Annotated in this window: 40 protein-coding genes, 1 pseudogene and 1 CRISPR repeat array; of the genes and pseudogenes, 16 read left to right on the top strand and 25 right to left on the bottom strand. The window is 60.4% G+C overall.

Features of this window, described 5'->3' with window-relative positions; translation table 11 throughout:
- Positions 1-891: a CRISPR direct-repeat array (repeat unit 27 nt; unit sequence CTCCCGCGCGGAGGCGTGGGTTGAAAC).
- A 327-nt stretch (positions 892-1,218) separates the two neighbouring features.
- Positions 1,219-1,359, bottom strand: a complete 141-nt coding sequence (locus NUW12_11900; GenBank protein MCR4403451.1) for a hypothetical protein — start codon at positions 1,357-1,359, stop codon at positions 1,219-1,221.
- Positions 1,360-1,743: 384 nt separating this feature from the next.
- Here NUW12_11900 and pgmB point away from each other — a divergent pair.
- The 4 genes and pseudogenes from pgmB (at position 1,744) to NUW12_11920 (ending at position 7,438) form a co-directional block, all read left to right on the top strand.
- Positions 1,744-2,352: pseudogene (gene pgmB, locus NUW12_11905) on the top strand (beta-phosphoglucomutase).
- A gap of 803 nt (positions 2,353-3,155) precedes the next feature.
- Positions 3,156-5,333, top strand: a complete 2,178-nt coding sequence (locus NUW12_11910) for a diguanylate cyclase (GenBank protein MCR4403452.1) — start codon at positions 3,156-3,158, stop codon at positions 5,331-5,333.
- Positions 5,334-5,489: 156 nt separating this feature from the next.
- Positions 5,490-6,383: a polysaccharide deacetylase family protein gene (locus NUW12_11915; GenBank protein ID MCR4403453.1), complete on the top strand. Its 894-nt coding sequence runs from the start codon at positions 5,490-5,492 to the stop codon at positions 6,381-6,383.
- 302 nt (positions 6,384-6,685) lie between these two features.
- The gene (locus NUW12_11920; protein ID MCR4403454.1) at positions 6,686-7,438 is read left to right on the top strand and encodes a cell wall-active antibiotics response protein; all 753 of its coding nucleotides are present in this window, start codon (positions 6,686-6,688) and stop codon (positions 7,436-7,438) included.
- A gap of 6 nt (positions 7,439-7,444) precedes the next feature.
- Here the strand turns inward: NUW12_11920 and NUW12_11925 are convergent, their stop codons facing one another.
- The 4 genes from NUW12_11925 to NUW12_11940 all read right to left on the bottom strand — a co-directional run bounded on the left by NUW12_11925 (position 7,445) and on the right by NUW12_11940 (position 11,768).
- Entirely contained in the window at positions 7,445-8,098 is a 654-nt protein-coding gene (locus NUW12_11925; protein ID MCR4403455.1) for a class I SAM-dependent methyltransferase, read from the bottom strand.
- Positions 8,095-10,050, bottom strand: coding sequence for a glycosyltransferase (locus NUW12_11930; protein MCR4403456.1), 1,956 nt, complete (start codon positions 10,048-10,050; stop codon positions 8,095-8,097). The genes NUW12_11925 and NUW12_11930 overlap by 4 nt, the downstream gene beginning before the upstream one ends.
- A gap of 67 nt (positions 10,051-10,117) precedes the next feature.
- Positions 10,118-10,933: a radical SAM protein gene (locus NUW12_11935; GenBank protein MCR4403457.1), complete on the bottom strand. Its 816-nt coding sequence runs from the start codon at positions 10,931-10,933 to the stop codon at positions 10,118-10,120.
- 13 nt (positions 10,934-10,946) lie between these two features.
- Entirely contained in the window at positions 10,947-11,768 is an 822-nt protein-coding gene (locus NUW12_11940) for a hypothetical protein (protein ID MCR4403458.1), read from the bottom strand.
- A 291-nt stretch (positions 11,769-12,059) separates the two neighbouring features.
- Here NUW12_11940 and pgsB point away from each other — a divergent pair, with 291 nt between their 5' ends.
- Genes pgsB through pgsW form a run of 3 tightly spaced genes read left to right on the top strand, consistent with a single transcriptional unit; the run spans position 12,060 to position 14,903 of the window.
- On the top strand, positions 12,060-13,349 hold the full coding sequence (pgsB, locus tag NUW12_11945; protein MCR4403459.1) for a poly-gamma-glutamate synthase PgsB: 1,290 nt from the start codon (positions 12,060-12,062) through the stop codon (positions 13,347-13,349).
- Positions 13,346-13,786, top strand: coding sequence for a poly-gamma-glutamate biosynthesis protein PgsC (gene pgsC, locus NUW12_11950; protein ID MCR4403460.1), 441 nt, complete (start codon positions 13,346-13,348; stop codon positions 13,784-13,786). Before pgsB ends, pgsC begins: the two co-directional genes overlap by 4 nt.
- Positions 13,787-13,796: 10 nt before the next feature.
- Complete coding sequence (gene pgsW / locus NUW12_11955) at positions 13,797-14,903, top strand: poly-gamma-glutamate system protein (GenBank protein ID MCR4403461.1); 1,107 nt, start codon at positions 13,797-13,799, stop codon at positions 14,901-14,903.
- A 176-nt stretch (positions 14,904-15,079) separates the two neighbouring features.
- On the opposite strand, the gene NUW12_11960 is transcribed toward pgsW, so the two are convergent.
- The 7 genes from NUW12_11960 to NUW12_11990 form a co-directional block, all read right to left on the bottom strand.
- Positions 15,080-16,675, bottom strand: a complete 1,596-nt coding sequence (locus NUW12_11960; GenBank protein ID MCR4403462.1) for a C69 family dipeptidase — start codon at positions 16,673-16,675, stop codon at positions 15,080-15,082.
- A gap of 31 nt (positions 16,676-16,706) precedes the next feature.
- Complete coding sequence (locus tag NUW12_11965; protein ID MCR4403463.1) at positions 16,707-18,404, bottom strand: C69 family dipeptidase; 1,698 nt, start codon at positions 18,402-18,404, stop codon at positions 16,707-16,709.
- Between the two features lie 192 nt (positions 18,405-18,596).
- Positions 18,597-19,766 carry a succinylglutamate desuccinylase/aspartoacylase family protein gene (locus NUW12_11970; protein ID MCR4403464.1) on the bottom strand — a complete coding sequence of 390 codons (1,170 nt, stop codon included), beginning with the start codon at positions 19,764-19,766 and terminating at the stop codon, positions 18,597-18,599.
- 29 nt (positions 19,767-19,795) lie between these two features.
- Entirely contained in the window at positions 19,796-19,951 is a 156-nt protein-coding gene (locus NUW12_11975) for a hypothetical protein (GenBank protein ID MCR4403465.1), read from the bottom strand.
- 20 nt (positions 19,952-19,971) lie between these two features.
- Positions 19,972-21,261 (bottom strand): C4-dicarboxylate ABC transporter, encoded by a 1,290-nt coding sequence (locus tag NUW12_11980; protein ID MCR4403466.1) that lies wholly within the window; start codon positions 21,259-21,261, stop codon positions 19,972-19,974.
- A 37-nt stretch (positions 21,262-21,298) separates the two neighbouring features.
- Positions 21,299-21,952 (bottom strand): DUF6305 family protein, encoded by a 654-nt coding sequence (locus tag NUW12_11985; protein MCR4403467.1) that lies wholly within the window; start codon positions 21,950-21,952, stop codon positions 21,299-21,301.
- 251 nt (positions 21,953-22,203) lie between these two features.
- Positions 22,204-23,763: a C69 family dipeptidase gene (locus NUW12_11990; protein ID MCR4403468.1), complete on the bottom strand. Its 1,560-nt coding sequence runs from the start codon at positions 23,761-23,763 to the stop codon at positions 22,204-22,206.
- A 475-nt stretch (positions 23,764-24,238) separates the two neighbouring features.
- Between NUW12_11990 and NUW12_11995 the strand changes: the two genes are divergently transcribed.
- Together NUW12_11995 and NUW12_12000 are read left to right on the top strand one after the other, a co-directional pair.
- Positions 24,239-24,703 (top strand): pyridoxamine 5'-phosphate oxidase family protein, encoded by a 465-nt coding sequence (locus tag NUW12_11995; protein MCR4403469.1) that lies wholly within the window; start codon positions 24,239-24,241, stop codon positions 24,701-24,703.
- Between the two features lie 914 nt (positions 24,704-25,617).
- On the top strand, positions 25,618-26,253 hold the full coding sequence (locus tag NUW12_12000) for a hypothetical protein (protein MCR4403470.1): 636 nt from the start codon (positions 25,618-25,620) through the stop codon (positions 26,251-26,253).
- A gap of 81 nt (positions 26,254-26,334) precedes the next feature.
- Here NUW12_12000 and NUW12_12005 read toward each other — a convergent pair whose 3' ends face one another.
- The 7 genes from NUW12_12005 to NUW12_12035 all read right to left on the bottom strand — a co-directional run bounded on the left by NUW12_12005 (position 26,335) and on the right by NUW12_12035 (position 33,905).
- Entirely contained in the window at positions 26,335-27,924 is a 1,590-nt protein-coding gene (locus NUW12_12005; GenBank protein ID MCR4403471.1) for a C69 family dipeptidase, read from the bottom strand.
- Between the two features lie 116 nt (positions 27,925-28,040).
- Entirely contained in the window at positions 28,041-29,213 is a 1,173-nt protein-coding gene (locus tag NUW12_12010) for a succinylglutamate desuccinylase/aspartoacylase family protein (protein MCR4403472.1), read from the bottom strand.
- A gap of 13 nt (positions 29,214-29,226) precedes the next feature.
- Complete coding sequence (locus tag NUW12_12015) at positions 29,227-29,400, bottom strand: hypothetical protein (GenBank protein MCR4403473.1); 174 nt, start codon at positions 29,398-29,400, stop codon at positions 29,227-29,229.
- A gap of 184 nt (positions 29,401-29,584) precedes the next feature.
- Positions 29,585-30,883 carry a citrate transporter gene (locus NUW12_12020; protein MCR4403474.1) on the bottom strand — a complete coding sequence of 433 codons (1,299 nt, stop codon included), beginning with the start codon at positions 30,881-30,883 and terminating at the stop codon, positions 29,585-29,587.
- Positions 30,884-30,943: 60 nt separating this feature from the next.
- Complete coding sequence (locus NUW12_12025) at positions 30,944-31,543, bottom strand: DUF6305 family protein (GenBank protein ID MCR4403475.1); 600 nt, start codon at positions 31,541-31,543, stop codon at positions 30,944-30,946.
- 485 nt (positions 31,544-32,028) lie between these two features.
- Positions 32,029-32,676 carry a response regulator transcription factor gene (locus NUW12_12030; protein MCR4403476.1) on the bottom strand — a complete coding sequence of 216 codons (648 nt, stop codon included), beginning with the start codon at positions 32,674-32,676 and terminating at the stop codon, positions 32,029-32,031.
- Positions 32,673-33,905: a histidine kinase gene (locus NUW12_12035; protein ID MCR4403477.1), complete on the bottom strand. Its 1,233-nt coding sequence runs from the start codon at positions 33,903-33,905 to the stop codon at positions 32,673-32,675. The genes NUW12_12030 and NUW12_12035 overlap by 4 nt, the downstream gene beginning before the upstream one ends.
- 142 nt (positions 33,906-34,047) lie before the next feature.
- Between NUW12_12035 and NUW12_12040 the strand changes: the two genes are divergently transcribed.
- Genes NUW12_12040 through NUW12_12050 form a run of 3 tightly spaced genes read left to right on the top strand, consistent with a single transcriptional unit; the run spans position 34,048 to position 37,566 of the window.
- Positions 34,048-34,980 (top strand): ABC transporter ATP-binding protein, encoded by a 933-nt coding sequence (locus NUW12_12040; GenBank protein MCR4403478.1) that lies wholly within the window; start codon positions 34,048-34,050, stop codon positions 34,978-34,980.
- Between the two features lie 17 nt (positions 34,981-34,997).
- Complete coding sequence (locus tag NUW12_12045) at positions 34,998-36,170, top strand: ABC transporter permease (GenBank protein ID MCR4403479.1); 1,173 nt, start codon at positions 34,998-35,000, stop codon at positions 36,168-36,170.
- Entirely contained in the window at positions 36,157-37,566 is a 1,410-nt protein-coding gene (locus NUW12_12050) for an ABC transporter permease (protein MCR4403480.1), read from the top strand. The genes NUW12_12045 and NUW12_12050 overlap by 14 nt, the downstream gene beginning before the upstream one ends.
- Positions 37,567-38,035: 469 nt before the next feature.
- Here NUW12_12050 and NUW12_12055 read toward each other — a convergent pair whose 3' ends face one another.
- The 4 genes from NUW12_12055 to NUW12_12070 are packed head-to-tail and all read right to left on the bottom strand — an operon-like array spanning position 38,036 to position 45,673.
- Positions 38,036-38,971: a hypothetical protein gene (locus NUW12_12055; GenBank protein MCR4403481.1), complete on the bottom strand. Its 936-nt coding sequence runs from the start codon at positions 38,969-38,971 to the stop codon at positions 38,036-38,038.
- Positions 38,972-39,018: 47 nt separating this feature from the next.
- Complete coding sequence (locus NUW12_12060) at positions 39,019-44,103, bottom strand: hypothetical protein (GenBank protein ID MCR4403482.1); 5,085 nt, start codon at positions 44,101-44,103, stop codon at positions 39,019-39,021.
- A 26-nt stretch (positions 44,104-44,129) separates the two neighbouring features.
- Positions 44,130-44,489 carry a type II and III secretion system protein gene (locus tag NUW12_12065; GenBank protein MCR4403483.1) on the bottom strand — a complete coding sequence of 120 codons (360 nt, stop codon included), beginning with the start codon at positions 44,487-44,489 and terminating at the stop codon, positions 44,130-44,132.
- A complete protein-coding gene (locus NUW12_12070; GenBank protein ID MCR4403484.1) occupies positions 44,486-45,673 on the bottom strand; it encodes a hypothetical protein in 1,188 nt (395 codons plus the stop codon). The genes NUW12_12065 and NUW12_12070 overlap by 4 nt, the downstream gene beginning before the upstream one ends.
- Positions 45,674-46,689: 1,016 nt before the next feature.
- Here NUW12_12070 and NUW12_12075 point away from each other — a divergent pair.
- The 3 genes from NUW12_12075 to NUW12_12085 all read left to right on the top strand — a co-directional run bounded on the left by NUW12_12075 (position 46,690) and on the right by NUW12_12085 (position 47,610).
- Positions 46,690-47,013 (top strand): DUF3467 domain-containing protein, encoded by a 324-nt coding sequence (locus tag NUW12_12075; GenBank protein ID MCR4403485.1) that lies wholly within the window; start codon positions 46,690-46,692, stop codon positions 47,011-47,013.
- Positions 47,014-47,135: 122 nt separating this feature from the next.
- Positions 47,136-47,348: a hypothetical protein gene (locus tag NUW12_12080; GenBank protein MCR4403486.1), complete on the top strand. Its 213-nt coding sequence runs from the start codon at positions 47,136-47,138 to the stop codon at positions 47,346-47,348.
- Positions 47,326-47,610: a hypothetical protein gene (locus NUW12_12085; GenBank protein ID MCR4403487.1), complete on the top strand. Its 285-nt coding sequence runs from the start codon at positions 47,326-47,328 to the stop codon at positions 47,608-47,610. The genes NUW12_12080 and NUW12_12085 overlap by 23 nt, the downstream gene beginning before the upstream one ends.
- Positions 47,611-47,865: 255 nt before the next feature.
- On the opposite strand, the gene NUW12_12090 is transcribed toward NUW12_12085, so the two are convergent.
- Both NUW12_12090 and NUW12_12095 read right to left on the bottom strand, forming a co-directional pair.
- Positions 47,866-49,275: an SDR family oxidoreductase gene (locus NUW12_12090; GenBank protein ID MCR4403488.1), complete on the bottom strand. Its 1,410-nt coding sequence runs from the start codon at positions 49,273-49,275 to the stop codon at positions 47,866-47,868.
- A 106-nt stretch (positions 49,276-49,381) separates the two neighbouring features.
- Positions 49,382-49,825: a hypothetical protein gene (locus NUW12_12095; GenBank protein ID MCR4403489.1), complete on the bottom strand. Its 444-nt coding sequence runs from the start codon at positions 49,823-49,825 to the stop codon at positions 49,382-49,384.
- 1,126 nt (positions 49,826-50,951) lie between these two features.
- On the opposite strand from NUW12_12095, the gene NUW12_12100 reads away from it, so the two are divergent.
- On the top strand, positions 50,952-52,193 hold the full coding sequence (locus NUW12_12100; protein ID MCR4403490.1) for a winged helix DNA-binding domain-containing protein: 1,242 nt from the start codon (positions 50,952-50,954) through the stop codon (positions 52,191-52,193).
- The last annotated feature ends 500 nt before the right edge of the window (positions 52,194-52,693 follow it).

Raw genomic sequence — 52,693 nt, forward strand, 5'->3', positions numbered from 1 at the left:
CTCCCGCGCGGAGGCGTGGGTTGAAACATCCTCCTCATGGAGGAGAACGCGAAGGAACAGCGTCGCCTCCCGCGCGGAGGCGTGGGTTGAAACTCGTGGACTCCGATTACTGCGGGCTCGACGCTCGTCGCCTCCCGCGCGGAGGCGTGGGTTGAAACCCTAGACCCTCGAAAAGCGCCCGCAGGTGCGCCAAGTCGCCTCCCGCGCGGAGGCGTGGGTTGAAACGCCACGTACGCCCCGCACTCCACCACGACCGCCTGCGTCGCCTCCCGCGCGGAGGCGTGGGTTGAAACAAGTTGGCGACGTCCTTTGCCAGGTTCCGCCCAAGTCGCCTCCCGCGCGGAGGCGTGGGTTGAAACCATAGCCGCTGCAACCGCCTCCCCACAGCTGCGTAGTCGCCTCCCGCGCGGAGGCGTGGGTTGAAACAGCCCCGCATCAGCTCCTGGAGCTCGCGGGGCGCGTCGCCTCCCGCGCGGAGGCGTGGGTTGAAACTCTTGGTCGTACCTTGCGAACGTTGATGCTCTCACGTCGCCTCCCGCGCGGAGGCGTGGGTTGAAACTGTTGTGATGACACGGACAGAGGACTCCGACGTCGTCGCCTCCCGCGCGGAGGCGTGGGTTGAAACATCGCGACGGAGACCATCAAGACCGCCACGAGCGTCGCCTCCCGCGCGGAGGCGTGGGTTGAAACGCTCTATGCTGGTCCAGTATGCCCGGACCAGCGCCTCGTCGCCTCCCGCGCGGAGGCGTGGGTTGAAACGTCGAAACGAAGAGAAGGACAAGATCAGCGTCCGGTCGCCTCCCGCGCGGGGGCGTGGATTGAAACAGATTTGGGCGCAATCGCGGCGATGCCGCAGTCTGTCGCCCCTCGCGCGGGGGCGTGGATTGAATCCAACCATGGGTGCTACTTGGGGAGATCGCACTAGAGTCACCTTCCGCAGTGGGGCCGTGCACCGAAGAGTAGGATCGGCATTGTTGAGGCGAACAGCCAGAGCCTGCCTACTTCATGATTGGACCCGAACGCTGACTCAAAGAGGTAGTTCTTGACCGGCACGTGGTTAGCCACGGAGTGCCCTGAGCCGAGAGCATACCGGCGGGGCATGCAACCTTCGTTGATTCCCCTGACGTACGCTCATAGCTCGTCCTCGCCGAGCCGGCACAGTTTGTCCACGTGGACTCGGCCGAGAGCGGCTACTCGATCCTCGTGCGCGCACATGAACTAGGTCACGGGGATGATCTCTTCTTGGAACGAGTGCAGGTCGTCGATCTTGACGTCGCCAATGAGCACGCCCATGATCCCCTTGAGATTGCCGCAGGAATGCAGCCAACACTTGCCCGTGTTCGTACGCCAGCTCCACAAAGCGCTTGTGCCCGGGAAGCACGCACTTCCCTAAGTGGCGCGGCGATAGGACCGCGGAGGTCAATGTCCTTGAGACGCCGGGCCCCGGCTCGACCGCCGTGTGAATTGCGTTCGTAGGCGTGGCGTCGGCATTCGTCATCGACGTGCAGGAACACTTGTCGCGCGACGCGAATATACAGCCGCGAGCGCTCCAGGCATGGCCGTCGACGGCCCCGTTGCTGTCGGCGTGTCAAGTTCGTACACGTCTTCGCAAGGCAACGGCTAGACCCGTATCCGGCCACTACACATCAAGGAGGGTATCAAAGGAGGGTATCAGTTGTGGCAATGGCGCCATCGTCATGGCCTTCGCTGTCAGGGCCTTCGCCGCCGTCAGTCATTTCACCAATTGAGCCAATTGAGGCCGCGATATTCGATCTCGACGGCGTAATAGTCGACACAGCTAAGTACCATTACATGGCATGGAAGCGTCTCGCGAACGAGCTGGGGTTCGATTTGACGCCCGCAGACAACGAGAGGCTGAAGGGCGTCAGCCGGATGAGGTCATTGGAGATAATCCTCGAACTCGCAGGACTCCGGATCGACGACGAGAGAAAGGCAGAGCTGGCCGATAAGAAGAACCGATGGTACGTCCAGTATATCAGCCAGCTTTCGCCATCAGAGATCCTGCCGGGAGTGCCTGGATTCATTGACGGCCTGAGAGCGATGGGAGTGAAGACCGGTCTTGCGTCGGCGAGCAAGAACGCTCCCCTGATCCTTGAGAGGCTGCAAATCACCGCGCTCTTCGACGCGGTGGTCGATGGCAACACTGCCTCGAAAGCCAAGCCAGACCCGGAGGCGTTCCAGATCGCCATGGAGCGGCTCGGCGTGGACGCTCGCCGATGCGTAGTGTTCGAGGACGCAGCGGCGGGTATAGAGGCGGCCCATAGAGTCGGAATGTACGCGGTGGGAGTGGGCGACCCCGAGATCCTTCGCTACGCAGACTATGTCATCCCGGGGTTCGCGGGCCTGGACCCAGCCGCCGTCCTGCACGCTGTGATGCTAGCCAGGCGCATCGGCGGCTGCAGCGCAAAGCCGACAGCCCGGCGCGATGCCAGCGCCCCGAGCGACGCCGCTGCAGCACGCAATGCTGGCACTGCAAGCGATGCTGACACAGCAATCGACGCCGGCGCAGCAGGCGACACCAACGCGTCGAGCGGTTCTGGCACAGCGAGCGACGCGGCGGCCACAAGGTACACAGGCACCCGACCTACGCGCTCATGAGGGCACGTGTGCGCGCGGGAATGCGGGAACGTGCGTACGGAGGCATATCATGTACACAGACACCAGCACGCTCACGCGCTCACGCGCGCAAGCACGCGAGTCCCAGCTGACGCTCTGACGCTCTGACGGTCGCCTCACTCGTCGAGCGCGGCCGCGGCGCGCGGCGCGCGCCCTCGGCCGGGCCCAGTCCCGCGTTCAAGGTTCTTCGACAGGAGGTGCTTTCGACAGGAGGCGCTATGGGGCATCATAATAGGACACACCTGAGCGCACCATGACAAGATCAGACACAATGCGGCGAGATGGCTCGACGCCGATGCAGATCATCCATTGTGATGCTATACTGGATAGTGTAGGTACAGATGGAAGGCTAGCTAACGCAGTACGCTCCCGTTCTTCCTGTCCGCCCGCGAGATGCGATGCAGCAGCCGATTTGCGGCCGACGGGGGTCGAAAAGCCCACCTGCGCTCGGGCGGTCTTTTCGCCGGGCATGCTCGCGGACCCGAACAGTCGGTGGAGCCCTTGGAGGCAGCAACGCCATGAGGCTGCGCAACAAGGTCTTGAGCATACTTGGTCCCACTATCCTGTGTCTGATAGTGGTGTTGTACGTCACTTCCCGAATCATTCTCCTTGGCGGATTCGCGAGGCTAGAGGAGCGCGAGGTGCGCAGGAACGTCGGACATGCCCTCAGTACCTTGAGCGACCGCCTCTCGTCCCTCGGTAACCTCGTCGAAGATTGGGCCCTTTGGGACGACACTTGCAGATTCATCGAGGACAAGAACCTAGCGTACATCGAGTCCAACCTGGGAGACCTCACCTTTTCCAACCTTGGGCTGAGCGTCATGCTCTACATGGACGCGTCTGGTGAGACTGTCTTTGGGAAGGGATTCGACCTCAGTAGGAACGAGGCGATTCCGGTCCCAGAAGGCTTGCGGGAGCAAGTCGACAGACTCGCGACGCATGGGCGCGCCGGTAAGGGCGTCGCGACGTCACCTTCAGAAAGCGTATCGGGCATACTGCTCCTGCCGGAGGGCCCCATGCTCGTCGCGGCCAGTCCCATCCTGACGAGTGAAGGAAAGGGTCCGGTCCGAGGAACGCTCATCATGGGACGCTACCTCGATTCTGCCGTGGTCCGGCAACTCACGGAGTCGGTCCATTTGCCGGTCTCCATCGAGAGGTTAGGCAGCCCGGAAGCCGGGCCGGACCTGAAGCGGGAGCTTGCATCTGGACTTGATCCAGACTCTGTCCACGTACGGGTATTGGGGACAGACCTTGTCGAAGGCTCCCAGGTGCTCGAGGATCTCACGGGGAACCCGTGTCTCCTCCTCAAAGTCCAAGTGCCCAGGGACATCTACAACCGCGGCCGCGCGAGCGTCCTGTATTTCCTTGCGTGGCTCATGGCTGCCGGCGGAGTGTTCGGCATTGTGACCATCGCATCCCTGGAGAAGATGGTGCTATCAAGGCTTAGTGTTCTGAGCAAGGGCGTGAATGCCATAGGCGCCACCGGAGACCTCTCCGCGAGGGTGCCAGCGACGGGGCATGACGAGATATCCGACCTGTCCCAGGAGATAAACCGGATGCTCGGGGCGCTCCAAACGTATCAGGACCAACTGCGAGCGAGCGAGGAACGCTATCGCCATCTTAGCGTCACAGACTCCCTTACGGGCCTCCGGAACCGCACTCACTTCGAAGAGGAGATGCGCCGTCTGGAGGGACAAAGCCACGCCCCCATCGGGATCATCCTCTGTGACGTGGACGGCCTCAAACTGGTCAACGATACCTTTGGACACGACGCGGGCGACCAACTCCTCCTTGCGGCCTCCCGCGTGTTCAGAGAGGCGCTGCCCGGGGAAGGGACCGTAGCCAGGATCGGCGGCGACGAGTTCGCCATGTTGCTCCCGGACACCGACAGAACCGCAACCGAGAGCGTTTGCCGCAGGTTGCGCGACGCGATCGAGCTTTACAACGCAGCACATGCGGAGCTGCCTCTCAGCGCCTCCATGGGCTTCGCCGCTCGCAATGACGATGACGCCTCCAAGAGCATGGCCAGCCTGTTCAAAGAGGCGGACGACATGATGTACCGCGAGAAGCTGCACCGAAGCCGAACCACTCGCAGCGTCATCGTTCAAACCCTCATGAAGGCGATAGAGGCCAGGGATTTCGTCACGGAAGGTCGCTTGGACAGGCTGGAGAATCTGGTGGCGCGGGTTGCCAAAGCCATCGGCCTGTCGGAAGACAACGTAGCCGATCTGCGCATGCTCGCGAAGTTTCACAACATAGGCAAGGTAGGCGTTCCCGACCGCATCCTGGCGAAGCCGGGTTCGCTTACGCCCGAGGAGACTGAAGAGATGAGACTTCACTGCAAGATCGGCCTTCGCATCGCCCAGTCAGTTTCCGACCTCGTCCCGATATCAGACTGGATTCTCAAGCACCATGAATGGTGGAATGGCCAAGGGTACCCTCTCGGGTTGAGAGGCGAGGAGATCCCCCTCGAGTGCCGGATCCTGTCTATCGTGGACGCCTACGATGCCATGACGAGCGACCGCCCGTACCGACGGGCGCTGACCCATGAGCAGGCCGTGCGTGAACTGGAACGCTGCGCGGGCACCCAGTTCGATCCAAGCCTGGTGGATAGGATTGTACAGATACTGGAGGCGGACGGCTCGAACCCCCCCGGAGCAAGCTCCGATCCCGGCCCCACCCCGCATGATTCCTGAGCTGACCCAGGAATCAGCTGAACTTGCGAACGGTCGTCAATTCAGTCATCTCTCCCTCCTCGCCCGTTCAGGCTTCTGATCACTCATTCGGGCTTCTGATCGGCGATTCAAAATGCTACAATTGAAAAGGTGCTGGGTACCTGGGGGAGGAGCAGCTTGCCGGACCTTACTCAATACATTCGTCTTCTCTCGTTGTTACTGAGCGGCGGCCTTGGCTACGTCTTCTTTCGCCGCCTGAGTCGAAAGGGTTTCCTTTGTTTCTTGCGGCGGGAACCTCGTTCTCGTGCCTCCCGCGCCTTTCTCGCCATCGTCAGTGTACTATGTACCGTGTTCGCATTGGCGGCTATACTGCATTTCTATGTATACTACGGGTTCGACTACCAGCCCGACATATTCCGAGCAGGAAACCGGAACACGAACAAGGTTGCCATCACCTTCGACGATGGCCCAAGCCGCGAATTCACCCCGCTGATCTTGGATATCCTCAAGGAATACGAAGTGCCTGCCGCTTTCTTCCTCGTTGGAGTTCATGTTGAGAAGTATCCGGACGTCGCGGAGAGGATAGTCAGCGAGGGACACGAGATCGGCAACCATACCTACCGGCACATAAACATCCCCACTGCGTCCAACCGACTGCTCTATGAGGAAGTCATTCGGGCAACGAGGGTGATCGCGACGATCGCGGGCCGGTACCCGGACTACATTCGGCCACCACGCGGCATATACGATGCACGGTTTCGGAGGCTCGCCCACGCGCTCGGTCAGAGAATCGTCCTTTGGACCGTGTCCAGCCGTGACTGGCGATACGCCACCACGCACCAGGTGATTGTGAGGAGGGTGGTCGGCGCGGCCAGAGGAGGAGACATAATCCTCTTTCACGACAGTGGCGCTCTCGTTCGGAATGAAGGCGGCGACCGCTCTGCCACTGTAAAGGCGCTGCCTTTGATTATAGAGGGTCTTAGGCAGAAAGGACTGGACATAGTCCCGCTCAGCGTCTTGTTGGCAGAAGAACAAGGCGAGGACTTCCCCCGCGTTGACATGCCTGAATGAGGACGTTGGCCCGATCAGGTCCTCGCGGCGGGGATCATAATCCGCGTCACAATCACGGCAGGGAGCTCCCTCATGCGATCCATGGATCCATGAAAGACCGCAGCTATAGTGACCGCGCCCCCGAGTGTCTCGCGTGCGAAAAAGCTACAACTATCGGAACAATGTGGTATGATGATGGTGCGGCAGAAGCGAGGTGGCGACGGCGACTGGTGGCGGGAGCCTCCTCCGGGCTCAGGCGCGTTCACCCGCGTTCACCCGCATTCACCGAACGAAATGCCGACTAGAGTAAGGGGTTGATGACAGTGAGGCACGTTCGAGTCCACTCCATCCTCCTGGGTCTTCTCGTAATCGCGCTGGGCGCTGTGTGGCTCCTCAGAAACTTGGGTCTTGTCGAAGCGGACATCGGTCAGATCATAGGGACGTACTGGCCCGCCTTGCTCATAGTCTGGGGCTTGGACGCGATCTCCTCGGCATTCTCTCCTTCGCCCGGTCGCGAGGGCCGATCGCAGGGTCTATTGAGCACCTCGGGTGTCTTCGGTCTCCTCCTGCTCCTTCTTGGGATCGTCCTCATCGGTCGCAACCTTGGCCTGTACGATGTGGACCTCTCGATCATCTGGAGAGTCCTGTGGCCGATCATCCTCATCTTGGTCGGATGGAGCCTGATACGCGGAACTTCGGGCGCGGGCGGCACTCATTGGGCGTTCATGAGCGGAATCGACCGCAAAGCACCCGGGTGGGACCTCAAGGACGGCAACTACGTAGCCATCATGGGCGGGATCGAGCTCGACCTCACCAAGGCCCGCATCCCAGAAGGCTCGACCAGACTGAATCTCACTGCGATCATGGGGGGCATAGTTATCAAGGTCCCCACAGACCTTGCTGTGGAGTGTCGGGGAACCGCGCTACTGGGCGGGGTGCATTTCATCGACGAGGAGGGCGGCGGCATAATAGCATCCCGCGCGTACAGTCGGTCCAGCCCTGAAGGCATCTCGAGGAAGATCGTCATCGACGCATGGACGCTCATGGGAGGCGTCGACGTCAAGGATGTCAAGTAGCCTGCGTCACTCGTCCATTGGTTTTTCTCCGACGGCATAAGCGTCCTCACAGTAGAAGAAGTGTCCAAGAATGCGGCCGACCTCGTGCCAGGCGGGAGTCTTCGCTTCTTCAGGGATCCCGCTCACCGTGTCTGTATCCCACCCCGCCTGGACGACGACAAAGCCGCAGTTCGTGAGGAGCAGCTTCAGCGCGTCAACGGGGTACGGGCGGACGTGTGATAGGTCCTTCCAGAAGTTCTCGGTTATCACGAAGAGATTCACCGGGTTTGGAGTGACTATCACTATCCGCCCCCCGGGAACGAGGGCTGCGTGACACAGCGACACGAGCGCCTCGGCATCGTCTGGAGCATAGTGCTCAATGACGTGAGACATGAACACCCCATCATAGCACGCCCTGTGCTTTGGAAGGTGGACAAAGCCGTCATCGTTCACTACCTGAGTAAGCCCCTTCGCGGCGCAGTGTTCGACGGCGCGTGGGTCGATGTCGAGACCGAAACCCTGTTTGCCGTGTTCCTGAAGGATCTCCAGGAACTCCCCTCTTCCGCACCCAAGGTCGAGGATGCGCACGTGGGACGGGGCAAAGAAGTCGACGTACTTCCTCTGTATCGCCTTCACTCGTTGCTCGTCACCTCGAATCGTGCTGAGGTCCACGCGAGTCACCCCTTCGAGTCCTTCCTTGTGTGGTCCAAGTCACCCAGACAGCAGCGCTTCTCGTTGCATGAAATGACGTCTTCGAGAGGTTCGAACCCTGGGTCGAACAAGTTTCCGATGGGTGGATCGCCGTTTCGCATTCTGGTCAGGCAGGCGTAAACCAGCCCCTCTCCGGTGACCACGAGATGCCGGCTGCCTGCGGTGCACGTGCAGGAGGTCGGTCCGTCCTCGAACGCGGATTGCCTATCCTGGGACACGACGCGTCTCATGAGTTCAACTTCGTCAGCTCTCGCGTCTTTGGGAGGGCCCTTGGCGTCGAAATCCCAGGGATCGATGTGTGCTCTCACGCCATGATCGCTGACAACGCGCGTTATGTCGTCGAGCACCCAAAGCACCGTGAGGTCCGCGACCAGGTTGACGACCACCGGAAAGCCACGCTTCTGAAGCAACAGGGCTTTTCCGAGAAGCCTATGCAGATTGACTGGAGTAGCCGGATCATAGCGCAGGGTGACGCATTCACAACGGTGGGTCGCAATTGACTGGACGAACTCTATGACTTCGGATGACGCATCCGTGGTGAGAGCGATCTTCTTCCGAGGATCGAGAAGCTGAAGCGCGCGCACGAGTCCGGGCTCCGCGAGCGGGCTATGGCCGAGCACATCTACGATCCAGTCACCGCGAAGGCGCGACCACGCGTCGGCCCATTCCTCCGCGGAGAAGGGCGCCTTTCCGGCGCGCTCCTCAGGCAACCACAAGGCATGACACCAGCCACCTTCGCAGCTCCCGCACCTGCCATGGGTCCTGCACCCATCCTCGTCGAACAGCCGCGTTTCGATCTCCTCCATGAACCTGGTCGCAAAACGTTCGATCGTGTATTCCTTTTCGATTCTGCGCCTTCCGGCCTCCCCGAAGTCCCTCGCGTCAGCCTCGTTTCCGAGGAGTCTGCCAAGCTGTTCCGCAATCTCCTCCGGTACGCAAGGATCGACGAGATAGCCCGTCATACCGTGTATCACGGTCTCAGCTACTCCGCCGTGATTTGATCCCACCACCGGCACCCCATGGGCCATCGCCTCGAGTGGAACCAGGCCGAGTGGTTCATCTATCGGGACGTACAAGACGATTCTCGCACCGTCGTAGAAGGAGCCAAGCTCGTCGTCAGTGAGGTAGCCCAGGAACTCAACGTTGTCCAATCGCAATTCCGAGACCAGTTGGCGCAATGCTCCCTCCATGTGCCCGGTGCCGACTACCTGAAGTGGGGTATCAGAGGGAGCCAAATTCCGATCCGCAAGCACTCTCATCGCCCGAATGGCGGCCCCGAGGTTCTTCTCTGGCGTTAGGCGGGACACCACTCTTATCGCGCTTCTTGCGCTTTCGGCGTTCATGGGCGGCCGTTTCTTCCTGGGGAGCGGCACCCCGGGCGGACACGCGACAGCCTCTCGGCCGTAGACCAGCGACACGTTCCTGGCCGTGAACGCGCTGTTGGCGAGGATGAGATCCATGCCGGCGACGGCCTTCCTTTCCATCTCCTCAACCCGAGGATCCGGAGCGACCGTCGGGTACCTCCCGATGCCGTGCACGTCAGTTACCGCCCAGTGGATGTGCCTTGGGGGTTCCTCGCAGTACCACACCACCGGCGGGCACTTCTCTCCCAACCGGGACTTGGCCGCAGCTGCCCAGATGTATGACGGGTAGTTGTGCGGGTTCACGAGGTCATAGTCTTCCAACTCGGGGGCAAGGAGGTCCCCCACGCTTTGCCATACATCGACGTCGTAGATACCGTCGATCTCCATGTCCACGATATCAAACTCCTCGGGAGGGCTTCCCCAGAGGTCCCGCGAGTATCCTGCAGTGTATACGGACACTTGATGACCTCTTCTCGCGAGCTCCCGCGCGAGCCAGATCACTACGTTCTCGGCTCCGCCCTTCTGGTTCAGAGTCGGGTGCAAGATGCATATTCTCATCGTCGCAGACCTCCCCACGTAGAGGCCTTCTCAGGGTCCTACATGACTACTTCAAGTCGTGACTACTTCAAGCCGGGTGGCGGACCGTGTGATCCAAGTCGCAGTTCAGGCAGACCTTGGTCTCGCAGAAGATAGGCCGGTCAAGCAGGGCGAACTTCTCGTCGAAGATGTTGCCCAAGAAGTTTTCCAGCTCCCGCCCCTTGGAGAGACACGTGTACGCTTCGCCGTTTGGTATGACCACGAAGTACCCGCTGCCTGCGGTGCACATGTACCGGCCGGAAGCCTTCTCGTAGACACTCGTTCGGTCAGGGGCGACGTGTGCTGAGAGAAACACGTTTTCCGCCTCCGCGTACGTATAGAAGGGCTGGGGCCCTTGCCAGAACGGATCCACGTGGAACGGGATGCCTCGCTCCTGAAACGCCGCAGCGAGAGTGGGTATGAGCCACATCTGGCCGGGATGGGCCACGTAGTTCACTGACACCTTGAACCCTCTGTGCCTCAAGAGCAGAGCGTTGTTGAGAAACCGCTCGAAATTCCTTCCGGCAGAGGGATGATAGGACATCGTCACGAGGACGCACTTGGATGGCTGGACGCGGTCAGAGAGCATCCGCGCGTCGAGGGTACCGTTCGTCGTGATGGCGCAACGTTTGTCTGACTCGAGCCTCTCAATCACCTCGATCAGGGAAGAGAACAGCCCGGGCTCCCCGCCGGTGATATCGATCACTAGATCGCCCGGAATCCTGTTCCATGCGCGCGCCCACTGCTCGGCGCTCGCCTCGGCCGCGGAGGGCCGGTCCAGCATCATCCTAGGGGGCGCCACCCCAAAGCAATAGGGGCACGCAAAGTTACATTTCCACGTGACGTACCACACAGCGTGTCTCATGAGAATTCACCGCCTACGCCTCGGCCACCCTCGAGGTGTGATCGTAGTCACAGGTAGCGCAGGCCACGACCTCGCAGGCGACCCGTGACGTCGCGAGTCCGAAGTTGGGATCGAAGATGTTGCCGAAGCTGGGCATGCCATACAACCTTCTTGTAAGGCACTCGTACGCCTCACCGTCAGGCATCACTACGAAGTGCCTGTCGCCCGCGTCGCACAAGAAGCGGCCGGCGCGCCGCTCCAAGATGTACCGGCGATCGTCAGGGACGTACCGCCGCAGGAATTCCAGCTCCGCTTCGTTGTACGTGAAAGCGGGATTGCGGGGGTTCTGTCCGTATGGGTCTGCGTGAACGGGAACGCCGAAGTAACCAAAGATCTTCTCCAGCTTCGGGAAAAGCCACATCTGCTCAGGATACATGACGAAGTTCACGACGACTGGGTAACCCCTGTTCTTGAGACATAGGGCCTTGCCGACGAAATCATGCATGTTGTTCTGGTTTGATGGGTGATAGGATAGGGTGATGCTCACGCAGCGTTCCGGCGGCACAACTTGGATGAACTTGGCGATATCGCCGGATGCGTTCGTGCTTATGGCTATCTTCTTGTCGGAGTCAAGGAGGGCGAAGAACTCGAACAGGCCTCTGTAGAGAAAGGGTTCTCCCCCGCTTATGTCTATGAGTAGTTCCCCGGGGATCCTATTCCATGCAGCCGCACACTCTTGCGGCGACGGGAACTCCACGCCCTTGTAGAGGTCTTTGTACAAACGCTCCCAGCAGTATGGGCAGTCGAAATTGCACCTCACGGTCAGAAACCAGCTCGCGTGACGCATTTTCCCCATTGGACATCGAACCACCCATTGCGATCATTCCTCCGGCGCACCTGCCTCGTGAGATCCGATTCGTCCCAGCCAGCGTCCGCCCTGGCAGGGTCGCGCCGCCTAGACCAAGACTATGCATGACCCGGCGGACTGGTGCACGTGGGTTTTCCGAAAGCCAATCGACGCGCGTCTCCCGCGACATCTCGTCGGAATCGGACGCGCACATCCGCCCCAAGTCCGCCCGCAGCCCCCCGGAAGGAGATCGAGAGCGCCATCGCGAAAGTCCCTGTCAAGGAGGGACACGGAGCTGCAATGGCGTTTTTCGGGTTGTTGTGCGCGGGCATCGCGCTCGCGGGCATCTTCGAGAACCTCGTCCACGCAAGGAGGTTGCGCGCCATACCCGTGAGGATTCACGTCAACGGGACCCGCGGAAAGTCCACCACAACGCGCCTGATAGCGGCGGGACTTCGCGCGGGGGGCCGGAGGGTGATAGCCAAGACGACGGGCACGGCAGCCAGCATCATCTGGGAGGACGGGTCCGAGGAGCCGCTGCGGAGAGAGAGGCGATTGGGCGGGCACGCGCAAGGGCAAGGGCCAGCGTCAACAGCGTGCGCTCAGGGATCAGGGCGAGAAGGGCGCGGACGTGGCCGAGGGCGGGCAAGCATTGCCGAGCAGATGAGGGTCGCCGCCCTCGCGGCGAGACGAGGTGTCGATGCGCTGGTGCTCGAGTGCATGGCGCTCGACCCCGAGAACCAGTGGGTGTCGGAACACAAGATGATCCGCTCGACGATAGGGGTCATCACGAACGTCCGCGACGACCACCTTGACGTGATGGGACCGCGACTGAGAGACGCAGCTCGCGCTCTCTCGCTTACCATACCCCGCAGGGGGGTCCTCGTGACGGCGGAGCGAGCCTTTGCCGGCGTCCTCGAGGAGCGGGCGCGGGCGGTGGGGGCTTCGGTGCACGTTGTAGACGGGTCGGCCGTCCCGGACGAGGTGAACGAGGCCTTTCCGTACGTGAGTTTCAAGGAAAACGTCGCGTGCGCCCTGAAAGCATGCGAACTCGCCGGGGTCCCGCGCGACGTGGCCATCTCCGGTATGCTTGCGGCCCGCGGCGACCCAGGGGTGATGCGCATACTCTCAATCAAGCGAGCCCGTGCCTCATACATCCTGGTCAACGCGTTTGCCGCCAACGACTCTACGTCAACTTCTCTCATATGGAGCCTCGTTCGCGAGTCTCTCGTGGAGAAGGGAGCGTTGCGAGACTCGCCTAGCGGAGTTCCCATCGCGGTCGTCATGAACAACCGAGCCGACCGCGTCCCGAGGATTCGAGAGCTTGCCCTCCTGGTGGCAAGGGAGATCAGACCTCTGAAGGTGTTCCTCGTGGGCGAAGCCGCGAGATTCGCCAAGGCTCAATTGGCCAGGAATGGAGTCGCGCTAGACTGCGTAACCGATCTTACGGCTTTGCGCGAGCCCGAGGCGGTGCTGGACGCGATCGGCGCCTCGCTCCCGGGAGGCGCGGTGCTTTTCGCGATAGGCAACACCAAGGGCATGGGGCAAAGACTCGCGGAGTTCTTCCAACGGAACGGTGAGGTGCTGTGACCCTTTCACTCTCGATCGGGATCGGGCTTGTAGCCAGCTTCTTCTTTACCGAGGTCACAGGGCTTTATGGTGGAGGATTGGTCGTGCCTGGTTACATAGCCCTCTACCTGGACCAGCCTGCACGTGTCGCGGCCACACTCGCCCTTGCCCTCACCACGTACGCGGTCGTGTGGGCCGCTTCACACTTCATCATCATGTACGGGCGGCGGAGGTTCATGGCCATGGTGCTCGTGGCATTCTGGCTCGGCTGGCTTTTCGGGAAGCTGGGCATCGGGATGTATAGGGCCGGGGACGTCGGGCAGGAGTTCCGTGCCATAGGGTACATCATCCCGGGCCTCATCGCGAACGACGTGGCCAGGCAGGGAGTTGTTCGGACGTTCGCCGCGGTAGTATTCCTCTCCGCAGTAGTCCGACTTGCGCTGGTCCTCGTGAGGTGACCATGACACGATGTCTGGGTGGGGAATGAGATCGGGCCGAGTGCCACCGGCGTTCGTTCTGCTTGCGGCCGTGGTGGCTCTAGGAGGGTTCTGGGTGGCTCGAGTGTCCGCCCCGGATGAGGTTTCCCTGCTTCCCTACAACGACGCGCAGATCGAGGCGGCCGAGCTCATGAGACGGTGCACCGAGGTCATAAGGGACCACCGACTCCGTTTGGGGCTCCCAATCGATCGTGAACTAGACCCTAACGAAACCGGGCTCATCGGGGATGAGTTCACTGACATCACAACCTCCGTTGGCAATCTCGAGGCCAAGCGGACGGCGACCAACCCGGCGTTCGCCGCCTTGATGGTTCGCTACTTCGAGGAGGCCGGCCTTCGACCCGGGGACGTGATCGCGGTCGGTGCAAGCGGTTCGTTCCCTGCCCTGATCATCGCAACGCTCTCGGCCGCGCGTGCCCTAGATCTGGAGCCCATCACCATATACTCAATCGGCGCGTCCATGTATGGCGCGACTCTTCCGGACTTCACGTTCGTGGACATGCTGGCGCTCTTGAATCAGGAGAGAGTGTTGCCCTACGCGCTGGCTGCCGTGTCTTTGGGGGGCGACAGGGACGCCGGCGAAGGCACCCTGTTCGTCGATGGAAAGCGTGTCATGGAAGAAATCGCGCGACGTGCGGGCGTCCAGGTGATCCGAGAAGATACCGTAGAGGGAAGCATCCGTCGAAGGCTCGAGGTCTATGGAGCGCTCGCCGCGGGACGGCCCATAAGGTGCTTTGTGAACCTCGGAGGAGCGACACCAAACTACGGGAATACCTTGTCTTCTCTCGAATTCCCCAACGGACTCGTCATGCGGCCGCCCATCATGTCCGCAGCCCCGGACCGCGGCCTCATCTTCGAATTCTCGGCCGCCGGCGTCCCGGTGATCAACTTGCTTGACGTGCGCGGACTCGCGCTCAGACACGGGCTTCCCGTCGACCCGGTGCCGCTGCCTCCCATCGGCGAAGGCCGTGTGTACGAGACTGCCGGATACTCCCCGGCCGCTGCCGCTGTAGCCTTGATCCTGGGGTGCGCCGTGCTTTGCATGGGGGCTGTCGTGGGCGCGTCTCGGGGACGGTAGACTCCTAGATCTAGTTCCCGCGCGTGCAACCGGGTTCCTTAGCGCGCATCGGGGTTCCTCGGTGTGGAGCTGGGCTTCCCCGTCCACGGGACCGCGCCTTGCCCGTACAACACGAGAGGGACGGGCGCCAGGCCCGCCCCTCACTGGCGTGCTCTGAGTTCGCTCGCGCCTGCCGCCTACTTGCCTGCTGGAGGCACGATCTTTCCGAAGCCAACCGCTTTGAGCCATTCCTCCGGGTAGCCAACGGTCTTTAAGTTCACGTACCCGTCCTGGTACTTCACTATGAGTTGGTCGGCGAGCTCCCAGTAAGCGCGGACCACCCTGTCAGCCAGGTCGTTGGAGTAATTGGTCAGGTACTTGACGGCCAACGCTGGGTCGGTCTTGTAGAGCTCGAGGGCGGCTTTCTCCACCGCTGGCTGAAGGGCGAACGCCTCAGCCTCGAAGGCACCGGCGACTTTCTTGATGTCCTCCATCATGTAGCTATACTTGAGATCCGCGAAGTTCGACACGAAGTTGAATGCCCACCACGCGGATTGCCTGTCGAACACGTCACGCCGCCCGATCTGGAACGAAAGCGGGACAGACGTGGCGCCGCAGTAGAACGGGACGTAGCACGTTGAATGCGGCGCGTCCTCGCCGAACCAGGTTACGCCGCCTATCGGGTTGGGGAGCCAGTTCCTGGACTGCGTCACGATGCTGTACGAGCAGCGGAACATGGATATCGCGCGCTCCCACTCGCCCAACGTGGCCGGAGTGGCGTACCTGTTGGGGTTGCCGAACGGCCCCGCCGCGAGGCCCTTGGTGAGGTCGAACTCGGTGCCCTCGTAGTGGTCGCGCTTGATGGCCATGAGGTCCGCGACAGACACCTTCTTGTCAGGCTTGATTGTGAACGGGTAGGTCTTCGCCCACGGATCTAGGTTCAGCGACGGCGCGAGGAGGCTCAACACTCGCCACTCACGGCGGCTGTTGTAGTAGGAGTCTTTAGGACCATAGGCCTCGCAGAACACGAAGGGACCCTTCGAGGGATCCCACCATCCCATCTCCTTCGCAAAGTCGAACACGTTCTTTGAGTACATATAGTTGTCCGGATCGTCAGTCTTTATCTCGCGGATGCGGCTGCGGTTCGCGCTCACGCCGATCTCGTCGTCGGGGATCCTCACCGCCGCCCAGATGGCCCCCTTCTGCAGAGGGCCAGCCCCGAATATCTCGAAGAACCAGGCTTCGTTCGGGTCGCACACCGTGAGGCACTCGCCCGCATCACCGTATCCGTATTCCTCGGCAAGCGACCCCATGATCTGTATGGCCTCTCTGGCAGTCCTCGCCCGCTCGAGGGCTACCCTCTGCAGCTCCCAGATGAGGAACCAGCCATCGGGATTCTGGAGCTCCCGCCGGCCCCCGATGGTCGTCTCGCCCATCATCACCTGGTTCTCGTTCATGAACGGGTAAGCGATGTCAAAGTACGTGTACGTCTTGGCAACCTGGGGAATCTCCCCGACCTTCTCCGCCTGGGGCATGTCCGCGCCCTGGCCGCCGCCCTTCATGACGGGGCGCATGGACCCGGGTTCATGCGTCTTCCCGGGAACCACGGTTATACGGAACTCGTACCTCCCATCGCACGTGTGAGTGGTCATCACCGATCCGTCGACCGACGCGTTCTTCCCGACCACGATGGACGTGCATGCCAGAGCGGACGCCGCGAAGGCAGACACGGCCACGACCACGCCAAGGACTATGGCCGCTAGACGGATTCTCATCAGCTTCGCTCTCATCATGTCGTCGCCTCCCTGCTTCTAGGGTCTAGTGTCACTTCTTCGACGGTATGGTGCTGAGCCCGAAACCAACTTCCTTGAGCCACCACTCCGGATATCCGACACTCTGCATCTTAAAGGTGTCATCGCCATACACGTACCCGTCTGCATACCTCCCCACGAGTTGGCTTGCGAGTTTCCAATAGGCGTCTACCACCCGGTTCGCGCAACTGTTCGTGTAGTTGGTGATGAAAGCACGCGCAAGTCCGGCATCCTGCCTGAACAGGTCGATCGCGGTCTTCTCTATCACCGGCTGCATCGCGAAGAACTCGGCTTCGAGAGGATCGCGCACCGCCTTTATGTCCTCAATCATGTAGGAGTACTTGAGGTCGGCCCAGTTCGAGACGAAGTTGAACGCCCACCATGCTGACTCCCTGCTGAACACGTCGTACGAGCCGCCCCTCATGCCTACGTCGAACGACTTCGGGAGCTTCGTCGCGCCGCAGTATATCGGGATGTAGCACGTGGAATGTGGCGCGTCGTACCCAAACCACGTCATACCCCCTATCCAGTCGGGCATGTTCTTCCTGGCCACCACTATAGTCGAGTACACCGCGCGGAACATGGAAATGGCCCGCTCCCACCCGGAGCTTCCGGGCGGGTTGACCTTGCTCGGCGTTGGATAGCGGTTCGGCGTCCCAAACGGCCCGGCCGCCATCCCGACCGTGAGGTCGTACTCCGTCCCCTCGTAGTGATCCCTGTTTATCTTCATGATGTCCTGCGGTGTCACGGGCTTGTCGGGTTTCACCGAGAACGGATACCTCTCCGCGTTCGGATCGAGGTTGAGCGACGGGGCCAGCATGCTCAAGACCCTCCACTCACGTCGAGCGTTATACGCGGAGTAATCCTTGTACCCGTACGTCTCGTACACCTTGAACTCCTTGCCGCTCTTGGGATCCCACCAGCCCATCTCCTCAGCCAGGGAGAAGATGTTCGGAGACGCCATGAAGTGGTCCGGGTCACTCAAGTCGATTGCCCCGATCCTGCTTCGGTTGGCGCTCACCCCGACGTGCCCGTCGGGTATGCGCGCCGCGGCCCACACGGCGCCCGGCTTTCCGCAGCCCGGCGTCCAGAAAGGCCCGGGTCCGAATATCTCGAACATCCATGCCTCGTTGGGATCTATGACCGTGAGACACTCGCCCCCGATCGCGTACCCGTACGTCTCCGCGAGCTCTCCCATGATCTTGATTGCCTCGCGCGCGCTAGACGCACGCTCGAGCGCGATCCTTTGCAGCTCGACGAGGTCAAACCACCCGCTCGGGTTGGTGAGCTCCCGCCGCCCTCCGATGGTAGTCTCGCCTATTCCCACCTGTTTTTCGTTCTGGAAGGAGTACGACGAGTTGATGTAGGCGAACGTGTGAGGTACCTGCGGGATCTGCCCCGGTGACTTGATCGGGTTTGCCAGCTGCCCGTACGGACCGAAATCCGTGTTGCGCAGAACCGGACGCATCGCTCCGGCGGGCCAGTCGGCGGCGGGCACAACCTTGACGTGGAAGGTGTCCGTCCCCGAGTCATCGGTGTGCGTAGTCATGCAGGATCCATCGGCCGAAGCCCCCGGCGTGACCGGGATCGACGTGCAGGCAAGGGCCGTCCACGAGACCGTCGCCACCACCATGATTGCGGCTATGAAGATGGCGGCCAAAGGCAAAATCTGCAGACGAGCGTAAGCCCTTCTCCCTCCGAGCAACGACATGTTTCTCCCTCCCGTGTCCTTCATTGTGCTGAGTGGGTTCGATTCGCACAAGTACGGGGCGCGTCGTGCCGCGCCATCCTCGTCATCTCAGCATATCAGCTTAGTCCCATCGGCTCACTTGTGCACCTCAGTCACACGCCTCAACCATGAGCTTCAGGCGTGTATCTCAGTGGGGTGCCTCAGGCGTGCGCCTCAGTCGTACGCCACTCGTTCCGAGGGCACCGCCTCAGGGTCGGCCAGGTACTTCCCGACCCCGCTCGCCACGAGCTCTGAGTAAAGAGGCAAACCTTCGAGCAGAATCGGTCTTTCGGTATAGAAACTCGTGTACATCTCGGCTATCTTCGCTATGGTGGAATTGTGCCGACCTACCCTCACCTCGATCGGCCACCCGGACTCGTCGATCTTCTCGTACAAGAGCCCGCGCCTGCCCGCGGCCATCACGAACTCGTCCTTGCCCTCTAGGAGCAACCTCTCATCTGTTACGCCGCGGACCCTGTCGAGGAACGGCTCGGGCGTTTCGGGCTCGAACACCAGAGCGTCGGTGTAGTCACCCAACTCCCTGTGCGACAAGCCGTGCAGCTTCTCCGGAGAGTATTCCACCCCGATCTTGAACTCCATGGACGAGAGCATCATCGATACCATGGCGGCAACGTCCGCCGCCCTCTGGTGGGCCACAATGGTGCTTATCACCGAGTACTCGAGTTCGGCCTCATGAAGGTCGATCACCACGTCGACCTTCTCCTTCTTGATGAGCTCCGTCAGGGCAAAGGTCGTCCGCTCCACGATGAGGCCCGACTCGCGCCCGGGCCACGCACGGTTGAGGTTCCGGACGTCCATGTATGCAAGCATCTGTCTGCTGGGGTAGTGGACGTACACCTCCGGATCGGGCCACGAGTCCAGTGGGTTGGCCCATCTGTCACCCATCCTGAACCGGCGCTCACCCCACTCCGTCTCGATGGTGAAGAACTGGGGATAAGCGTCTCCCGGCCTCGTCACCGTGGACGCGCTCCGGTTTGCCCTGGGAACTACGAGTATCCTTCCCGCCGTCGGGCGGGCTTGCTCAACTATCAAGATTGCTGAGAGAACCGCCCCAGGCTCCTCGGGATGACTGCTCCCGAGGACGAGCATGGTCCCGCCCGGCACTCCGCTGTCCAGGACGTATACGTTGCAGTCGTTCACGGTGCCCCGCACCGCGGGCGAATAGTCGCCCAGCTTCTTGACCTCCGTCACCCCGGGCCCGAGCACGACGGGCTCGCGGAAATGTCTGTGTTCATAGAGCTGCAGCGCTCCGGGGACTACAACGGCCAGCCAGACTACCACGATCGCGAGCCTTGCCCGGGTCAGCCATGTCTTGTTTGACATCTTGTCTTTGCCGCCTCCCCTTCAGGCCGTCACTTGATCCGGAGCACGCGCAGCATGAATGGCGTCAGCACCACGAGGTAAAGGACCATCTTCTGGACATCCTTCGTCTTGAGGAAGTTGCATGCCAGCAATGCTGCGATCGCGGCTGTCATCACGTAGTAAGCTACGGTCACGGCGATCTCCATTGCACGTTCCCCCTTCCCTATCATCCGCCCACGAGAAAGCCAAGGCTCTTGCTAAACACCAGGTACACGGTGCCTAGCGCCAAGATGAAGGCGGCCGGCACGAGGCAGGTGCGCAGGAACCCCTTGTAGTACAGGCCATCGTACCCGACCGTCATCACGGCGGCCCTTCCGACGGGCGCGGTGGGAGGCAGAGCGTCCCCCAGCGGCCACATGGCTGCCATCCCGGCCAGAGCGATGATGGGGTCGTAGCCCTTCATGTTGAACAGGAACACCAGTGGAACCCCGAGGAGCGGAGCAACGGCATATTGGAACACGCCCTCGGATATCGGGAGCACCAGGAAGAGCACGGCAAAGAGCACGGATACCGGGAGGGTCACTACCGAGAGAGAGATGAGCCCCCTCACGCCCGAAAGCGCCATGATCTGGACGAGCACGCCGACCACCGTGATGGTGCCGACCAGAGGCAGCAACGAGTCCACCGTCTGCAGCGCGATGGAGACTACCGGGATCCGCACCGGCGTGACCAGCAGCACTGTCACGCTCGCAACAACAAACGCCAGAGGAAGCCCTACCACCGGCATGTGGAACGGCCAGATCCGTCCCGCAAGGATGATCGCGAGGAACACCACGAACGGGAGGGCCACTCTATACCAGCTCATCCCCTTGGGAGGCGCTGGGATCTCCTCTAGAACCCTCGCCACGTCCACGGACGTGCCCTTCCATCCGAGATAGAACATGGAGAAAAGCGCTCCCGCAACTGAGATGACGCCGAGCGGCACCGTGAACCCAACGTATGGCATGTTCGACCCAGCCGCCGCCATCATCGCCCACAGGTTGATGGGCGGCGCAGCCGCGCTCATCGCCGCGCACAGGAACACGATAGCCGCAACTCGTTCCCTCGATATGCCCATGTATACGAGGACCGTCCCAACCAACGCACCGACCACGAGGACCGTGACCGTTCCCGCTCCTGTCAGCGCCCCGGGTATCAGGAGGATGAGCGTGAGGAGCAGCAACAGCATGAACCTGCTCTTATGGAACCTCGAGATGATCGCCCGCACCATGTAAGAGACTCCGCCGGCCTCCTTGAGCAGGTTCATGAAGAAGGTTGCGGTTATGAAGATCAGAATCACGTCGAAGTAAGTGAAAGCCCCTTCCACAAGGTGACGGACAGGCACTCCAGCGCCGTGCGCGACCGCTCCAGCGAACGCGGCAAGCAGCATGGATAGTTCGTTGGACACGCGGAACACGCGCCCCAGAGCAAAGGCTGCGACCATCACCACGAGCACAAACGCCGCGTGGGCAAACACTGCTCCATTCACCTCGCTCTACTTGAGTCCAGCCGCATCACGTGAGCGGAAGCGAGAAGAGGACCTTGAACACGTACCCGAAGTCAATAGCCTCCTTCGTGCGGATGATTGGAATGCTCTTCTGCTTGGCGACGTTCGTGAAGTACCCGTCATGATCTACCTCTTTCCTCACGATGAGGAGGTCCGACTGGGGACTCACGGCTCGGTTGGACTTCTCGTCGTACTCGTCCGTCCTCCTGGACGATCCCTCGATCTGGGCCCCGATCACGAATATCCCCAGTTTGCGAGCGGTCGCGATGAGAGCGTTGATCCTCGCCACCTCTTCGTCGACCTCCACGCCTGCCGCGCCCATTCCCTTGAGGCTCGTGCCCATCGTGATGATGAGAGTCTTGTAAGCCTTGTCCTTGCTCTTGCTCGCGGACTCGAGATCGCCCGCCTTGAGCATGTCGTTTTGGTCACACGCAAGGCCGATCTGCTTGCACAGCATCCTGACCATCATGGCGCCCGGGCTCTGCCCACATGTAGTCACGACGACCGGCCCCTGCAACTTCGGCAGTTTGTCAGGCATCTCCAAGCCCTCCGGCTTTGCCTGCGCTCCCAAACACACTCCGGATGTTAGACCGGCCCCCAGTGTCACGGCGATGACCCAGGCTAGAACGGTCCTGGCGCTTCCGCGCGAGACAGTAAACATGTGTACCCACCCCCAGAATCGATATCCGATATTCGTAGCTGTATGTCGCGAACCGCGCCCACGCCTCCACCGGCTGACACCTCTTCCGTGCCCGGCAGCATAGCGTGGCGGGAATCGACCTCGCGCTCACCCGGTGCCCACCCGGCGCACGCAGTGGCCCGAGCGGTGCCCAAAGCCAGGGGCATGGGCATTGGGAAACCCCTGCCCCTGGCTCGCACACTTGCCACACTTGCGATCGAGTCCTCAGGTTCTCAGAACGTCTTCTCGTCGTACTTGGTGATCAGGGTCTCCGCGAGTCTCCAGAAGAGGTCGACTGCCTTTGCACAGCGGTCCGCCGTGTATTCGGTGAGGAACTTGACTGCCTCGGCCGGATCCTTCGCGTATAGCTCCACGGCCTGCTTCTCGATATCCGCCTGCTTTGCGAATTGCTCCGCCTCGAACGGGTCTCTTACAGCCCTGAGATCCACGATCATCTCCTGGTATCTTCGGTTCACGAGGTTGTCTACGAAGTTGAAGGCCCACCAAGCAGATTCCTTGTAGTTATCGAGACTGAACTTGGTTCTGTCGTTGACCGCGTAGTTGGCCGGCAAGCTGCTCACGCCGGCGTAGATCGGCACGTACACGCTGGTGTCGGGGTTGTTCAGCCCGAACCAGCACAGCCCGCCCACGCCGTTGGGCAGCCATCCCCTCGCCTGAAGGATCGTGTGGTACGAGCACCGGGGGATGGCGATGTTCCTCTCGTTGGGCAGGTCCAAGAGAGCGATCATGTCCGTTCCGGCGTGCGGCGTCGCGAACGGGCTCTTCACCCAGTTGCCCTTGGAATCCCGGACGAACCAGTCGGGGTCGTTGGCCTTGTCGAATTCGGTGCCTTCCATAGTGTCACGGTAAATCTTCATCATGTCTTGTATGGTGATCTTCCGCTCAGCCTTCACCGTGAACGGGAAGCGCGAACCGTTTGGATCGAGCTTGAGGGACGGAGCAGCCCAGGACAGCACACGCCACTCGCGCCTTCTGGATCCAAGCGAGTCTTTGGGGTTGTATGCTTCGTAGAAAAGGAACTCCTGGCCGCTCTTGGGATCCCACCAACCGTTCTCCTCGGCGACTGCAAAAACGTTCTTGGAGAACATGTAGTTGTCCGGATCGTTCGGGTCTATCTTGCCGATCCGGGACCGGTTGGCCGAAACGCCCACGTGTCCCTCGGGGATGCGCACCGCCGCCCATATCGCGCCCTTCTTGAAGGCGCCGGGGGGCATGATCTCGAAGTGCCAGACCTCATTCGGGTCTCCGACGGTCAGGCACTCGCCTGCGTCTACGTACCCGTATTGTTCTGCCGCAGCACCCATGAGCTGGATGGCTTCCCGGGCCGTCTTTGCGCCTTGGAGGCCGATTATCTGAAGGGTCTCGATGTACATTATCCCTTCAGTGGACTGGAGCTCCGGCCTGTTCCCGATCGTGGTTTCGCCCATTATGACCTGGTGTTCGTTCATGTACGGATAGGCCGCATAGAACCAGGTATAGGTCGTCTCGGGATACGGGAACTCACCGATCTTCGTGGGCGGGGTTCTGTCGGAATGCAGGAGGCCTTTGTAGACAGGCATCATTTCGCCGGGTTTGTGCTTTGCACCTGGTACGACCCACGTGCGTGCGTCGTACCACCCGTCGCACGTGTGAGCGGTCATGACGGATCCATCGGCTGATGCTTCCTTGCTGACCGGAATGGAGGTACACGCATACGAAGGAAACGCGAAAGCAAACACGAGGAGCGGGACCACAATCATCAGTGGGCAGACCAACCTCGCACGCGATCTCACGAACGATCCACCTCCGTGCTACGTGCTAATTGTCGTGCTTCGTCTATCCCGGATTCGCAGCAACTCTCCTCGTCCTACCACGCTCGTGCCTCGCGACGCTCATGGCGTCCATCCGGTTTTGCCGACGCAGAGCTACAGCCATTCTCACCCCCCAACGTATCCGAGCCGCTCGTCCGGGAACCATTTGGTGCCCGCAAGCCTGCATCACATACCTGGTCATGCCAGTTCTTGCCTGCTAAACCGAGCAACCTGATCTACGACATAATCTTACCACGCGGTCTCCCCCCCGTCAACGCGAACGACTATAATTGAAATGGCGGTTTACCGGCTCTTTTGGCGCCGCGAAGCCAAAAGATACGGGTGGAGCCGCAAAGCGGGGCAAGAGGAGTCTATGAGCAACAATGATCTCACGGCCAGGTTGCTCTTGGAGGTTCGTCCATGCCCGCTGAATGACTATAACGAGGAGGGATCGAGAGTGCCACGACAGATGAGGAGAGCGCAGTACCAGATGGACGACGGTGACGCCAAGCGAGTGCTGGCGGAGGGGGAGTACGGTTTCCTCGGAACCGTGGGAGAGGATGGCGTCCCGTATGTGGTTCCCGTCAATTACTGCTACCATAACGGGGACATCGTGTTCCACACCGCGCGCGAAGGCCACAAGATCGAGAACATCAGGCACAATCCGCAGGTCTGCTTCGCCGTCTGCGCCAATGTCCAGCTCGTCCCCGAGCGGTTCGCCACGAATTACGAGAGTGTGATCGTGTTCGGTCGGGCGCGGATAGTGGAAGACGTAGGGACAAAGCGAGAGCTCTTGTCCGCTCTCGTGCGCAGACTGACACCAGGGAGGGCGTTCCCTTGCCCGGACGGCGAGGTCGACGCGACAGGCGTGGTCTGCATCACACCAGAGCACATAACCGGCAAGAGGCGGGGCGGATCATGACAGCCCTCAAGGTCGGACGACCGAGTCACCAACCGGGGCCTTCCTCCATATCATGCAGTGCCGAGGTGCGTCCCGGCGCTCTCGTCAGGGTGCAGAATTAAGATGATACCAGCCGGGGCGTCCCCGCCACTTCACGAGTAAAGGAGGACTCCTCATGACACAGGAAGTCGAGTTCTGGTGGATCATAATCCTGCTCTTCGTGCTGCTGATCCCGTTGTTCCTGATATTCTTGGTCCCCTGCTTTGGTAAGTAAGGACGTGCGGTGACAGCAGCCGCCGGACGCGTGACACAAGGCGAGACGCCGCGAGTCAGGCGATCTCCTGGATCGGACGGAGGCCCGGACTGAAACGCCCGGGCCTCTTCACACGGCCTCTCCAAACACGGCGCAGTTGGTCGGTGTCTGCGTCGATCCCTCGGCTCTTACCCCATCCCGTTTGCCTCCGATGCCTCCGTCACCGACGATCTGGGGCCGCCGTGGGCCGGCCGGGAGGCCCAAGGCACGTCTCGGCCGTCTCGGCCATCCGACCCGGTCTCCGAGATGCAAGGCAGCAGTGGCCGCGCCGGGCAACCGGCTCACGGATGTTGTACTTCACCCCGCTCATGCGTTCTTTGGGTACGGATGGCCGGCTCGGGGGATCCAGCAGCGCTGCCCACCCACGCCTGCCACGGCTGCGGGCGAGATTTCGGGGACAGTGTCGGGGGAAAACCTGTTTGAAGGCGGGTGATGGCACGCTCTCCAAGACAAGGAGAATTGCATCGAACAGCTCTAGGAACGTCTACCACCAAGGTTACTCCGGCGCGCAATACTTGCACGCGCCCTAGACGTAAGTATGTAAGTTGCGCAAGGGACTTCGGACAAGAGGACTTGACCGAGCGACCTGGCTATCCATCACTCGGGAGGGGGGTACCTGACGTTGCGTGAACAAGCTGTGCTTGGGCTTCAGAGGAAGGGTCGGGTCTGGGCGTTCGGGCGGCTGATCAAGGCCTCCATGATTCTGCTCGGCTGCACGATCCTGCTGCTGGCGTTCTGTGCGCCCGGGACCCTCGCGACAGAAGTGTACAAGTCCGCGCACATCTCATGTTGGGAGAACTTCGGCTACTACTACGGCACTCTGGCAATCGGCGTGCGAGTGAATTACGGCACGACTTCCCAAGGGAAAGCGATCAACTGGGTCAAAGTCTCCGTCACTCCCTACTACGAGATATATCCCACAACTGACAAGGTCAAGACGAGCGTCGTGGTCAAGGGACTGCAGTTCAAGAAATTCGACGGCTCGTACTACAGAGACAATACCGAGTGGAGAGCGGACGGGACCAAGGCGGAGTACACCTACAATGTGCCCTGGGGCGACTTCTATGGAATACCCGAAGTATGGGTGTTCTTCGAGGTGGACGAGGGGATTCCGGAGTCACAACACCGCTACAAGTGGAACGTGCAGTATGGGTTCGAGCAGGGTTACTTCTACGTGAACAACAATGAGCCAGGATACGCCACTTACAAGCCTGGACCGTGCCCCTACTGCAAGCTGGGAAAGCCCCACCCCGGCTGATTCAGATTCAGCCGAAACGATACGGGGGCGACGGGCTGACCGCCGCCCCCGCACGCCCTTGCGTCGCTTCAAGAGCCTGCCTCACGGAACAGGTGTCTTGGTGAATCCGATGATGTCGTTCCACCACTGTGGGAACGGAGTCGTCTTCATGTAGATCGATCCGAACGCGTACTTGCCGAGCAGCCTGTCGCCGAGGGCCTTCCAGTCTTCGTGCCACGCCACCGCGTTGGTGTACGCAAACTGGTCGATCAGGTTGATAGCCGCCGCGCGGTCAGACTTGTACAGCTCCGCAGCGGCCTCTTGGATCATCGGAACGACCTTGTAAAGCATCTCCATCCTGGGCTGCCGGAACTCATGGATGTCCTTCGCAGCCGCCTGATATCTCATGTGGGCTATCTCCTGCACGTAAGTGTTCACCCACCAACCCGAATCCCGTCTAAACTCCTCGTACCTGCTGCCAATCTCGTAGAACTTGGGCAGCGCCTTCATGATCGGCCAAAGCGGAGTCAGGTAAGTGGTATCAGGAGCGCCATAGCCGAACCAGCTGACGCCCTTGATAGGATCAGGCAGCCAGCTCTTTACCTGGCCGATGTGGATGTAGCAAGTCCTGTGCATGTTGATGGACCGCTCGTAGGCGCCGCCGCGCGGGTCTGAGTTGGGGTAGCGAAGCGGACTGCCCCACGGCCCGGCCGCAGGCCCTTTGGAGAGATCGTACTCCGTTCCTTGATAGTAGTCGGCCTTGATGTCCCAGATGTCCTGGACCGTCAGCTTGCGCTCTGGCTTCACGGAAAGCGGGAACCTCGTATCATGAGGCGAGAGCTTGAGCGAAGGCGCCACCAAGTCGAACGCTCGCCACTCGCGGCGCGTGGAGTACACGCCTTCGTAAGGAGCGTAGTTCTCATACACGAGGAAAGGCTTGCCGGACTTCGGATCGTACCAGCCCTTCTCGACGGCGAAGGACACGATGTTCGGGGAAGCCATCACGTTCTCTTTGTCGTCGAGGTTGATTTCGCCGATTCGAGCGCGGTTGGCAGCAACGAAGAAATGGTCGTCCGGGATTCGGACCGCGGCCCATATGTCCCGACCGTAGAACTCGGCGACCCAGACTTCGTTGCCATCGGTGATGTTCATGGTTTCGCCAGGCCCGGTCCATCCGTACTGCTCAACGAGGTCGCCCATTATGCGGACCGCCTCGCGAGCCGTCGAGGCGCGCTCGAGAGCGATGTCCTGTGCGAACCAGCAGTCTATTAGGCCGTCGCTGTTCTTGACCATCGTATCGTAAATGTTCTGGTTGCGAGGCGTGCTGCGGTCGTAGCTGAAAGTGCTCTCCCCCATCGCGACGCCTTTCTCGTTCATGAAGGAATAACGAGAATGGAAATAGCGGTATGTGTGCTTCGCTTGGGGCATAGTTCCGACAACAGTGCCGCCCTCCGGCGTATGACCGTCGACCACTATGTTCCGCGTCGATCCCTCGGGCCAGTCATTCTCCGGTATGATCCACAGGCGAAAGTCGGCGACGCTGGAGTCGTCGTTGTGAGTTATGATCGTGGATCCATCGGCCATCGCCTCTTTGCCGACGGCCACAATGGTACACGCGGAGGTGATGGACGCGAGGAACATTACGACAGCGACTACAACGGAGAGCGCAAACGTCACCTTCTGCCGCTTCATGTATCCAACACTCCTCCCCATAGTTTGCGTTCAGGTCGTCATCCGAGCCACCGTAAAACCAGACGATGCCTTGCGTTCGTGCGTCAGTCCAGGCTTGATTTCGGTCATCACCCCTTTCAGTTCAGGAAAACCCTTGTGGGATCAGCCTGCGAGGGATCGTGCAAGAAGTGCCCGCACCCGTTCTCCATGACATCCCCGTAACTCGGGAAGCTGACGAGGAGTTCCTTCTCTGGGAAGAAGGCGTTCATCTGCCTCACGGTCTCGAGCGTCCCGGACAAATGGCGCCCAACCCGGTAATCCATCGTCGCTCCCGTGGAAACGTCATAGTCGCAGTAGAGCAAGCCCTTTTCCGCCGCCGTCTGGAGGAATTCATCCTTCCCGTCGAGCATGAGTTGTTCCGTCATTCGCCCGACTACACGGTCGATGAACGGCTCCGGCGTCTCCATGAGCACTGCTAGAGTGTCGCTATAGTCCCCCACTTCCCTGTGGGTAAGCCCACGAAGGTTCTTGGGAGACATCTCGCACTTCATGGGGAATTCCTGCGCGGTCAGCATCATCGCTGCCATCATGCAGACATCCGCCGAGCGCTCGTGTGCCACGTACGTCGAGACAACGGGGTACATCAGTGAAGCCTCGTGAAGGTCTATCGTAAGGTCGATATCTTCCTTCCGGATCAGCTCCATGATAGCGAAAGCCATGCGCTCCGTGAGCGTGCCGTCCGGTCGTCCCGGGAAACACCTGTTCAGATTCCTGAGATCCTGGTAGGCCAAGTTCTGCCCGGACGGGTAGTGTACGTACGTAAATGGGTCCGGCCACTGGTCGAGGGGAGCGGTCTCCCGATCACCGATCCGGTACTTCTGGACTCCCCACGCCGTCTGTATGTGGTAGAACTGCGGGTACGCGTTACCGAGCATGCCTTGAGTCGATGCGCTCATGTTGGCGTGGGGGATGATGAATACCTTCCCCTTCTCGACCTTGATGTTCTCCATCATGATGTACGTCGCCAGGGTCGATGCAGGCTCATAGGGATGGGTCCCTCCTAGCACGAGCATCGAACCACCGGGCACGCCGGAATCGAAGACGTAGACTGGAGTGTCACCCCAGGTACCCTTAAGGCTGGACAGATAGTCGCTCAGCATGAATCTCCTTGTGAAAGCGTCTGAAACCACGACGGTCTCCTTGTAGCTGCGGAGGGTCCTGAAGTCACGCCCTGCCGATACCGCAAACAGGAGTGCCAGCGCGAGAATAGCCATCTTGCGGGTCACGCTGTCATGCGTCACTTGCTGCATGGTCAGATCTCCCCTATTTGATGTGAAGCGCTCTGAGCACGAAGGGGATAATGGTGTACGCGTACACGATGTCATAGACCAAACCCTTGCGGGTATTCCTCTTGAAGAACGCACGAATCAGAAGCAGAGCTACAAGGCCTGCCATTAGGAAATACAACTGGTGGATCAGCTCTTGAAGAAGCACCAACGCAATCCCTCCCAACCGGCATCATTCCGAGACCAATCCCGCATCTCTCCGCAACCACCCCCGGCCGCTCCTTCGAAGCACCTCAGTGCAAGCGCGGCCCACTAAGCCAGAATGCCGCGGTTACTCCGGCATCGCTCGTGAGCCACGATCGGGGATCACAAGCGCATCACTTGCATCATTCGAGTCACTGCACAAGGAACGCCAGTCTGTTCGGGAAGACGAACATCAAGAGCGCCACTGCCGCAAGGAACAACCATGGAACCGCGATGGCTTTGAGGAACGACGTGTAGGTCCCGTCGTAGCCGACCGTATCTATGGTAACCCTGCCCACCACGCGGGACGGCGGCAAGCAGTCTCCGAGAGGAAACATGAGTGACAGCGCCGCGGCGACGACGGTCACGTTCGCTCCAATGGCGTTGAACCGGAAGATGAGCGGCGTTCCGAGGATGACTGCGCTTCCATAGCTCAGGGAGCCCTGGGCGGTCGGGCAGAAGAAAAGCGCCGTGATATAGATGGCCAATATCGGCAGTGTCACGAAAGTGATGGCGATTAGCCCGCGGACGCCCGTCCCGGCCAGGATGTTCACGAGCATTCCCACACTGACGAGGGTCGCCACGAGCGGGAATACCTGCTCGACTGTTGTCGTGAGTACCTCGAACCACCGCCGCAGCTTCCTGCGGGCGGGATCGACGGCAATCGTCAGCAGCGTGCACATGACGAAAGTAAGCGGAAGCCCGATGACCGGGATGTGATGCGCCGCATACTTCGTGGCCAGGATAAGCGCCACCAGCGCGACCAGGGGTGCCGAGATCCTGAACCAATTCATCCCCTCGGGAATGGGGGGCAACGAAGCGAGGGCCTCGTCCTTGGAGCAAGCGACGGTCCCGCGCCCAAGGTAGAACACGGTGAACGCTGCGACGATCAGCACCGGCACGAGGAGCACCAGGTCAAACCCTACGTAGGGCATGTTCGCCCCAGCCGCCATCAGCATGGCCCACAGGTTGATGGGAGGAGCGGCGGCGGAGAGAATAGCCATCATGAACACGAACGCAGCCCGTCGCGCAGGAGAGAAACCGAGAAACGTGAGCACCGTGCTGACAAGCCCACCGACCACTAGAATGGATACCGTGCCGGCCCCGGTGAGCGCTCCCGGAATCAACATCAGGACACCCAGCAAGGAAAGGAGCACCCACTTTCTCTCATAAAAGCGACCCACGAACAACCTCACCAACGTGTTGATCGCGCCGATCTCGGAGTAGAAGTTGATGAAGACCGAAGCCGTGATGAACATCAGCGCCAGATCGATGTAGGTGAACATGCCTTCGCCGAGAAGGCGCACCGGGAAACCGAACCCTCCGACGAGCGCACCCGCAATGGCGGTGATGACCATCGAGATCTCAGGCGACCTCAGCTTCCAACTTGCCAGCGCGAAGACCGCAATCATTGCCACCAACGTACACGTCGTCTGTGTGTACATGCTCATTCCACGGCCGTCCCCCTGTTCGCTCGTATAGACGCTTTGTGCAGAAGCCGAGGACAAACCCTATTTGGCGTACATTTCCTTGATTACCTGCGGGAAATCGATCTCCGCGTCGATGAACGTAAGCGGCACCTTGTTCTTGTTGGCGATCGCTGTGAACTTGCCGTCTGCGTTTCCGTCCTTCTTGACGACTATGTAGTCGGCGTAGGGGGCGATGGCATCGATGGACCGCTCGTCTGCGCTGCCAGGCTGGCCTCGCCTGATCTTGCCCTCGAGCAAGACCGCCACGATCTGCATCTTGAGGCGCTTCGCCTCCGCAATCATCCTGTTGAGCCTGGCTATCTCCTGGTCGATGGTGATTCCGGAGGCGCCGAGGCCCTTCGCGGTGGAGCCGATGACCACGATGAGCGTCTTGTAAGGCCGCGCTTGTAAGTCTTTCTCCCAAGGTTCAGCGTTGTAATCGAAATCGGCGGGGTCAAGCGCTTTGGACGTGTTTATCAACAGCCTGGCCATCTTCCCGCCGGGTCCCTGCCCCGCGTTGGTTAGGAGCATCGGCAGACCACCCTTCGGCGGGGTAGCGCCTGAGACAGCGGCGAAGCCCACTCCGACGTTCGCTAGTATGAGCAGCCCCAGGACAATGAACAGCAACGCCACTTTCTTCACGACAGACTCACACCTTTCAGTGCTGGGATGTTGGGCGACAGACCCTCATGCGCTCCACCTAATCTCATCATGAGTCCGATCGGTTGCCGGGATATTTCTATGGAATCCCTTCGAATCCTCCCTTCACCGGATGAAAAACTATGTTCAGGAAGAAAGTGTGCAGCGAGGCACGGGAATCCGGAGACCTGGCACACGGAGGTGTCCGGATCGGGCAAGTTCGCACTCTGGAGTTGATCCGGTTTCGTGGACACTCCGACCTCGTCACTCGTAGGCGGACGTGTCGTCCACCCGCTCCGCCGACAGCCGCGCCGGAGGCGCTTTCGAGGCCACCGCAGGGTCGCGCGGCTGAACGATGCGTTCATAGCGATGCGTTCATAGGGATACTCCGCATGCCATACCAGCCCAGTTGAAACCGACAAGGGCATCACTGGGGTCGTGTGAATTAGCAAGTACTGGGAAAGCCCGGCGATCTCCTGGCGCCACATCTAGATTCCGCTCAGGTAGAATACAGCCAGTTGTGTGCGGTCGCGCAGCCCGAGCTTCTCGAGTATCACACTGATGTAGTTGCGCACGGTGCCCTCGCTGAGATACAGCGTTTCAGCGATCTCACGGTTGCTCAGGCCTCGTGCCACGAGTTCAATGATGTCTCTCTCCCTGTCGTTGATGCCGTGAGCGGAGAGGCGGGCTGCAATAGCCTTTTTGTCCCCTTCGTCTCTCTCTACGCCTTGCAGGAGTCTGGGCAGCTTCGTGACGATCGCGTCGCCGAACACGCTTTGGCCGGTATGGACGGCCTTTAGCGCAGGGATTATGCTCTCGAAGTCCTGCTTTAGAATGTACCCTTTCGCCCCGAGGCGCAGCGCTTGGACGATGTACTCGTCGTCCAGGAACGTCGTGAGGAAGAGCACCCGCGCGTCCGGGAACTGGCTCAGCACCTGCCTGCACGCCTCGAGCCCGGTCATGCCCTCCATGCGGATGTCCATGAGAAGCACATCGGGCTTGAGCTCGGCATACAACGCCACGGCCTCGCGCCCGCTATGCCCGGCTCCAACAACCTCAACATCGCCGTGGGCCTGCAAGATGATCTTCAGCGATTCGCACACCAGCCTGTCATCGTCCACGACCAACACCCTCACGGTGCTGCCCCCCTTTGCGGCGCACTCCTCCTCTTCGGAACTGACACGAAGAGCCTGAACCCTCCCCGGTGCTCTACCAGGAACTGCCCGCCCAGGGCCGTGACGCGGTCTTCCATGCTGCGCAAGCCGAGGCCGTGATCGATGGTCGCGACCCCCTCGTCCGACACCGCCCCGGCTCCGAAAGCCGAGCGCTCCCCCGCCTCGGAAGCCTCGGGGGCTGGGCCGAAGCGCGAAGCGGCTCCCGCTCCCGCCGCCTCTGCGTCAAACCGCTCCCCCCGGCCGGGTCTTGATGACAGACCCGTGCCGTTATCCCGCAGCACCAGCTGATAGAAGGCCGGGTGCTCCAGAAGCGCCAGGGTGACCAGGGTCGCGTCCGAGTGGCGGATGATGTTGTTCAGCCCCTCCTTGATGATCGCAATGAAGCAATACGCCGCCTCTCTGTATGGCTCGCTCTCAAGTCGGTAGTTGAGGTGGATCTCGCAGAACGAGAAGCCGCGCACAAGCTCCTCCACTTGTGTTCTCAGGTCGAAGGACTCGTCATAGAGGTCGTGGACGCTGGACCTGATGCTATCCATGGCCTGCGACAGAGTATCGCGGATCACTGACAGGCTCGTTCGCGTTTCATCGTCCTTCTGAGTGACCATCAGGGCGCCCACCTGCAGGATGGACCGTGACAGGAGATGCCCGACGTGATCGTGGATCTCCCGGGCGATTCGGCCGCGCTCCTTGAGCGTCGCCAACCGGATCTCGTCGTCCTGCCTCTGGAGCAGCTCCTTGTTCTTCTGGGTCAGAAGCGTGGTCAGCTCCTGCGTGCTGTCACGCAACTCTCTCAGTTCCACCTGCCTCAACCGGGCTGCTTCTGAGCGGACCCTGAGAGCCCAGGAAACTGCGATCAGTGCCGCAACGGTTGTGGCCGGAGCGACGGCGAGTCGCGTGAAGCATGCACCCAGCGCGCCTGCCGCGGCCACCGCGCTCCAGACGGAGAGGCCCTCGAAGGCATCGTAGTACACCAACGGCAGGCACAGGCAGAGGCTGGGACACGCCGCGCTTGCAGCGAGGTACGATCCGATGCTGACAGCGCGAAACTGCCTCGACGCGAGGTAGCCATTCAGGGCGCTAACAGTCACGGCCGCCAGGACCGCCGCGACAGTCATTGCGTCGACGGGTCCGGTGACGAGCTGCGTGACGCACAACGCCAGCAAGAGTAGCCTGTCCACGGTATTCGGCATCGCCAAGACTCCTTCCAATCCAAGAATAGTCTACCACATCGATCACATTACTTCTGTCATATCAGGAACTGATTTCTCACACTTACGTGGGCGGGCTCCGCGACGGTAGGATGGAAGCGACAACGAGACGGGAGGCGGCAACATGCTCATAAGGGTGAACAACCTCGTCAAGAGGTACGGCAACTTACTGGCCCTTGATCACTTCAACCTCGAGGTGAGAGAGGGCGAGATCCTGGGCCTTCTGGGCCCCAACGGGTCTGGAAAGACCACGACCATCAACTGCATCCTGGCGTTACTGAAATACGACAAGGGAACCATCCAGGTGTTCGGTCGGCCGATGACTCCCGACGCGTACGAAAGCAAGCGCAACATAGGCGTAGTCATGCAGAACGTCGCGGTTTTCCCGGAGCTTTCCGTTGAGGAGAACGTCGACTACTTCTGCGGCATGTATGTTAAGGATGCCAAGGCTCGACGGGCACTGGTGCAGGAGGCCATCGAGTTCGTGGGTCTCACCGGGTTTCGCAAGTTCCGTCCCAAGAAGCTCTCCGGTGGACTGCTTCGTCGGCTGAACATCGCGTGCGGCATCGCTCATAAGCCCAAGCTCATCATCCTCGACGAGCCTACGGTGGCTGTCGACCCCCAGAGCCGGAACAGCATCCTCGAGGGCATCCGAGACCTCAATCGGAACGGCGCGACGGTGGTGTACACGTCGCACTACATGGAGGAGGTCGAGCAGCTGTGCAGCCGCATCGTGATCATGGACAAGGGGAAGGTCCTGGCTTCTGGCACGAAAGAAGAGCTCAAGTCAATGATCAACCGCGGCGAGACCATTACGGTCGAGTTGTATGCGCTTCAACCGGACGACTTGACGCACATTCGACAGCTGCCCCACGTAACCCAGGCAGAATACGGGGACAATCGCCTCACGATCCGGTATGACAACGGCCAGCACAATCTGCTCGCGCTGTTGGACTACCTCAAATCGCGGGGCCTGTCATTCGAGAAAGTCTACTCCGAGCGGCCCACGTTGAACGACGTGTTTCTGGAGATCACCGGGAGGCAGCTGAGAGACTAAAGGGGGTATCGACGAGCATGGCTATGCATGTGTTCAGATACAGGTTGAAGTGCTTGTTGAGGGACACGGAGATGCTCTTCTGGACCATGGCGTTCCCGATTCTCTTGGCCACCATGTTCTACGTCGGCTTCGGGAATCTCATCGGGGCCGACGCCTCCTTCGAACCTGTGAAGGTGGCCGTTGTAAACTCGCCTGCTTATCAGCGAAATCCCTACCTCAAGCAGATGCTGGCAGGGCTCTCGACGCCGGGCGCGGACCAGCTGCTCGACCTGACAGTGACCGATGAGGCCGGAGCCGAGAGGCTCTTGGACAAGGGGAGCGTCGCCGGGATCATCACCGTGGGCGATGTCGACGATACGGCCGATCCCGCGGCTGGCCCGATTCGTCTCACCGTGACCCAGTCTGGCCTTGGCCAGAGCATACTCAAGGCGATCCTCGATGATTATCTCCATGCGTCCGCGACGGTTTCCAGCGTTCTCTCTCGGAACCCGGCTGCCATCGCGGAGCTCATCGACAGGCTCGGAAGCCGCGAGAGCTACACGCGGCAGATCTCCTACAGCAAGGCAATGCCCGACACCGCTCTGGCTTACTTCTACGCGCTGGTCGCAATGGCGTGCCTCTATACGGGCTTTTGGGGCATGCGTAACACCATAGACCTGCAGGCCGACCTGTCCGATCAGGGGGCGCGGCGCAGCGTCGCGCCAACCCACAAGCTCACTGTGGTGCTATGCGACTGGGCAGCGGCTTTCCTTATCTGCTTTGTCGAGATACTGGTCCTTCTTGCGTATCTAGCATTCGCCCTGAAGATCGATTTCGGCGACCAGATCGGTTACATTCTGTTGACCTGCCTGGCGGGGTGCGTCGCGGGCGTGTCGTTCGGGACTCTATTGGGCACTCTGTTTCGAAAGTCAGAAGGCGCCAAGGTCGCTGCCTTGGTTGGAGCCACGAACGTCCTCAGCTTCCTGGCGGGGCTGATGTTCGTCAACATGAAGCACATCGTCGCACGGAGCGTGCCCATTCTCTCGTACATCAACCCGGCCGCCCTCACCTCCGATGCGCTCTACAGTCTCTACGTGTTTGACGACCATCGTCGGTTCTTCCTGAACATCGGCCTGTTGTGCGTCATCTCCGCGGTGATGTGCTTCGTGAGCTACCTAACGCTCAGGAGGGAAAGGTATGCAAGTCTTTAGGACCTATTTCAGAGTGATGCGGGCGTCCGCGGGAGTAATATCCGTCTATCTCGTAGTCTTCGTCGGGATGGCGATGCTGGTGACGCTGACGCCCTCCCAGTCGGCGGTCCCGGAATTCAACGAAACAAGGACTCGGGTCGCCGTCATCAACCGCGACGGCAACGCCCCGCTCGCGCAGGGTCTGGCCGACTACATCGCCGACACCTTTGCCGTGGTTCCGTACGAGGACGATCCGGAGAAGCTGCAGGACGGTCTCTTCTATCGGGACGTGGAGTACGTGGCGATCATACCCCAAGGGTTCTCAGCAACGTTCATGGCGAGGGGCTCTGGCGGGCCTGAAGACGCGGGCCACGCCGGCGACCAGGGTCATGCCGACACTAAAGGCCTGGCAAGCGGACAGGGGCAGCCGGTGGAGGCCGCGGGCCCGGTCGACAGCTCGAGCCGCCGGACCGGGGCTTCGGACGAGACAGCCGTCACACAATCGGATGAGGCAGCCGTCATACAAAAGGTCATCGTGCCGGCGTCCGCGACTAGTCACTACGTCGACATGCGTATAGACGAGTTCCTCAACGCGGCGAGCATCCATAGAGATCTCGGGGATCCCGGGGATGCCGGGGAACGCGGGGATCTCGGGGTGGCGGACGCGACGGGCGAGACTGCAGAAGACCGCCAGGCGCGGCTGGTGGCAGCGGTCAGGGCTGACCTTGCGGCCGAGACGCAGGTCAGTATCAGGATCCCGAAGGGGCGTTCGGGAACGTCGAGAGAATCCGACAGCAAGTACGCTACCTATTTCGCGTACCAGTCATATGCACTTGTAGCAATGGTGATGATGGGCATCAGCTCGATAATGATCGCGTTCAACAGGCGGGACCTGCGCCTCCGCAACCTGTGCACGCCGGTTCGGCAGCGGAGCTTCGATCTGGCGCTCGCCGCCGGGCACGCCGTATTCGCCCTCGGGTGCTGGGTCATCATGGCGCTCTTTGCCATCATCTTGAACGGCACAGGCCCCCTTGCCTCGGGACACGGATGGCTGTACCTTGCCAACTCTCTCGTGCTTACCGCAGTGGCGGCTGCCATCGGGTTCGCGGTGGGTCACTTCGTGAAGACGAGCAGCGGCCAGTCGGGTGCCGTGAACGTCATCTCTCTGGGCATGAGCTTCCTGTGCGGCGTGTTTGTGCCTCAATCGATCATGAGAGAGTCGGTGCTCGCCGTCGCCAAATTCCTTCCGGTTTACTGGTACATCCGAGCCAACGACGCCATAGCGGCGCTCGCGGACTCTGCGTCGGGCAGCCCCTATCCAATCTACGGGTTTATGCTGGTCCAGTTCGGGTTCGCCGTCGCCATGTTGTCAGTGACGCTCCTGTTCAGCAAGGAGCGTCGTCTTGCTGAGCTGTAGAGCTGCTGGCCGTAGAGCGTCTGCGACAGACTATGCTGCAGCGGCGGCTGTCCGATAGGATGGCTGCCGCTGTTGGCGTCGGGGCGGGCACACCTACGCCCTGGTTTTGGATATTTGGCTCTAACAGATGGTAGTTTCATATTCCCACATTGAGTTGCTCGGTAACACTCCTCCGGTGTCATGAACTCAAGAGAGGGGTGCATCCGAGTCGTGTCGTAGGACTCCATGTAATCCGCTGCTTGCTCGCATCCATCGGCAAACGTATCCAACACATGCAGCGATAGGCATTCGTCTTCCAGCAACCTATGAAACGCCTCTATCTCATGCTCCACACCGCAACGGCTGCAGGCCTCCTCAAGTACGTCCACCGCATCGCGGTTCTGGACGAGCCGCTCTGATGATCAGACTTGAGCTCCCGGGGGGCATTGCGTCTTTTTCATTAGGGATCCCATCGCAGCTTCAATCATACTCAGCAGCTATCATCATGCGAGACCGAGCGTAGGTACTCGGAGGTTCGCGCCGCTGATTCAGTTACCTTCTCAACGAACTCATCAGGAACCATGAACCTCAACAAGCCAGCCATTTGCTGGCGGATCTCGTGATAGCGCCGGCAGTCGTCGCGGTTCTCGATCTCGGACATCTCTATCGGCAGAATGAAGAACGCTTTGTCTTCTGATAGGCGAGACACGTTCCCCTCGCCTACGATTCTTCGGAGTTCCTCAAGGGTCTCATCAAAGGGTCGGAGGCAGTGTCTATCGGTGATCACATTCCCCCAGTAGAGGTTTCGCATTTCAGAGTCGTAGTTGTCGTGAAAGCGCGCCCAAAGGGCGTTGTCTTGGGCCTCCAAGGGAGTTGTCATCGAGCCTCCCACACCGCTCGCAAACATGCAAGGGATCTTACCTAGCGCCATAGGTTGCACAAACCCATACCTTATGTCCACTGCGGTATTGGTCTGCCGCAGTACCTGGCGGTACAACTCTACAGCACCTACTCGATTCCTCTCTAGCAGGCCGGGTGCAATCTGGATGTAGATCTCCCCACTTGGCTTGTACGGCTTTTGTGTTCTCACCGACAGGTGCAGTATCCCGTGAACCAAATAATCATTTCCAGCATCCGCCAACGATATTAACTCAAGTCCAAGCAATTCTCCTTCCAGGATCGACTTCTCAAGCCTGGCGACGTTCCTTGCAATCCATCGATAACCATAGTCTCCCTTCAGCGAACCCTGCACGGGATTCTTCGGTATTACGTCGAAATGTGTGAACTCGACCGCAAACTGACGCGACAGCCCACGCGCAATTTCCATCATCTGACTGGCCCATGTGTCACTTCGTATGTGGTCGAAGTATGCGGCGGACGCTATGACCCACCGAGTGTCAGCAGGCCCTATCAACGTGACAGACATCCAACGCTACCTCCTTTTACGCCATGAAAGGAGCCCTCACTTCTTCACTAAGGACTATGAACCTCAACCTCGTGTGCGACCTTCAAGCCTGCTATTGCTACCTGCAACACGATGCGCTCGAGTTTGGCTTTCATCGTTGCGGGGATCTGGGTCTTGCTGACAACCTCCGCAAAACGCAACAAGCCGTCAACTGTGCTGTACACGATGTCGGGTCGCTTTGTGCACTTTACTAGCCCCTCCGTCACGGTGGATACTGCCCTATTGACCCATATCTCTGTAACATCAGGTCTTGCCTTCAGGGCTGCCACAAGCGAAGTGATTTTCGCCCAGTGTTCCGGAGAGCCGTGTTGCTTGCCGCTATCGTGCACCATGACAGGTCCAGCCACGGCTGCAAGTAGGCCTAGATCCAGACCTGTCTGCTGGATTCGAACGAACGGCTCCCACGTATTATCCCAGAACGACATGAAGTCTAGGTTCAGTGAACGTAACCAAGAGGAAACGCCGGTTTCTGATGCTTCAACCGCTGCGGTGGCATTCTCCCGAAGCGCGTCGAGGACCTGATTCCACTCCTCCTCTGGCCAGCCCCCGCCTCCCGCGCCTGCCTCTGCGGCCATACCTGACGGGTCTACGTATCGTAAGGGATTAAGGGCACAATATGCATACGGATTCGGCCCCTCACCCAGGGGATCGGGGCTCATAAACCTTCCTACCTCGGGATCGTACAACCTTGCTCCGAAGTAGTACAGCCCAGTCTCCGCATCCTCGGGCTTCCCGGTGAACTTGTGCACATCCAGCCCCGCAAGCGTCCCCTCCGCCGTCACCGTGAGCCCAAACGGCTCGTATTCGTACCGCGCCACCACCTCGCCGGAGGAGTCCGTCACGGCACGTATGGAGCCCACAAGGTCGGTGTGGAAGTAGAATGTCCCGTACTGCCCCTGCGGCAGCGGTGGGTCTCCGATGCCTGTGTGCGTCACCACCTTCGCAAGGTGCCGGCCGCTCGCCACGATGTACTTGGTGACCTTCACCCCGTCCGTCTCATACACTATGTCGTTGCCAAGGTACAGGCTGACTCGGGTTGTGCCTCCGGAGGTAGCCGAGATCCTCCTACCGAAGGCGTCGTAGACATAACGCGCGGTTTCGGTCCCTCCGACTTTGACCTGCGCGAGTCTTCGGGCCCCATTATAGAGATACTCCGTCGTGGTACCCGATGCCTGCTTCCGTGTGAGCCGACCGTACTTGCCGTACCCGTATGTGGCATTCCCTGCCGAGGCGAGGTAGTTGCCAGGACTGTAGGCGTAGCTCTTCGGCACCCCGCCATCCCAGGCCTCGGATAGCCTGTTGCCGACCTTGTCGATGGTCCGAGTAAGCCTTCCGAGAGCGTCATACCTGTACTGAGTGTAGAGGGCAGGGTCGCCTGCGTCCTCGGAAATCCTCCTGCCCCTTGCGTCATAGGTGTAGGTATGGACTGGCTCCGTCGTCCCGGGTAGATCGGCCGATGTGGGGTTATCCCATAGATCGTAGCCGTAAGTAGTCACCTGCCCCACAGCGTCGGTGACCTGGACGAGCCTGTCGAGGAGATCGTACCGGTACCTTGTCGTCGCGACCGTCTCGGGGCTTTGCGCGACGAGCTCCTCCACCTTCACCAGCCTTCCTGCCGCGTCATACCCCCGCCTGGTCCAGTTCGCGTTGGAGTCTATCGCTTTTTCGTATCTTATGGCGCCGTCCGGGTCGCTCGCGAGGACGCCGTACTCGAAGGCGTGGACCGCCCCGTCGGCATAGGTGACCCCGGTCTTTCTCCGGAACGCGTCGTAATTGTAGCTCGTCCTGTGCCCTTCGGCATCCTCTACTGCGGAGAGCCCTCCGAGGGAGTTGTAGAACGCCTTCTCCACCGACTTCACTACGCCGCCAAGAGGGCGCCTGAGCTCGACGAATCTCCCCAGGGGATCGTACACCTCTGTCAAGGTGTTTTGGTTTTCGTCTCTTACCGTAACCGTTCGACTGACGTCATCGTATGCCCAGGTCTTGCTCGACGTCACTCCTCCCACGGCGGGATAGGTGGCCTGGACTAGGCGCCCCACGGAGTCGTACGTGTACCGGTTCGATGAGCTTGTCGTCTGGTCGCGCGTGCCGTATTCTGTTGTCCTGCCGAAGAAGTCGTAGCTCGCGAAGGTGGTGATGGTGGATGTGGAGCCGTCGGCCTTCTGGACGGTGGTGCTGCTTGTGATCGGATAGGCGTTGTACTGCGAATCGTAAGTGAACCCCGTGCTCTCGGTGCTTCCGTCAGGGTGGCGGAACGTCACCTGGGTCATGTTGCCGGGGTAGCTTGTGCTATAGCCATACTCGATAGTAGAAGTGATGCCTCTCGGCAGCCACATGAGCTCGCGCCCTGTGACCTGGGCGGAGCTTACCCGCACGCTCGACCCGAAAGCGCCGGTATAGCCCACATACACCCGGAACTCATAGTAGCCAGGAGAGAGCGAGATGTTGAACGTGCAGGTACCCGACGCTGACGAGAAGAGATATGACCCGTGGTGATGGTTGGCATAATATGTCCACGTAGTCGTCCCAACGGGTCTATAGTAGACCGTGTAGTCAACGGGCTGTCCGGGCCAGGCGGCAAACCAGCTCGTCTTGATCGTGGCGGAATGGATCCTCTTGCCCGGAGTCCAGACCCATTCCCTCCCGGTATACATCGAAGGGCTCGTCGGCCCGGTGTAGGTCACTGTAGGCCCCTCTCCGAGATATCCGACAAGGGCAGTCTCTTTCGTGACGTTTCGTTTGGCCTCATCGAGCGTATAGGATGTATGCCGGTAGTACTCTACTGAGTTCACAGTCTCCAAGAATTCGCTCTTGTGAACCGGGAGGTGGTACGGCAATTCGTATTCAAACTCGGTGCGCCTTCCGAGAGAATCTCGCTCTTCCATCAGGTCTTTATACGAGTCCCACTTGTAGCTCACGGTGCTCGTCCGGACGGTGGTGCCCTTGATGAACTTGGTCGTTTCAGTGCTTGGGACCTTGTAGGCATAGTACTCGTAAGATCGCTCGACGGCCTCGGCCATGTCAGAAGTCCCGATCCTATGCACTTTGAGCAGGTGGTCTCTCCCGTACACCCACTCCTCGCGGGCGGGACTAGCCGAAGCGTCGGAGACGTGCTTGAGCTCCTCTCGCACCGTCCTGTAGGTCTGCGTGGCGCTGTCATAAGCAACATACGTAAAACGCGACCGGTTGGTTGCGGCGGCTGCGTCCAGATAGTCCGCTCGCTCCAAGACCCGGAAGTAAGTGAGGTCCGACCCGTCATTCACAGCCGGATCGTCCCTGTTGAAATCCTTGTGTGCTTCCCCGTACACGAACCTTGTCGTCCCTTGTGTGGGATGAGTGAGCTGCGTGAGGTTGACGTAGTAGTTGGTGGCGGGGTAGATCGTCTGATGATCCGCCGAGTCGACAGAGCCATGAAAGCTTGCGCCTCTCACCTCATACGCATAGGCGGTCACCCGGTTCACGGGGTCCGTGACTGTTTCGAGCTTCCTTGAGTTGCCGATTCCAGTCGGCGAAAGCGAATAAAGCCACGTCTTGCCTCCCGTGGTCATGCGCACCTGTCCGGGCGTGCCGTAGTCGAACGACACGACTCTCCCGACGCTATCCTTGATGCTTTGCAGCCGCCAGTCAGAGCCTATCTGGACGTAGTTGAACCGGATCTCGTTGTTGTACCGGTCCTTGATCCCGATGGTCTGCCCGCTCGAGGCAAAGTACACACTCCTTCCGTCCTTGAACTTGAGCACGTACGCCGAGGACCACGAGCCGTTGGAGTAGGTACCCGAGTCGTTGTCGAACACCATGTCCTGTAGGGGGTACTTGTCGAGGTGGGATAGGGTATTGAAATTCACCTTGTACACGGTTCCGTCTCCCATGTGGAGGTACTTCGAACCGCTTCCAGCAGCCTCGACGGACGGGAAGTTCCAGCTCCAGCCGCAGCCCATCCCGTGGATTCTCTCTAGGTGGGTGGGTGACGTAAGCGTGCTCTTCACCGTGGCATACGTGACCTCTGACCCATATTCCTCGCGTCGCGTTATCGTCACTTGTATGCCGGGGGTATATGCGTACGCCGTCTGGCTTATGTACACCCGTTCGATCACGAGATCAAGCCCGTTCCTGCCCGGAAGCACGAGGTCCCTCTGCTTCACGATGAGACCGCCGCTGCTGGGGTCGATGGTTTCCACAATGCCCGAGAAATGGTCCTTGAAGGGTAGTACGCGCTCTGAGTTGTACGCTGACGATGGGTCCACGATCGATGGGACGCCCTTCTCTCCCCCTTCGTCCCCCGGCTCCTCTTCAGCCGTCCGAGGGGTTATGCGCCTCACGCCTCCTGCGGGCGGTGTTCTCTCCGGCCCTCCCGAAAGAGGAGGCGTTATGGGCGAGCTCCATATTGCGTCTGCGGATTGACTACGCTCACCCACCATTGAGACGCTTGGGTCTTCGCGCGGCTCTATCCCCTTGGCCAGGCCTCTGAGCTGAAGAGCCTCGCACATCTGGGACAGCTGTCCCCTTATGTCTGGGACCCGTGCCTTCCCTAGCTCAGTCACCACGCATGACAGCACACGGCCTGCACTCTCTCGTGTCTCGACAGGCTTTGGAGCGCCAAGGAGAAACAGCAAGGTCAGGATCTCGTCTTCTGATAGCCCCGCCGTGCAGAGCACCCGCAAGTCGTTCGCCGACACCCCGTAGGCGGCCGATGCAACTTCGGCGAGGCGCTCGAGCCGGGTCGGCGAACCTTGCGCGAACGCTCCGATGGCCCTACGCACTTCCTTGAGTTTGGCAAGGAACTCCTCCACCTTGGTCCAGTCCACCGTCCCTCGGGCACGAAGGTGGATGACCGCCTCGACCCCAACGCCGTACCTCGCTCCAAGCCCGTACGCCTTCAGCACTTCCTGTGGGTCCACGTCCAGTTTGACCGCGAGGTCGACCACGTATTGCGTGTCAATAGTGAAAAGCCCAGACCCCTCTACCTCCCGGGATAGCGGGGTCGCAGGGCTAGCGAACTGGCCGCCTGAACTTGAGAAAGCCGCAGGAGACACGATGACACTCGCCAGCATCGCGATGCCAAGGACAAGACACGCACGCTTCGCAAGTGACATGGCAGGACCCTCCTCACATGTCTTTCTCATTCGAAGCCTCTTCGGCTATCCTCGCTACTCATGATCTTGAAAGTCACCAGGATGACAAGCTCCGTGGTCTCGCTAGAGTCCTTGGTGGTCGAGAAGAGCTTGCCGATGATGGGAATCTCGCTCAGGACGGGAAGACCATAGGTCCTCTGAATCTCGCGTGACTCGATGAGGCCTCCTATTGCGATCGTCTCCCCGTTCTTGACTCTCACCGTGGTCTGCGCTTCCCTCGTCGAGATTCTGGGGTACCCTTCTTTCGTGAACCCGGTAATCGCACTCACCTGGGGGTAAATCGTCGCGGTGATCTCTCCCTGGGAATCTACCCTGGGGGTGATCTCAAGCCTCACGCCCGTGTCTATGTACTGTATCTGCTGCCAGGTCGATGACCCTGTCCCTGGTTGAGTACCAGTATGTACCGGTCGCCTGTCATAATCGTCGCCTGCTTGTTCTCCAGCGTGGCTACGGATGGTCTCGCGAGCACCTTCGCCTTGCCTCTCTCGATCAGGAGGTTGATGTCCATAATGAGGCTAAGCGACGATCTTATCCAAGGACGGAGCTCAATCTGACCTAGGGATCCTCCGCCTGAGCCAGGCGTGCTGCGTGGTTCGGCTTCCTCCCACGACACCGTAAGCCCCGGCTCCCCCAGGGGGCCCTTCCAGCCCACCCCGAGGCGGGACAGGTCATCCTGAACGACTTCCACCACCTCGACCTCGATGCCCACGACCCTTGGGGGGATATCGATGGACTCTATTGCCGCCACTGTCCTCTCGACATCAGCCGGCTTCCCTGAGACAACTACGAAGCTGGAGTCACGGATCGGTGTGATCCTCACCCCGGGGAACTGCACGAAAAATGACGATAGAGCCTCCTGTGGGTCGAGATGGTCAACTCGCACTACCTCCATTGCCTGCCCGTCCGTGCTCTGTGAAATCGCTGACAGCCAGGGCGTGAGTGCCGCTCTAGCAGAGTTCACCTCGGAGTAAGCGCCCGTCACTACGACTATCCCGAGATCGGGAAATGGGGTGGGAACCAGGCTTGTCCCCAACGTCCTTATCACATTGCAGAGGCTCTCGGGGCCAATGGAGCCTGTCTCCAGTACGAAAGATGAGGGGGCTTCGTGGGGAGCACCAGGCCATACTCCTTGAGCCGGGTAAGAAGCGTCTGAGGCTAGGGAGTGCACAAGGAACACTCCTGTGTCTTCCTTTACCTTGAACCCAGCGGATGATGACAAGATCCTAAGGGCGTCCTCAAAGGGAACCTCGTTGAGGCGGATAGTGATGCGATTCTGAATCGAGTCTTCTATCGCTATATTGACCCCGGCCTGCGCTGCAAGATCCCTGAGGACAGCTCTAATATCCTGGGACATGACGTCGCAGGAAACCGGTGTGCGGGCATCGCCGTAGGCTGGGGTGCGCGGCACAAGGACTAGACATACTGCACACAGGAGAGTAGTCACCAGGGGGCGAACTGACGGCGCCCGTGAAATGCCGGGTTCCTTTGCTGTGTTACGCCTGTACCCGAGTCCCTTGCAAGACTCTAGCATCTCGCCTTACCTCTAACGCCTTGGGTGTCTTCCTGCTAGATGCGGCGCTGCAGAGGGTGATGCATATCATGACGGGATCTGGTATGACAACTCCTGTACTTTGCGAGTTTCTTATTCTACAGTGAATTGGTATATCATTCTTAGCAAGTCAACCATAGGTAATACATTCTGTTATTAAAGGCGATCCCCCCTGAAAAGGATAGGAACTAGAGGTCGCTGACCGCGGTGCCGCATGCATGCGTTCATTGCCTCATGATAGCTGCGTCCCGTCTCAATCGCGGACCGCTACAGCGCCAGAGGTCGCTGTCATGGGGCACCTCATTGCGTAGAGCCGGGTCGGGACTGAAAACAGGACCAGGCGATCCGTCAGCGCCTCTTCTTGGTTCGTGACACGGGACTGTGCTCTCAAGAGCCGTGACCCCACAAGACCATAGAGCTCGTCCTCAAGCTGCCGCCATGGGAAAGGCAACACGCGCCCCCGTGTGCGGCTTCTTGCGGCCGGCTGCAAGAGGAGGAATACGATTCTTGACGTCCATGAGGCGGCTCCGCTACATTACGCCCCTCCGCCGCAGCAACCACCATCCCATGATACTGCGGTGATATCGCAGCTGCCGACCGGAGCATTCCACAATCGCCAGGCACACCAGGGATCACATGGTCATGATGACCGAAGAGTGCGAGGCTACCAATGCAACACGACGCCACGGATACAGCGTGCCAGCTGACAACCGCGCGATGAGGCAGCGCGGACTTGCGTGTGGCAACCCGGGGCGCAGATTCGGTCGTGGGCCTCGCCAGAGCCTGCAAGTTCAGGCCTGGGGACCCAGGACCAGAGCGCACGTACCCGATTGGCGGTACTGTGCGCGGATCATGCAGGCCGAAAGACCGCAGCTCCAAAGGGTGTGTACATCGTCGATAGGGCATGTCCGTCGAGTAGGATACCATTCCAGCAGCAGTGAAGGCACATGCCAGCAGACTTCGAGGAAACAAGTGGCGATGAAGGTGTTCAGTCTCCTGTGCCGAAGTGTGAACTTGAGGATGCATCTGTGGACCTGACAGGGATTGTGGTCTCCAGCCCGGCGAGTTACGCAAACTTCGCCGGGATCGAAGTGGGACCGTTCGATTTCAAGCTCGTTTTTGGGCTCCGTGTCGGCATGGATCCGCCGAGCAACGTACAGACGGTCATCATGAGTCCGGAACATGCAAAATCCCTGGCAGCGCTGCTCTCCGACTCCGTCGCTGATTTCGAGAGAGAGCACGGCGTCATTCCTCATACTGCCAAACCCACGAAAAGGCAGAGGCGGGTGGACAGGGATGTTCAGGACGACCGATCCGTGTAAGCGGGTTGTACTGCTCAGAGCTGACACGTGGGCCAACAAGATCACGAGAGACCATCCAGAAGCAGCCGGCCTTCTCCCGCAAGTGAGGCACTTGGTTGAGGACCCCTACTACATAATATACGATGAGACTGACGCACGACCTGATGTTCACAGAGAGGAATACCGGGATCTCGTGGAGTTGCCAGACCGACAAGAGCTGCGCGCTCAAGGCTGTTGTGGAGTTCTACGACCGCGAGCTGGAAAGGCCTGGGGAGGTTGTCACCGCACACATTTCCAGTAAGGTGAAAGGCAGGATGAAGAGAGGGGTCATCTATGTCAGACCCACGAAGAGTTAGCGAAGGCATCACATTCGACTATGACGCCAATTACGATGTCCTATACCTTTCGATAGGAAGGCCGGTTCCGTCTTACACTGACGACGAAATCGACGGTGTCCTAATCCGCCGAGATTTCGAGACAGACCGTCTGACTGGTGCCACGATCATTGGTTACAGGAGCAAGACGAAGCAATTCCTGAAGAAGACCATACCGTTCTACGTTGACTTCGCCTCCATCGATCGCCATATCCGCAATCGCCACGTGCGTTCTAGCGGATAGACAGACTGCGGGAGGAACCGACCGATGGAAGGAGAAGCGTGGTGAAGCATCCTTGTGCTGCGCGCCTTACGTTAACGCCGCAACTCATGAAATGGAGGGACACGTGAAGGACACGTGAAATCGAGGACCACGCGGGGAGCCGGCTCTCGTCGGGAGGGCCCGGGAGGGTGTGTGTGCGTGTAAAGGCGCGGCTGCCGACATACCGCTTCCGGTGCCGCGCCTGCCAGCGCGCGTTCACGCAGACTTGCACGAGGCTCACGCGAGTTGCTCCACCAGCGCTCGAAGCCGCTCGACCTCCTCTTGCCACCCCCTCACGATGCCAAGCTGTTCATCTCGCTGAAGAGGGTCTTTCACGTACCCTTCGGCCATCTTGTGGAGATAGGCGTAGTAGGCCGCCAGCCGGTCCAGTGGCGCGGCGATCCTCGCCACGGCACTGGCATCCCGGTCCTGGAGAGCCAGCTCCAACTGCTCGAGCACTCGAAGCCACTCGTCCACGGACATCGAGGCGTGCCGGCGGAATGCACGAACGAGCCACTGTCGCTCGAAGACCGGACGGTCTCTCCAACCCGCTGACTGCTCGGCGAGAGTCTTGCGCACCGAGCGGCACAGAGCCGACGCCTCCTCGAACTGCTCCGGGCTCAACCCGCGCCCATAGGTCGTTTGCCCGAGAGTCGCACGCGCGACATCTTGACGCTCAGAATCTACTTGTTGACGCTCAGAAGCTGGGTGCCCTCGGTGTGGATGCCAGGAAGGTGGGACCTCGGATGGCGGACGGCCGGACGTCTGATACGCGGGATGTGGATGCTCGGGATGTGGATGCTCGGCAGATGTGAGCCCGCGGGGCGGGCACTCCACAGCATGCTTGGAGGACGGGAGGCTGATGCCGGCATCAGCCAGCGCCTGCACCGAAGAGATCTCCTGCCCGCGATAGCGCGAAGCCATGGCCACTGCTGCGGCGAAGCCGGCCCCCGCAGCCTCCACCGGCAGTTCGTATGCGCTGACCACCGCCCGGAGCTCGCTTTCGGATTTCCCCATCAACGCCGCCAGCCTTGGGATCGAGGAGAGTGCGGTCTGGGTAGGGACAAAGCCCGGTCCAATCGCGAACACCGCGACCTCGGTCCCCTCAAGCTCTTCGCTGAGAGTCGTGGCGAGGTGGACTTGCGCCGCTTTGAGCGATTCGTACGCCCCCATGTAGGCAAGCCCCGTGGAGGACACGCACGCGAACACGCCGCGATTACGGGCGATCATCCCCGGGATGAAGGCGCGCGCCAGCAGAACCGGCCCCCGCAGGTTCACGCGGTAGCTGGCGTCCCAGGCCCTGATATCCACGTCTTTCACGGCGCCTAGCGGAGCGACCGTAGCGTTGTTGACCACGACGTCCACCGGTCCGAACGCGCTCTCCGCGCGTCGTGCGAGATTCCTCACACTAGCCTCATCACCCACGTCGGTCCGCACAAACAGCGCGACACCTGGGCCGAACTCGCGATCGAGGCGTTCGGCAGCCTGGCGTCCGGTCTTCGGATCGATCTCAGCAACCACGACCTTGCAGCCCAGCCACACGAGCGAACGAGCAGCTTCATACCCGATTCCGCCGCCCGCCCCAGTGACGACGGCGACTCTGCCCGCAAGCGAATCCCGACGGAGACTCCCTGTCTCGATTACCAAGGGACCGCCCTCCTCATGGCCGTCATTGTCCTCATGGTCCTGAATCGGCCGCTCCACCCACGTCCGCCCGACCGTCGCCACCCGCGCCGGCTCAACGACGCACTCTTCAGGACCGGCCAGCAGTCATGCATTGGACCAGCATGAGCACGCCAAACATGCCGTGGACAAAGTGCCCCGTGAAGACGAATCTCCATTCGCCGGCTATATCATGGCTCAACATGTACTCATGGCCGATATCGTTGAGCATGACGACGTCGACCGCAAGGAGGAATAACGAAAGAACTCCCATCACAAGAGCGGTGCCTCTCAGTATGCTACCGCCTTTACCGTACTTGGACTGCAGGGCCAGGTTGGTCAGGCCCAACAGATGAGCAAGCGAAATGCCAACCAGAAGAGCCGCCACCGCCGCCCCCATCCACTCCGGCCCTGCGGAGCCTGTCTTCTCAATCGCTGACTTGATACTGGACAGTATCAGAGTGTTCACCGCAATCAGGCCAAGCATGATAACGCTTGCCATCATTGTCAGGCGGTTCATCTTCTCCATACTCATACGGCTCGCACCTCTAGCCCCCGGCTGTCCGGCGGTCGTCCAGCCACCTTCAAGCAAGCAAGTGCCTTCCGCAACTTCTCGGCCGTACTCCGCCTCCACGAGCTTGAGCAGTATACACAGCATCAATTCGCCGGTCCCAAAGGACTTCCTTCGCGCACTTCCAAGCAGTCGAGAATCTTCTGCCAGGCTCGATAATCCCGGTCAGCTCAGTCCCGAGCGAAGATGCTCAGGCCTCGGGTCCGTCGAGCGCGAGCGCTATCTTCTGGCCGAGCAATCTGACACCGCCACACAGCCCCGCCTTGCCGGAACGCTCGCTTTCGAAAGACGCGAGCGACCTATCTTCGCCCGCCGTCCCACACCGGTTGGCACCGGTTGGAGGAGCGCCCGAATTCGGCGAGTCCGGCGAAGTTGAAGCCCTCGGAGCCACGCGAAACCGCGCGCCACCGCCACAGGCAACATGGCCAGCCGAGAGCACGCTGTCAGAGCACGCTGTCCCAGCAACCCCAAAGGGCGGCACTGTCTAGGGCGTCGGCCCCTTCGCGGCCGAACCGCGACGCGAGTATCGGCCGCCTCCGCTCGCGCCAACTCAGCACGTAACCACGCACGGTGCAGACCGTACGAAGGAGACCCACGCCGCCAAAGCGAAGTTAACAGTGCTAAGGAAGAACCTCAGAGCGCTCCGGAGTGCCGGTCGCGCGCGGCGGGCGCACGCAGGCGGTGAGTCCGGCAGCCTTCATGAACAGCCCGGGTAGACCGAATGCCCAGGTAGAGAGAATGCCCGGGTAGGCAGGGTGGACAGAATGGCCGCTCAAACAGAATGCGCGGGTAAACAGAATACACAGGTAGACAGAATGTCAATCTTGATGGCGTGGAGAAGTGGACGGGATGCGCGAGCGGACAGCGGGCACAGATAGACGGGGCGCGGTGGATGGCTAGGCACGCTGTTCGCGGCGTCAGACAAGCTCATGTCAGTGATCGCCCTCGTGGGGCATAGGACGCACAACTGGAATCGCAGTCGACACCGTCTTCCTCGACGCCGCCTTTCTCGAGTGGCGTGTCTCGAGGGGTTTGAGTGGTCGGTGCAGACGGCCCATGCGTGGAAAGAGATGCAGGAGGCGTGTGTGGCGTGGGGAGACATGCAGCTCGCGTGTCGCTAGCTCAGGCGTCGGAAGATTGCTCGTCAGGGGCTTTCGCATCGGCAGCTCGCGCAGTTGACGCCCGCGTCGTGCGGTCGTATCTCGTCCGGCATCTTGCCTTGGACGTCCGCTCCGACCAACCACCCCAAGCGCTGGTCAGGCGCTTGGAGGCGGTCCAGGTCGATCCGGTGAATCTCCTGGCCAAGAATCACGACTTGGTCCTCCACTGCCGGCTGAGCAGACGCCGAGCAGGGTGCGTAGACTACTACCAGGGACCGGACGCCCTCTTCGAATACATCGCCGGCAACCGCACGCTTTTGCCGCTTGAGGACTTCCCGCTCTTTTTCCCATTCATGCGTCTCCGCGAAGAAGCCAACAAGGAGACTCTGCGCTGCTTGGCCGGTCCCGTCCGTCAGGTGCTCGACGATATCGAGCGGGCCGGTCCCCTTACGTCACGGAAGATCGTCTGCGCGGCGAAAGTGTCCGGGTACTCGGATCCCGAAGCGACTCTGAGAACCAAAGCTACCAGCCTCGCCATACAACTCCTCTGGGAAAGCGGGATTCTCACGGTCGTCGGCCGCAGCGGGGCGGAGAGCCTGTACGACTTGACCGAGCGCGCCGTCCCTGCCGGTCTAGTGGTGCAAGGGCGTGAGATGCCGCTCGAAGAAGCACGGCGTCTGTTGAGACATAAGTATTACCGCGCGATGGGCGTGTTCGACGCGGGGCACGTATTCTTTGGCTGGCAGCATCTTACCGCGCGCCAACGCCTCGAGGCGCTGGAAGAAGACGAGCGGAGCGGCGTGATTGAGCGACTGCCTATCGATGGCGTAAAGCGCACGTATTGGGCGGTCGCGGGCACAAGAGAAAGACTGGCCGCGCTTGGCGGCGAGGCGGACGCATGTCACGGCGTGCGGTTCCTGCCACCCTTGGACAACCTCCTTTGGCGAAGAGAGCGAATTGCGGACATCTTCGACTTCGACTACAAATGGGAGATGTACATGCCGGCAGCAAAGCGAAAGGGCGGGCCCTACACCATGCCCATGCTGCGCGGGACGGACTTGGTGGGCCGGCTCGACGCTCACCTTGACCGCGCGTCATCAACCTTGGTGGTCGACGCGCTTCGCTACGAACCAGGGGTCAAGGCGACGAAAGAGCTGGAAGCGCAGGTCGAGGAGGAGATAGATCGACTGAGAGTTTTCTGCGGAGCAGAGCGGGTCGTTCGCAAACCGTGACGACCGGCATGGAACCTGTGCAGGACCACTGCCGCAGGCCGGCGGCGTGGGCGGCGCGGGCGAGGCGGCCAGCGGGCGGCACGCGGCAGCGCAACAGCCGCACGGAGACGAAGACCCCTGGTCGTATGCAAGGTGCTTTGTCTGCTGTTCCGGTGAGCGCTCAGGATATCAAGGTGAAAGGCAAGGATTGGGACGAAACCTTCACGCCCTTCATCTCGACATCCCCTTCCTTACCGCACCGCCCTGTGCATTCCTGGAGCCATTGCAGCCGCAATGACCCGTTCGCTGTGTCTTGGCCTCCAGGTCTTCTCTCAATACGCCATCCTCATGCCGTTACGCCTCGGACTAGCGTCGGCATGGCACACTCTGCGTGGCATCGATCACTGTACCCTGCGCATGACCCTGCACATGCCCTACCTCCTGCTACCAGTCGCCGGGCCATTTGACCCGAGTTCGACAAGGCCTGGGCACACAAAGGGGCTGAAGTGCAGTAATGACGG

This window comes from Bacillota bacterium (genome assembly GCA_024653485.1).
Lineage (GTDB): Bacteria > Bacillota > SHA-98 > UBA4971 > UBA4971 > UBA6256.

What these genes read in the sequence shown, in the direction of transcription:
- NUW12_11910 (MCR4403452.1), top strand. Translation starts at nt 3,156, where the DNA reads ATGAGGCTGCGCAACAAGGTCTTGAGCATACTTGGTCCCACTATCCTG.
- NUW12_11930 (MCR4403456.1), bottom strand. Translation starts at nt 10,050, where the DNA reads ATGAGAATATGCATCTTGCACCCGACTCTGAACCAGAAGGGCGGAGCC.
- NUW12_11935 (MCR4403457.1), bottom strand. Translation starts at nt 10,933, where the DNA reads ATGAGACACGCTGTGTGGTACGTCACGTGGAAATGTAACTTTGCGTGC.
- NUW12_11940 (MCR4403458.1), bottom strand. Translation starts at nt 11,768, where the DNA reads ATGGGGAAAATGCGTCACGCGAGCTGGTTTCTGACCGTGAGGTGCAAT.
- pgsB (MCR4403459.1), top strand. Translation starts at nt 12,060, where the DNA reads ATGGCGTTTTTCGGGTTGTTGTGCGCGGGCATCGCGCTCGCGGGCATC.
- pgsW (MCR4403461.1), top strand. Translation starts at nt 13,797, where the DNA reads ATGTCTGGGTGGGGAATGAGATCGGGCCGAGTGCCACCGGCGTTCGTT.
- NUW12_11960 (MCR4403462.1), bottom strand. Translation starts at nt 16,675, where the DNA reads ATGATGAGAGCGAAGCTGATGAGAATCCGTCTAGCGGCCATAGTCCTT.
- NUW12_11965 (MCR4403463.1), bottom strand. Translation starts at nt 18,404, where the DNA reads ATGTCGTTGCTCGGAGGGAGAAGGGCTTACGCTCGTCTGCAGATTTTG.
- NUW12_11970 (MCR4403464.1), bottom strand. Translation starts at nt 19,766, where the DNA reads ATGTCAAACAAGACATGGCTGACCCGGGCAAGGCTCGCGATCGTGGTA.
- NUW12_11975 (MCR4403465.1), bottom strand. Translation starts at nt 19,951, where the DNA reads ATGGAGATCGCCGTGACCGTAGCTTACTACGTGATGACAGCCGCGATC.
- NUW12_11985 (MCR4403467.1), bottom strand. Translation starts at nt 21,952, where the DNA reads ATGTTTACTGTCTCGCGCGGAAGCGCCAGGACCGTTCTAGCCTGGGTC.
- NUW12_12005 (MCR4403471.1), bottom strand. Translation starts at nt 27,924, where the DNA reads ATGAAGCGGCAGAAGGTGACGTTTGCGCTCTCCGTTGTAGTCGCTGTC.
- NUW12_12010 (MCR4403472.1), bottom strand. Translation starts at nt 29,213, where the DNA reads ATGCAGCAAGTGACGCATGACAGCGTGACCCGCAAGATGGCTATTCTC.
- NUW12_12020 (MCR4403474.1), bottom strand. Translation starts at nt 30,883, where the DNA reads ATGAGCATGTACACACAGACGACGTGTACGTTGGTGGCAATGATTGCG.
- NUW12_12035 (MCR4403477.1), bottom strand. Translation starts at nt 33,905, where the DNA reads ATGCCGAATACCGTGGACAGGCTACTCTTGCTGGCGTTGTGCGTCACG.
- NUW12_12040 (MCR4403478.1), top strand. Translation starts at nt 34,048, where the DNA reads ATGCTCATAAGGGTGAACAACCTCGTCAAGAGGTACGGCAACTTACTG.
- NUW12_12045 (MCR4403479.1), top strand. Translation starts at nt 34,998, where the DNA reads ATGGCTATGCATGTGTTCAGATACAGGTTGAAGTGCTTGTTGAGGGAC.
- NUW12_12050 (MCR4403480.1), top strand. Translation starts at nt 36,157, where the DNA reads ATGCAAGTCTTTAGGACCTATTTCAGAGTGATGCGGGCGTCCGCGGGA.
- NUW12_12055 (MCR4403481.1), bottom strand. Translation starts at nt 38,971, where the DNA reads ATGTCTGTCACGTTGATAGGGCCTGCTGACACTCGGTGGGTCATAGCG.
- NUW12_12060 (MCR4403482.1), bottom strand. Translation starts at nt 44,103, where the DNA reads ATGTCACTTGCGAAGCGTGCGTGTCTTGTCCTTGGCATCGCGATGCTG.
- NUW12_12070 (MCR4403484.1), bottom strand. Translation starts at nt 45,673, where the DNA reads ATGCTAGAGTCTTGCAAGGGACTCGGGTACAGGCGTAACACAGCAAAG.
- NUW12_12080 (MCR4403486.1), top strand. Translation starts at nt 47,136, where the DNA reads ATGAGACTGACGCACGACCTGATGTTCACAGAGAGGAATACCGGGATC.
- NUW12_12085 (MCR4403487.1), top strand. Translation starts at nt 47,326, where the DNA reads ATGTCAGACCCACGAAGAGTTAGCGAAGGCATCACATTCGACTATGAC.
- NUW12_12095 (MCR4403489.1), bottom strand. Translation starts at nt 49,825, where the DNA reads ATGAGTATGGAGAAGATGAACCGCCTGACAATGATGGCAAGCGTTATC.